The sequence below is a fragment of the Actinacidiphila cocklensis genome (genome assembly GCF_907177275.1).
GTDB classification, from domain to species: domain Bacteria; phylum Actinomycetota; class Actinomycetes; order Streptomycetales; family Streptomycetaceae; genus Actinacidiphila; species Actinacidiphila cocklensis.
In genome coordinates, this window is sequence record NZ_CAJSLV010000035.1 from 112,500 (window position 1) to 170,170 (window position 57,671).

43 protein-coding genes and 1 pseudogene (2 of these 44 cut by a window edge) are annotated in these 57,671 nt (G+C 72.2%); 15 read left to right on the top strand and 29 right to left on the bottom strand.

Annotation, left to right across the window (positions count from 1 at the left end; all coding sequences use genetic code 11):
• From NFU81_RS05500 to NFU81_RS05530, 7 genes are all read left to right on the top strand, one after another.
• On the top strand, positions 1-107 hold the 3' portion of the coding sequence (locus tag NFU81_RS05500; RefSeq protein WP_205043647.1) for a roadblock/LC7 domain-containing protein. It extends 307 nt beyond the left edge of the window; 107 of the gene's 414 nt are visible here — the last part of the coding sequence; its start codon lies beyond the left edge, outside the window; it ends in the stop codon at positions 105-107.
• 97 nt (positions 108-204) lie between these two features.
• Positions 205-618, top strand: coding sequence for a DUF742 domain-containing protein (locus NFU81_RS05505; RefSeq protein WP_033177620.1), 414 nt, complete (start codon positions 205-207; stop codon positions 616-618).
• Entirely contained in the window at positions 599-1,207 is a 609-nt protein-coding gene (locus tag NFU81_RS05510; protein WP_251485538.1) for a GTP-binding protein, read from the top strand. The genes NFU81_RS05505 and NFU81_RS05510 overlap by 20 nt, the downstream gene beginning before the upstream one ends.
• 321 nt (positions 1,208-1,528) lie before the next feature.
• Entirely contained in the window at positions 1,529-4,780 is a 3,252-nt protein-coding gene (locus NFU81_RS05515; protein WP_251485541.1) for a sensor histidine kinase, read from the top strand.
• A 10-nt stretch (positions 4,781-4,790) separates the two neighbouring features.
• Complete coding sequence (locus tag NFU81_RS05520) at positions 4,791-5,204, top strand: roadblock/LC7 domain-containing protein (protein WP_033173109.1); 414 nt, start codon at positions 4,791-4,793, stop codon at positions 5,202-5,204.
• A gap of 87 nt (positions 5,205-5,291) precedes the next feature.
• Positions 5,292-5,861, top strand: a complete 570-nt coding sequence (locus tag NFU81_RS05525; protein ID WP_251485544.1) for a DUF742 domain-containing protein — start codon at positions 5,292-5,294, stop codon at positions 5,859-5,861.
• The gene (locus NFU81_RS05530) at positions 5,842-6,420 is read left to right on the top strand and encodes a GTP-binding protein (RefSeq protein WP_251485546.1); all 579 of its coding nucleotides are present in this window, start codon (positions 5,842-5,844) and stop codon (positions 6,418-6,420) included. Before NFU81_RS05525 ends, NFU81_RS05530 begins: the two co-directional genes overlap by 20 nt.
• Positions 6,421-6,492: 72 nt before the next feature.
• Here the strand turns inward: NFU81_RS05530 and NFU81_RS05535 are convergent, their stop codons facing one another.
• From NFU81_RS05535 to NFU81_RS05565, 7 genes are all read right to left on the bottom strand, one after another.
• Positions 6,493-6,696 carry an acyl-CoA carboxylase subunit epsilon gene (locus NFU81_RS05535; protein WP_251485547.1) on the bottom strand — a complete coding sequence of 68 codons (204 nt, stop codon included), beginning with the start codon at positions 6,694-6,696 and terminating at the stop codon, positions 6,493-6,495.
• A 14-nt stretch (positions 6,697-6,710) separates the two neighbouring features.
• Positions 6,711-8,294: an acyl-CoA carboxylase subunit beta gene (locus tag NFU81_RS05540; RefSeq protein ID WP_251485551.1), complete on the bottom strand. Its 1,584-nt coding sequence runs from the start codon at positions 8,292-8,294 to the stop codon at positions 6,711-6,713.
• Positions 8,295-8,463: 169 nt separating this feature from the next.
• Positions 8,464-9,333: an HpcH/HpaI aldolase/citrate lyase family protein gene (locus NFU81_RS05545; RefSeq protein WP_251485554.1), complete on the bottom strand. Its 870-nt coding sequence runs from the start codon at positions 9,331-9,333 to the stop codon at positions 8,464-8,466.
• Positions 9,330-10,391, bottom strand: a complete 1,062-nt coding sequence (locus NFU81_RS05550; protein ID WP_251485557.1) for an HpcH/HpaI aldolase/citrate lyase family protein — start codon at positions 10,389-10,391, stop codon at positions 9,330-9,332. The genes NFU81_RS05545 and NFU81_RS05550 overlap by 4 nt, the downstream gene beginning before the upstream one ends.
• Positions 10,392-10,455: 64 nt before the next feature.
• A complete protein-coding gene (locus NFU81_RS05555) occupies positions 10,456-10,944 on the bottom strand; it encodes a GNAT family N-acetyltransferase (protein WP_251485559.1) in 489 nt (162 codons plus the stop codon).
• Positions 10,945-11,285: 341 nt separating this feature from the next.
• Positions 11,286-12,215 (bottom strand): hypothetical protein, encoded by a 930-nt coding sequence (locus tag NFU81_RS05560; RefSeq protein ID WP_251485562.1) that lies wholly within the window; start codon positions 12,213-12,215, stop codon positions 11,286-11,288.
• Between the two features lie 239 nt (positions 12,216-12,454).
• Positions 12,455-15,292, bottom strand: a complete 2,838-nt coding sequence (locus NFU81_RS05565; RefSeq protein ID WP_251485564.1) for an FtsX-like permease family protein — start codon at positions 15,290-15,292, stop codon at positions 12,455-12,457.
• Positions 15,293-15,585: 293 nt separating this feature from the next.
• Here NFU81_RS05565 and NFU81_RS05570 point away from each other — a divergent pair, with 293 nt between their 5' ends.
• The 3 genes from NFU81_RS05570 to NFU81_RS05580 all read left to right on the top strand — a co-directional run bounded on the left by NFU81_RS05570 (position 15,586) and on the right by NFU81_RS05580 (position 18,385).
• Positions 15,586-15,801, top strand: coding sequence for a hypothetical protein (locus tag NFU81_RS05570; RefSeq protein WP_251485566.1), 216 nt, complete (start codon positions 15,586-15,588; stop codon positions 15,799-15,801).
• A 141-nt stretch (positions 15,802-15,942) separates the two neighbouring features.
• Positions 15,943-16,485, top strand: a complete 543-nt coding sequence (locus NFU81_RS05575; RefSeq protein WP_251485568.1) for a TlpA disulfide reductase family protein — start codon at positions 15,943-15,945, stop codon at positions 16,483-16,485.
• Complete coding sequence (locus NFU81_RS05580) at positions 16,478-18,385, top strand: ABC transporter ATP-binding protein (RefSeq protein WP_251485570.1); 1,908 nt, start codon at positions 16,478-16,480, stop codon at positions 18,383-18,385. Before NFU81_RS05575 ends, NFU81_RS05580 begins: the two co-directional genes overlap by 8 nt.
• On the opposite strand, the gene NFU81_RS05585 is transcribed toward NFU81_RS05580, so the two are convergent.
• From NFU81_RS05585 to NFU81_RS05610, 6 genes are all read right to left on the bottom strand, one after another.
• Complete coding sequence (locus NFU81_RS05585) at positions 18,367-18,870, bottom strand: hypothetical protein (RefSeq protein ID WP_251485695.1); 504 nt, start codon at positions 18,868-18,870, stop codon at positions 18,367-18,369. The genes NFU81_RS05580 and NFU81_RS05585 overlap by 19 nt on opposite strands.
• A 168-nt stretch (positions 18,871-19,038) precedes the next feature.
• A complete protein-coding gene (gene cimA, locus NFU81_RS05590) occupies positions 19,039-20,637 on the bottom strand; it encodes a citramalate synthase (protein WP_251485572.1) in 1,599 nt (532 codons plus the stop codon).
• 491 nt (positions 20,638-21,128) lie between these two features.
• Complete coding sequence (locus NFU81_RS05595; RefSeq protein WP_251485574.1) at positions 21,129-22,217, bottom strand: branched-chain amino acid aminotransferase; 1,089 nt, start codon at positions 22,215-22,217, stop codon at positions 21,129-21,131.
• Between the two features lie 144 nt (positions 22,218-22,361).
• Positions 22,362-23,405 carry a 3-isopropylmalate dehydrogenase gene (locus NFU81_RS05600; RefSeq protein WP_251485578.1) on the bottom strand — a complete coding sequence of 348 codons (1,044 nt, stop codon included), beginning with the start codon at positions 23,403-23,405 and terminating at the stop codon, positions 22,362-22,364.
• 491 nt (positions 23,406-23,896) lie between these two features.
• A complete protein-coding gene (gene pruA, locus NFU81_RS05605; RefSeq protein WP_251485581.1) occupies positions 23,897-25,528 on the bottom strand; it encodes an L-glutamate gamma-semialdehyde dehydrogenase in 1,632 nt (543 codons plus the stop codon).
• A gap of 32 nt (positions 25,529-25,560) precedes the next feature.
• On the bottom strand, positions 25,561-26,493 hold the full coding sequence (locus NFU81_RS05610) for a proline dehydrogenase family protein (RefSeq protein WP_251485585.1): 933 nt from the start codon (positions 26,491-26,493) through the stop codon (positions 25,561-25,563).
• 132 nt (positions 26,494-26,625) lie between these two features.
• Here NFU81_RS05610 and NFU81_RS05615 point away from each other — a divergent pair, with 132 nt between their 5' ends.
• Positions 26,626-27,810 (top strand): PucR family transcriptional regulator, encoded by a 1,185-nt coding sequence (locus NFU81_RS05615; protein ID WP_251485587.1) that lies wholly within the window; start codon positions 26,626-26,628, stop codon positions 27,808-27,810.
• Positions 27,811-27,885: 75 nt separating this feature from the next.
• Here NFU81_RS05615 and serA read toward each other — a convergent pair whose 3' ends face one another.
• The 6 genes from serA to NFU81_RS05645 all read right to left on the bottom strand — a co-directional run bounded on the left by serA (position 27,886) and on the right by NFU81_RS05645 (position 37,723).
• Complete coding sequence (gene serA / locus NFU81_RS05620; protein WP_251485590.1) at positions 27,886-29,478, bottom strand: phosphoglycerate dehydrogenase; 1,593 nt, start codon at positions 29,476-29,478, stop codon at positions 27,886-27,888.
• A gap of 334 nt (positions 29,479-29,812) precedes the next feature.
• Positions 29,813-30,811, bottom strand: a complete 999-nt coding sequence (gene ilvC, locus NFU81_RS05625) for a ketol-acid reductoisomerase (protein ID WP_073500457.1) — start codon at positions 30,809-30,811, stop codon at positions 29,813-29,815.
• Between the two features lie 95 nt (positions 30,812-30,906).
• Positions 30,907-31,434 (bottom strand): acetolactate synthase small subunit, encoded by a 528-nt coding sequence (gene ilvN, locus NFU81_RS05630; RefSeq protein WP_033173125.1) that lies wholly within the window; start codon positions 31,432-31,434, stop codon positions 30,907-30,909.
• Positions 31,435-31,463: 29 nt separating this feature from the next.
• Positions 31,464-33,335 (bottom strand): acetolactate synthase large subunit, encoded by a 1,872-nt coding sequence (locus NFU81_RS05635; protein WP_251485593.1) that lies wholly within the window; start codon positions 33,333-33,335, stop codon positions 31,464-31,466.
• A gap of 229 nt (positions 33,336-33,564) precedes the next feature.
• Complete coding sequence (locus NFU81_RS05640; protein ID WP_251485596.1) at positions 33,565-36,423, bottom strand: putative bifunctional diguanylate cyclase/phosphodiesterase; 2,859 nt, start codon at positions 36,421-36,423, stop codon at positions 33,565-33,567.
• A 340-nt stretch (positions 36,424-36,763) separates the two neighbouring features.
• On the bottom strand, positions 36,764-37,723 hold the full coding sequence (locus NFU81_RS05645; RefSeq protein WP_251485697.1) for a 2-hydroxyacid dehydrogenase: 960 nt from the start codon (positions 37,721-37,723) through the stop codon (positions 36,764-36,766).
• Between the two features lie 56 nt (positions 37,724-37,779).
• On the opposite strand from NFU81_RS05645, the gene NFU81_RS05650 reads away from it, so the two are divergent.
• Positions 37,780-38,772: an aldo/keto reductase gene (locus tag NFU81_RS05650; protein ID WP_251485699.1), complete on the top strand. Its 993-nt coding sequence runs from the start codon at positions 37,780-37,782 to the stop codon at positions 38,770-38,772.
• Positions 38,773-38,859: 87 nt separating this feature from the next.
• A complete protein-coding gene (locus tag NFU81_RS05655) occupies positions 38,860-40,089 on the top strand; it encodes a PQQ-dependent sugar dehydrogenase (RefSeq protein WP_251485600.1) in 1,230 nt (409 codons plus the stop codon).
• Between the two features lie 207 nt (positions 40,090-40,296).
• Here NFU81_RS05655 and NFU81_RS05660 read toward each other — a convergent pair whose 3' ends face one another.
• Together NFU81_RS05660 and NFU81_RS05665 are read right to left on the bottom strand one after the other, a co-directional pair.
• Positions 40,297-43,314, bottom strand: a complete 3,018-nt coding sequence (locus tag NFU81_RS05660) for a helix-turn-helix transcriptional regulator (RefSeq protein WP_308208267.1) — start codon at positions 43,312-43,314, stop codon at positions 40,297-40,299.
• A gap of 104 nt (positions 43,315-43,418) precedes the next feature.
• Positions 43,419-43,634, bottom strand: coding sequence for a hypothetical protein (locus NFU81_RS05665; protein ID WP_251485605.1), 216 nt, complete (start codon positions 43,632-43,634; stop codon positions 43,419-43,421).
• A 575-nt stretch (positions 43,635-44,209) separates the two neighbouring features.
• Here NFU81_RS05665 and NFU81_RS05670 point away from each other — a divergent pair.
• Positions 44,210-44,788, top strand: a pseudogene (locus tag NFU81_RS05670) (protein kinase domain-containing protein); the annotation flags it as partial.
• A 214-nt stretch (positions 44,789-45,002) separates the two neighbouring features.
• A complete protein-coding gene (locus tag NFU81_RS05675) occupies positions 45,003-45,812 on the top strand; it encodes an NPCBM/NEW2 domain-containing protein (protein ID WP_251485608.1) in 810 nt (269 codons plus the stop codon).
• On the opposite strand, the gene NFU81_RS05680 is transcribed toward NFU81_RS05675, so the two are convergent.
• The 8 genes from NFU81_RS05680 to NFU81_RS05715 form a co-directional block, all read right to left on the bottom strand.
• A complete protein-coding gene (locus tag NFU81_RS05680; protein WP_251485609.1) occupies positions 45,698-48,028 on the bottom strand; it encodes an MMPL family transporter in 2,331 nt (776 codons plus the stop codon). The two genes, NFU81_RS05675 and NFU81_RS05680, sit on opposite strands and share 115 nt — an antisense overlap.
• Positions 48,029-48,179: 151 nt before the next feature.
• Positions 48,180-49,688 (bottom strand): Asp-tRNA(Asn)/Glu-tRNA(Gln) amidotransferase subunit GatB, encoded by a 1,509-nt coding sequence (gene gatB, locus NFU81_RS05685; RefSeq protein ID WP_274037831.1) that lies wholly within the window; start codon positions 49,686-49,688, stop codon positions 48,180-48,182.
• 22 nt (positions 49,689-49,710) lie between these two features.
• Complete coding sequence (locus tag NFU81_RS05690) at positions 49,711-49,935, bottom strand: hypothetical protein (protein WP_251485610.1); 225 nt, start codon at positions 49,933-49,935, stop codon at positions 49,711-49,713.
• Positions 49,932-51,425 carry an Asp-tRNA(Asn)/Glu-tRNA(Gln) amidotransferase subunit GatA gene (gene gatA, locus NFU81_RS05695; protein ID WP_251485611.1) on the bottom strand — a complete coding sequence of 498 codons (1,494 nt, stop codon included), beginning with the start codon at positions 51,423-51,425 and terminating at the stop codon, positions 49,932-49,934. The genes NFU81_RS05690 and gatA overlap by 4 nt, the downstream gene beginning before the upstream one ends.
• Positions 51,426-51,430: 5 nt before the next feature.
• Positions 51,431-51,727 carry an Asp-tRNA(Asn)/Glu-tRNA(Gln) amidotransferase subunit GatC gene (gatC, locus tag NFU81_RS05700; protein WP_251485612.1) on the bottom strand — a complete coding sequence of 99 codons (297 nt, stop codon included), beginning with the start codon at positions 51,725-51,727 and terminating at the stop codon, positions 51,431-51,433.
• A gap of 439 nt (positions 51,728-52,166) precedes the next feature.
• Positions 52,167-54,416, bottom strand: coding sequence for a putative bifunctional diguanylate cyclase/phosphodiesterase (locus NFU81_RS05705; protein WP_251485614.1), 2,250 nt, complete (start codon positions 54,414-54,416; stop codon positions 52,167-52,169).
• A gap of 220 nt (positions 54,417-54,636) precedes the next feature.
• Positions 54,637-56,874, bottom strand: a complete 2,238-nt coding sequence (ligA, locus tag NFU81_RS05710; RefSeq protein ID WP_251485616.1) for an NAD-dependent DNA ligase LigA — start codon at positions 56,872-56,874, stop codon at positions 54,637-54,639.
• Positions 56,875-56,891: 17 nt separating this feature from the next.
• On the bottom strand, positions 56,892-57,671 hold the 3' portion of the coding sequence (locus tag NFU81_RS05715) for a methionine synthase (protein ID WP_251485703.1). Its footprint extends 174 nt past the window's final position; 780 of the gene's 954 nt are visible here — the last part of the coding sequence; its start codon lies off the right edge, out of view; it ends in the stop codon at positions 56,892-56,894.

The following is a 57,671-nucleotide window of genomic DNA, read 5'->3' on the forward strand; positions in this document are numbered from 1 at the left end:
GCGACATCGGCCTCGTCGGCTACGAAATGGCCCTGCTCGTCGACCGCGCAGGCACCGTACTGACCCCCGACCTCAGGGCCGAACTGCAGGGCAGCCTCATGCATTGAGTCCCTCCCGGCGACTGCTCGCACGATCCGCCCATCCGCCCGCTCGTTCCCGTTTTTCCGCACCGCGACATGCACTGCCCGGACACGGAGGACCCTCATGACCCCGCCACCCGCCTCGCCGGGCCAAGGCCCGTACGGCGCGTCCCACCACGCGCCGTACGGAGTGGAAGGTGATCAGCCGCTGGTGCGGCCGTACGCCATGACCGGTGGCCGGACCAGGCCGCGCTATCAGCTCGCGATAGAGGCGCTGGTCAGCACGACAGCCGACCCTTCGCAGTACGCGGGACTGCTTCCCGAGCACCAGCGGATCTGCCACCTGACGCGGGAGATCAAGTCGGTGGCCGAGATCTCGGCGCTGCTGGCCATCCCGCTGGGTGTGGCCCGGATTCTCGTGGCCGACCTCGCCGAGGCCGGCATGGTCGCCATCCACCAGCCCGGCAGCGGCGAGGCCGGCGGCCAGCCTGACGTGACACTGCTTGAGAGGGTGCTCAGTGGACTTCGGAAGCTCTAGGGCGCAGTCGCAGCCTGCGTACGGTGCGGCGCCGCCGGCGCGTTCGACCACCTCCGCGAAGATCGTGGTGGCCGGCGGGTTCGGCGTGGGCAAGACGACCTTCGTCGGGGCCGTCTCCGAGATCAACCCGCTGCGTACCGAAGCGGTGATGACCTCGGCGTCGGCGGGGATCGACGATCTCAGCCACGTCCAGGACAAGACCACCACCACGGTGGCCATGGACTTCGGCCGTATCACGCTGGACGACGACCTGATCCTGTACCTGTTCGGCACGCCGGGCCAGGACCGCTTCTGGTTCATGTGGGACGACCTGGTACGCGGCGCGATCGGCGCCGTGGTGCTGGTCGACACCCGCCGCCTGGCGGACTGCTTCCCCGCGGTCGACTACTTCGAGAACAGCGGCCTGCCGTTCGTCATCGCGCTCAACGGCTTCGACGGCCACCAGCCGTACCGCCCCGAAGAGGTGCGCGAGGCGCTGCAGATCGGCCCCGAGGCGCCGATCATCACCACCGACGCCCGCCACCGCGGCGAGGCGAAGAGCGCGCTGATCACGCTGGTCGAGCATGCGCTGCTGGCACGGCTCAAATAACTCGTGCCGCTGGCAACTTGCCACGTCGAAGGCCATGGGGGCCGGTTGTGTCATCGGACACGGCCGGCCCGCCTTCATAACGTTTCGACAGAGTTTCCACCGGCTGAGAACACGGCTCGCGCTCAGCCGGTGCCGCAGCGCACACACTATTGGGCACCTATGCCCGGCTTTGCCCTCTTCTCCCGTTCCGCTTGCCGCCGAACACGCGTACGCGCACCGGTGCCGGACGTTTGGCCAGCACCCCCTTGGCGTGCTGAAATTCGCAGAACCCGAGCGTAGGAACGGCCTTCGTTGTGCCGTCGCCGAGAGGTTGTTGGTCCAGTGAGGAACACGAGGCGAGCCGAGGCGGGTGCCCAGCACGGCCCGCGCGGGAATTTCACGCCGCCGCAGCGTGCCGGGGGCACTCCCGCGGACCGGCCGGCCGACGCCCCGGTGCTGCCGGACCCCGGCGGCCGGCTGAGCCTGCGCAACTGGCGGGTGGCCACCCGGCTGAACGCGATCCTCCTGATACCCGTGCTCGTCGCACTGGTCTTCGGCGGATTCCGGGTCAAGAGCTCGGTCGACACCTGGCACCAGGCCGACGACGCCGTGCGCACCGCCGACCTCGTCAGGGCCGCGGCCACGTACAGCAACGCACTGATCAACGAGCGCGACCTCACCGTGGTTCCGCTGCTCGCCGGCAAGCGCACCGACCCGGCCGTCACCACCTCGCGGGCCGCCACCGACGCCGCCGCCCACGCCTTCGACGACGCGGCGGCCCGGATGCCGCACGAGGCGGGTCTGGAACGCCGGATGGCCAACTTCCGTACGGTGGAGCCCGAGCTGGCCAACCTCCGCAAGGCCGCCTACACCCGCCAGCTCTCCGGTGTGCAGACCGAGGAGTGGTACGTCAAGATCCAGCACCCGCTGATGGAGCTGGCCAACGAGCTGGGCTACGGCACCAGCAACATCACCGCCTACGGCCGTACGCTCTACGCCGTCTCGCTGTCGAAGGCCGCCGAGTCGCTGACCCGGTCGATCGGCATGCACATCCTGGTGGAGGACAAGCCCTCCCCGACCGAGCTGGCGCTGCTGAAGACCTCGCTCGGCTCGTACCAGTACCTGGAGGGCATCGCCCTCGAGGAGTACAACGGCGGCGGCACCCCGGCTGACGTGCAGCGCCTGAAGGACGCGCAGAACGCGGCGCTGCAGAAGGGCCGCGACCAGGTCGCGGCGGCCAAGGAGAAGGCCACGGCCGCCGGGCAGGCCTTCGTCGTGCCGCCGGACCTGATCAAGATGGTCACCGAGATCGCCACCCCGGGCCGCACCACCGCCCAGCTCACCGCCGAAGGCATCACCCCGCAGACCTACTTCGGGGCCTCCACGCTGTCCTTCGACGCCTACCGCACCGTCGAGGTACATCTCGCCGACCAGGCCGCGAGCGACGCGGCGAAGATCGCCTCCAACGCCAAGCGGGACGCGATCGTCAACTCCGCGATCGTGGTGGTCGCGCTGATCATCGCGTTCATCGTGGCCGGCATGATGGCCCGCTCGATGAGCCGCAGCATGCGGCGGCTGCGCAGTGCGGCCTTCGAGATCGCCGAGACCCGGCTGCCCGGCCTGGTCGACCAGCTGTCGCGCACCGACCCGGGCCGGGTGGACACCTCGGTGGCGCCGATCCCGATCAACACCCAGGACGAGATCGGCGAGGTCGCCAGGGCCTTCGACCAGGTGCACCGCGAGGCCGTACGGCTCGCCGCCGAGCAGGCGCTGCTGCGGGGCAACGTCAACGCGATCTTCACCAACCTCTCGCTGCGCAACCAGGGCCTCATCCAGCGCCAGCTCACCCTGATCACCGAGCTGGAGAACAACGAGGCGGACCCGGACCAGCTGGAGAGCCTGTTCAAGATGGACCACCTCGCGACGCGTATGCGCCGCAACGGTGAGAACCTGCTGGTGCTGGCCGGCGAGGAGCCGGCCAGGCAGTGGAACCAGGCGGTGCCGCTGGTGGACGTGCTGCGGGCGGCGGCCTCCGAGGTGGAGGCGTACGACCGCATCGAGCTGGTCGGCATCCCGGACAGCGACATCCACGGCAGTGCGGTCAGCGACCTGGTGCACCTGCTGGCGGAGCTGCTGGAGAACGCCACCACCTTCTCCTCGCCGCAGACCAAGGTGCGGGTGACCGCGACCCGGCTGCCGGACGGCCGGGTGATGGTCGAGATCCACGACAAGGGCATCGGGCTGACCGCGGAGGACTTCGCGGACATCAACCACAAGCTGGCGGAGCCGCCCACGGTGGACGTGGAGATCGCCAAGCGGATGGGCCTGTTCGTGGTCGGCCGGCTGTCCGACCGGCACGGCATCCGGGTGCAGCTGCGCCCGTCGGGCGAGCAGGCCGGCACCACCTCGCTGGTGATGCTGCCCGAGCCGATCACCCACGGCGGTGGCGGCGACGAACTGGGCGATGGCGAGGGCGACTTCACCGTGTCGCGGATCGTGCCCGAGGCACCGGAGCAGCCCGCGCACGGCCGCTCCCACGAGTCGGCGGAGCTGGGCCGGCGCACCGCCGCGGAGCTGGGCTTCGACGACTCCCGGTACGACCAGCCCGCGGCGCTCGAAGCCGACGGCACCCCGGCCCTCGACCCGGTGGGCCGCTCGCTGCGGCGCGAGGGCCGCAGGGCGCAGCTGGAGGCGGCGGTCTCCGGCGACCGCGACGACGAGCAGCTGCAGCCCGAACACCCTTACCAGCAGCAGCAGTTCGAACAGGCGCAGCAGCAGGCGCAGGCGCAGCAGCCGCAGCCTTTCGAGGGTTTTGAGCCGTACGGGCAGCAGCAGGGGCCGATCGAGCCCGTCGGGATGCCGCAGCAGGCCCAGGAAGGCCCCTACGAGCCCCACAGCGGCTACGAACCCTCAGGTTCGTACGACCAGAGCTTCGACTCCGGTTACCAGCAGCAGACTTACGAGCAGGGCTTCCAGGGTGGCTACGCCCAGCAGGGCTATCCGGCGCAGGCCGAGGGCGCCCCGTACGAGCAGAACGGATTCTTCGCTCAGCCGTACGGATCACCTGGCGAGCAGCCGGAAACGGTCTACGACCCCGGCTACGACCGCAACTTCGGTTCCGGCGACTTCAACGGGCTCCCCGAGCAGCCGTCCGAGAGCGTAGGCTCCCCCTCGCTGACGGACGCCGGCCTGCCGCGCCGGGACCGGACGCAGCGGAATGCACCTCAGGAACAGCCTGCTCAGGAGACGCCCGAGCCGCAGAACCAGCCGCAGAACCAGCCGCAGCCGGACGACTCCGGATGGCGGTCGAACAACGACGAGAACTGGCAGCGGGCCGAGTCGGTCCGCGAGCCGAAGGCAGGCGGGGTCACCCCCTCCGGCCTGCCACGGCGGGTGCCCAAGGCCAACCTGGTCCCGGGTACCGCGACGCAGACCCCGCAGGGCGGCCCACAGGTCTCCCGCGCACCCGAGGACGTCAGAGGCAGGTTGAGTAACCTGCGGCGTGGCGTCCAGCAGGGGCGCACTGCTGGAACTGACACGAACGGACAGGCCACCGACCGCAACTTCGGCGGCCCCCAGAACCAGGAGCGCTAAGTTGAGTCCGATGAGCCAGGCGGCACAGAACCTGAACTGGTTGATCACCAACTTCGTGGACAACACCCCCGGGGTGTCCCACACCGTGGTGGTCTCCGCCGACGGCCTGCTGCTCGCGATGTCCGACGGATTCCCCCGCGACCGCGCCGACCAGCTCGCCGCCGTCGCCTCCGGCCTGACCTCGCTCACCGCCGGAGCCTCCCGCATCTTCGAAGGCGGCAGCGTCAACCAGACCGTCGTCGAGATGGAACGCGGCTTCCTCTTCATCATGTCCGTCTCCGACGGCTCCTCCCTGGCCGTACTCGCCCACCCCGAGTGCGACATCGGCCTCGTCGGCTACGAAATGGCCCTGCTCGTCGACCGCGCAGGCACCGTACTGACCCCCGACCTCAGGGCCGAACTGCAGGGCAGCCTGCTCAACTAGCTCAACCAGCGAACGGGCGTGCGGGCGCGCCCTGGCCTCTCCCAGAGGTCCGGGCGGTGCGCCGCAGCCGTATCAGGAGGAGGACTCGTGAGCACCACTTCCGGCGCAGAGCCGTATGGCAGCCCGCACCAACCGCCTGTGCACCACCCGTACTTCCCATCGGCACCGGCCCCCGAGCCGGAGCCCTACCGGCCACCCCGGCAGCCGCACATCCAGCCGTACCAGCCGCCGCAGGCGCCGGCCCCGCAGGGCGGCGGCCAGGGTGCGGCCGGCGGCGGGCAGGGCGGCGGGGCCAGGGGTCGGCGCTCGCAGACGCCGACGGGGTTCGTACGCCCGTACGCGATGACCGGCGGCCGCACCAGGCCGCGATACCAGCTCGCCATCGAGGCACTGGTCAGCACCACCGCGGAACCCGACCGCCTGCGCGGGCAGCTGCCGGAGCACCAGCGGATCTGCCTGCTGTGCCGGGAGATCAAGTCGATCGCGGAGATCTCCGCGCTGCTGACGATCCCGCTCGGTGTGGTCAGGATCCTGGTGGCGGACCTGGCCGAGGCCGGCCTGGTCACGATTCACCAGCCCGGCGGCGACGAGTCCGCCGGCGGACAGCCAGATGTGACATTGCTTGAGAGGGTGCTCAGTGGACTTCGGAAGCTCTAGCGGCCCAGCGCGCGCCACTACTTCCGCGAAAATCGTGGTCGCGGGCGGATTCGGCGTGGGCAAGACCACGTTCGTCGGTGCCGTGTCGGAGATCAACCCGCTGCGTACCGAAGCCGTGATGACCTCCGCGTCGGCCGGCATCGACGACCTGACGCACGCGCCCGACAAGACGACCACCACGGTGGCCATGGACTTCGGCCGCATCACCCTGGACCAGGACCTGATCCTCTACCTGTTCGGGACGCCCGGCCAGGACCGCTTCTGGTTCATGTGGGACGACCTGGTACGCGGCGCGATCGGGGCGATCGTGCTGGTCGACACCCGCCGGCTCGCGGACTGCTTCCCGGCCGTGGACTACTTCGAGAACAGCGGCCTGCCGTTCGTCATCGCGCTCAACGGCTTCGACGGCCACCAGCCGTACGGGCCCGAGGAGGTCCGCGAGGCGCTGCAGATCGGTCCCGAGGCGCCGATCATCGTCACCGACGCCCGCCACCGCGGCGAGGCGAAGAGCGCGCTGATCACCCTGGTGGAGCACGCCCTGATGGCCCGGCTGCGCTAGGCACTGGACAGCGCGAAGGCCCCGCACCGTGCAGGTGCGGGGCCTTCGTCGTGTGCTGCGCTGTACGGTCGGTCAGCCCTGCCAGGAGTGCGGGGCGCGGAAGCCCGGGGTGCGCTCCAGGCGCCGCCATCCGGCGGTGGACCTGACCGGGTTCTCCGGGGTGCTGTCGCTGCCGGCGGCGGCCCTGGCGAGCAGGATCGCGGTGATCGCGGCCAGCTCCTCGGGGGCGACATGGCCCTTCTCGACGCGCACGAGGGAATCGGCGGGAGTGCTCACAGTGGTCTCCATGGCTACTGGGGAGGATTACCGTGCTTACGCGACGGTAGATCCGCGTGCTTGGTGCGGAGCATGGACAGCGAGCTGATCAGTACCTCGCGGGTCTGCGTCGGGTCGATGACGTCGTCCACCAGGCCGCGTTCGGCGGCGTAGTAGGGGTGCATCAACTCGGACTTGTACTCCTTGACCATGCGGGTCCGCATGGCCTCCGGGTCGTCCGCCTCGGCGATCTGCCGGCGGAAGATGACGTTGGCCGCGCCCTCCGCGCCCATCACCGCGATCTCGTTGGTCGGCCACGCGTAGGTCAGGTCGGCGCCGATGGACTGGCTGTCCATCACGATGTACGCGCCGCCGTAGGCCTTGCGCAGGATCAGCGAGATCCTCGGGACGGTGGCGTTGCAGTACGCGTACAGCAGCTTCGCACCGTGCCTGATGATTCCACCGTGCTCCTGGGCGACGCCCGGAAGGAAGCCGGGGACGTCCAACAGGGTGATGATGGGGATGTTGAAGGCGTCGCACATCTGCACGAAGCGGGCCGACTTCTCGGACGCCTCGATGTCCAGCACACCGGCCAGCGACGCCGGCTGGTTGGCGACGATGCCGACCACCTGGCCGTCGAGCCGGGTCAGCGCGCAGATGATGTTGGTGGCCCAGCGCTCGTGGACCTCCAGGTAGTCGCCGTCGTCAACGATCTCCTCGATGACCTTGTGCATGTCGTACGAGCGGTTGCCGTCGGCCGGCACCAGGTCCAGCAGGACGTCGGAGGTCCGGTCGACCGGGTCGTGGCACTCGACGGCGGGCGGGTTCTCCCGGTTGTTCTGCGGCAGCAGCGAGAGCAGGTAGCGGACCTCTTCGAGGCAGGTCTGCTCGTCGTCGTAGGCGAAGTGCGAGACGCCGGAGACCGCGGAGTGGACGTCGGCGCCGCCGAGCCCGTTCTGGGTGATCTGCTCGCCGGTGACGGCCTGGACGACGTCGGGTCCGGTGATGAACATCTGCGAGGTCTCGCGGACCATGAAGACGAAGTCGGTCAGCGCCGGGGAGTAGGCCGCGCCGCCCGCGCACGGGCCGAGCATCACGCTGATCTGCGGGATGACGCCGGAGGCACGGGTGTTGCGCTGGAAGATGCCGCCGTACCCGGCCAGCGCCGAGACGCCCTCCTGGATACGGGCGCCGGCGCCGTCGTTGAGCGACACCAGCGGGGCACCGGCCGAGATGGCCATGTCCATGATCTTGTGGATCTTCGTGGCGTGCGCCTCGCCGAGGGCACCGCCGAAGATCCGGAAGTCGTGCGCGTAGACGAAGACCGTACGGCCGTGGACGGTGCCCCAGCCGGTGATCACACCGTCGGTGTAGGGCCGCTTGGCCTCCAGGCCGAAGCCCGTCGCCCGGTGCCGTCGCAGCGGCTCCACCTCGCGGAAGGTGCCCTCGTCGAGCAGCAGGTCGATACGCTCGCGGGCGGTGAGCTTGCCCTTGGCCCGCTGCGCCTCGGTGGCCTTCTCGCTCGGCCCGCGGACGACCTCCGCGCGGATGGCGTGCAGCTCTGCCACCCGCCCGCGGGCGTCGTTCACCTCTGCGGGCACCTCTTGAGATGTGGTCATGCAACGACAGTACGAGCCGCGAGCCGGAAAACGGGCCATCGACTTCGTACAGTGTCCGTCGCCGCTTCATGGCGGGTCCCGACAGAAACGCACGACGGCGGGGTTCCGCTTCACGGCTGCGGCACCCCGCCGTCGATCTGCCGCCACCGGGCGGCCGTACGCACGTGCGTCAGCGGCCCTCCACCGCGGCGGCCAGCGCCAGCACCCGCCGTGCCTCCTCGACATGCAGGTTCTCGATCATCCTGCCGTCCACCGTGACCACCCCGCGGCCCTGTGACGTGGCCTGATCGAAGGCCTCGATGATCCGCCGGGAGCGCTCCACCTCCGCCGCGGCGGGGGCGAAGACCCGGTTGCAGGGTTCCAGTTGGCGGGGATGGATGAGCGTCTTGCCGTCGAAGCCGAGCTGCCTCGCCTGGAGGCATTCCGCCTCGAAGCCGGACAGGTCCTGGACGTCGTTGTAGACACCGTCCAAGATGACCTTACCCGTGGCGCGGGCCGCCAGCAGGGCCATGGACAGGGCGGTGAGCAGCGGCTCCCGGCCCGGCACATGCTCGGCGTGCAGTTCCTTGGCGAGGTCGTTGGTGCCCAGGACCAGCACGGTCAGCCGCGGGTCGGCCGCGGCGATCCGCCGCGCGTCGAACATCGCGGCGGGCGTCTCGACCATCGCCCAGACGGCCGTGCGGTCGGGGGCGCCGGCCGCCTCCAGCGCGGCCACCACGGCGGCGACCGTCTCCGGCGCGTCGACCTTGGGCACCACGACCGCGTCGGGACCCGCCTCCGCGGCCGCCCGCAGGTCGTCGGCGTGCCACGGGGTGCCGGGAGCGTTGACCCGGATCGTCACCTCGCGGTGCCCGTAGTCCCCGCCCGCGGCGGCCGCGGCGACCCGGTCCCTGGCCTCCTTCTTGGCGTCGGGGGCCACCGAGTCCTCCAGGTCGAGGATCAGCGCGTCGGTGGGGAGGGTGCGGGCCTTCTCCAGGGCGCGCTCGTTGGCGCCGGGCATGTAGAGGACGGAGCGGCGGGGGCGGGGCGCGTCGGTCATCGCCTGGCCACCTTGTCCGCCGCGGCGTAGGCCGCGGACAGCTGGGGGTCGCGGGCGGCGAGCGCGTCGGCGAGGCCGACGACCACCTGGCACTGCTTGTAGGTGGCGTCGTCCTGCATCTTGCCGTCGATCATCACCGTTCCGGTGCCGTCGCCCATCGCCTCGATCACCTGCCGCGCCCAGGCCACGTCCTCCGGCGCGGGCGAGAACACCCGCTTGGCGATGTCGATCTGGACCGGGTGCAGCGACCAGGCGCCGACGCAGCCGAGCAGGAAGGCGTTGCGGAACTGGTCCTCGCAGGCGGTGACGTCCTGGATGTCGCCGAAGGGGCCGTAGTACGGCAGGATGCCGTGCGCCGCACACGCGTCGACCATCCGGGCGATCGTGTAGTGCCACAGGTCCTGCTGGTGCGTCACCCGGGGCGCGTCCCCTTGCGGGTCCTCGCGGACGAGGTACCCGGGGTGGCCGCCGCCGACCCGGGTGGTCTTCATCCGCCGGCTCGCGGCCAGGTCGGCGGGGCCGAGCGAGATGCCCTGCATCCGGGGGCTGGCCGCGGCGATCTCCTCGACGGCGGCCACGCCGGCCGCGGTCTCCAGGATCGCGTGCACCAGGATCGGCCTCCGCAGGCCTGCCCTGGCCTCCAGCTGGGCCAGCAGCCGGTCCACGTAGTGGATGTCGTGCGCGCCCTCCACCTTGGGCACCATCACGACGTCGAGCTTGTCGCCGACCTCGGTGACCAGGGTGATCAGGTCGTCCAGCGCCCAGGGCGAGTCCAGGCTGTTGATCCGGGTCCACAGCTGGGTGGCACCGAAGTCGGTGGACCGCGCGACGGAGACCAGCCCCGCACGGGCCGCCTCCTTGCGGTCCGCCGCGACGGCGTCCTCCAGGTTGCCCAGCAGGACGTCCACCTGCGGTGCCAGGGCGGGGACCTTGGCGGCCATCCGCTCGTTGCCCGGGTCGAAGAAGTGGATCATCCGCGAGGGCCGGAACGGCACCTCGCGCGGGGGCGCGGGCGCCCCCACGGCCAGCGGGCGGAAGAAGTCCTTCGCCGAGCGCATGCGATCTCCCGGAGGGTCGGGGTGAGGGTTCGCCGCTCACCCTATGACCGCCTGGGCGCGGAGATTACCCGTCAGTACCTGTGCTGTTGGTCACCGGCTGCCAGCGCATCGTCAGATCCGGTTCGTTCTCCATGTTGCGCGATCCGTCGTTGCTGTCCACGACGGTGAAGCCGTGGCGCGCGTAGAAAGCCCTGGCACCGGTGTTCTTCTGGAAGACGGCGAGCGTCAGCCCGCCCGGCCGGTACGCCTTCGCGGCGGCGAGCAGCGCGCTGCCTATGCCCTGCCGCAGCACGCCGGCCAGCAGGTAGAGGGCGTCCAGCGTGTCGTCCTCGACGGCCGCGTAGCCGACGACCGCTCCGCCGCGGTCGACGGCCACCCACACCGCGGCCCGTCGCATGACGATGTCCCGCACCCACGCCACCACCTCGGCGTCGCTGCGCCGCCTCGGCGGCAGGTACGGCATCGTCACCTCCCGCGAGGCGATGTGCACGTGCGCCACGGCGGCGGCGTCCTCGGGCGCGGCGGCCCTGATCCTGAACGGTTCGTCGGTCACGGCCGCACCATAGGGCTCCGCCGCCCGGGGACGACACCGGTTTTCCCGCGGCCCGTCGGTGGGTGCCACTTGGTGTGGCGGTACGCCTCTCCCGGTGGGGGCCGGGCGCTCCGTTCTCCCCCTGAGCTCCGCCCGGGTGTACCCCCACGCGGCCCGTCGGGTCCTGCTCCCCGCGGTGAGTTGCTTGTCTGCCGCGCCGTCATGGCCGGGCGCTCCGTTCTCCCCCTGAGCTTCGTCCGGGTGTACCCCCACGCGCCCCTTCGGTGGGTGCCCCTCGGTGTGGCGGTACGCCTCTCCCGGTGGGGGCCGGGCGCGGTCGGCGTCTTGTGCGGCCGGCCGGGTCAGAGGGGTGGGAGGTGGAGGGGGCCGGTGGCGTCGCGGATGTCGCGGAGGACCGTCGGGTCACCGACGAACGTGCCGTCGAGGTCGGTGGTGGCGGCCAGGGCGTGGTTGCCCTGGGGAGGGTGGGGCTGCTGCGGGCACTCGTGGAAGACCACGTGGACCCGCACCCGGTCCACCCGGCCCGGCACCAGCCGGGTACGGCTCATCACCGCGCTCACGCCCGTGCCGGGCAGCGCCCCGGCCAGCCAGGCCGTCGCGCTCGCCGTGACCGCGGCCTCGTACCGCTGCCACAGCGCGAAGGGGTGCACGATGCTCATCTCGGGCGAGCCCTGCGCGCCGAAGGAGGCGCGGTAGTACGGCCGCCGGCCGCTCAGCGCGGCCAGCCTGCGGGCGGCGTTGAGCCGCAGCAGCGTCGGCAGCGACGGGTCGCGGTCCCGCGGCAGCGCCCGTAGGACCGCCGGGTCGGCGATCATGACCGCGACCGGCAGCACGTCCGGCTGCCGCCCGGCCAGGCATTCCTGGAGGCCGGACAGCAGGTCCTCCACCGTGTCGTTGGAGGGTGCCGCCGTGATCCACGGGTCGGCGACGACGCGGCCCAGCGCGTGCACCTCGTGCCCGCCTTGGCGCAGGGCGGCGGACAGCGCCCGCCAGCGGGCGGCCGCTGCCAGGGCTTCGTCGACGGCGTCGCGGACCTGGGCGACCGCCGGCGGCGCACGGTCCACGCGGAGGCGGACGAACGCGTCCGGGTCGTCCGCCACCCGGAGGAGGATCTCGGCGCCGCCGGAGGCGGGGAAGCAGGGCCGCGCCGAGATCACCGTCAGCCGGGCGGGGTGTGCGGTCTCGGCCGCGTCCTCCGCCAGCCGCTTCGCGCGGCGCGCGGCGGGCAGGCCGGCTGCTCTGCCGAGCAGCATCACCGCCGAAACGATCATGGTTTCCGCACCCCCTGCGACCTCGGCTGCGCCGAGGCTATGCGGGGGGTGGGGGGTGGCGCCTGAGCACCCGTACTCATCTCTCGTACCTGAGGTCCGTGCCCCTTGCGGTGCGTGCGCACCTTTCGGTGCGTCGTGGTTGCGCGCGCAGTTCCCGCGCCCCCAGGTGGCAGCCCCCTTCGCATCCTTCGGTGCGTCGTGGCTTGGCGCGCAGCGCAAGGAGCGCGCGCCCGGGAAAGCTATTCCGCCAGGTGGCGGGTGAGGGGGAGGTGGCGGAGGGCTCGGGTGGGGAGCGCAGCGCTGAGGAGCGTCGTGGTGATCGCGCCGGCGACGGTCGCCAGGGTCGGGAGGACGGCGGCCCGGGAGATGTGGCCGGCGAAGACGGCGTACGCCGAGAGGCCCACCGCCGCACCGGCGACCGCGCCGGCCACCGCCATGACCGCCGCCTCGGTCAGGACGAGGCGGGTCACCGCACGGTCGGGCCACCCCGTGGCGGAGAGCAGCGCGTATTCGGCGGCGCGGTCGCGGATGTTGAGGTAGAGCACGTCCGCCACCGTGGCGGCACCGAGCAGCGCCGCGATGACCGCCGCGGCGTAGTCGGAGCCGCGCACCTGGACCGACACCGCGTCGCCGAGCAACGTGCCGGTGACCGTGCCGTCGAAGGCCGTGCTGATCGCGGCCAGCGCGACCAGCGCCGCGACGCCGATGGCCAGGGCGAGCGTGCCGAGCAGGGCGCGGCCGGGCACCCGGCGCAGGTTGGCCAGTGCCAGCCGGGTGATGCCGGCGCGGCGTACCGGGCGCCGCGGCGCGCTGACCGCGGGGAGCACCGCGGCGCCCGGGTGGGACCTGGACGCCTGGAGCGCGGGCCGGCTCGCGGCGAGGACCGCGAGCAGCAGCGCCGCGGGCACGGCGAGCACCGCCCGGCCCGCGCCGACGTGCAGTCCGGACAGCCGGCCGAGCGGGATCGCCAGGCCCGCGCCCAGGACCCCGGCGACCGCGCCGAGCCCGGCGACCTCGGCGACCACCAGGGCGAAGAGCTTGCGCGGGGGCCAGCCGAGGCAGGCCAGTACGGCCAGTTCGGTGCGGCGGGCGCGGACCGCCGCACCGGTGGCGCTGGCGACGAAGAGCGCGCAGACGACCAGCACCAGCACGAACATGATGAGCGACTTGCGGTCGACCGCGGCGACCACCGTGGCCGCGACCCCCTTCTTGGACCACATCTCGTGCAGCGTGAGCGCCGGTCGCCCGTGCGTGCCCGCGGGGTCGCCGACGGCGACGGGCGTGGGCGACGAGCCGCTGGTGATGTCGACGTCGAGGCCGGTCAGGTCGTGGATGCGCTGCGCGGTCAGCCTGACCCGCTCGCGGGAGAGCGCGTCGAGGCCGAGTGCGCCGGTGAGCCTGACCCGGATGACGCTGATCGGCGCCGCGGCGTTGACGCCCCTGCCCGCGCCGGTGTTCGTGAAGTAGCGGGCGTCGTCGAGGGTCTGCAGGCCGGCCAGGCTGGTGACGATGGACGGCGGCACGGACAGCAGTCCCGCGACGTTGCCGTTGGGCAGCAGCGACCTGCCGCCGAGCGCCTGGACGGACGCGGGGTCGGCGCCGGTGGCCTGCGCGGGGAAGTACGTCTCCATCGGCACCGCGCCGAGCCCGGAGGCGCTGACGGAGAGCTCGGAGCTGTCGAACTCCCCCACCATCTTCAGGTGCACGTCGTGCGCGATGCCGTTCCACGGCCCGCCGGCCGGGTGGACGACGGCCTTGCGTACGGGGGTGTCGTCGAGGTCGCGCGGGTAGGTGCCGTCGATCTGCTCGTAGTCCAGCCGCAGGTTGGGGTCGGGCTGCCGCGGCTGCGCGGTGAGGCCGTCGCCGGCGCTGCCGTACCGGACGGGCTGGGCGGTGGTGAAGGCGCTGACCCAGACGGTGCCGCCGTTGCCCGCCCGGTAGGTCTCGCGGACGTCGCCGGAGCGCAGGCCGTCGAGCAGGGTGCGGTAGGCCTGCTGGACGTCGACGGTCGTGGTGGTCACCGGGGTGCCCGGGGTGTGCGGCAGGGTGGCGCCGAGCGTGGTCTTGTCGGTGCCGGCGGCGACCTGATCGGCGGCGGAGGCGGGCAGCCGGCTGACCGCGACCTGCAACTGCTCGTCGGCGGCGGCCCTGTCGGCCATCAGGACCGGGATCTCGGTGACGCCGACTCTGCCCGCGGCGTTCGGGTCGCCGGTCAGGTCGGCGTACGTCCTGGTGCCGCTGGTCGGGCGCCGGCCGGCGTCGAGGTAGCTTCCCCAGGTCACGGCCTTGTCGAGGCCGGCGAGGCGGGCTTCCGACGCCGGGTCGACCGCCTCGATCAGCAGCGGCACGGGCCAGGCGGTGGTGGTGGTCGCGGCCGGCTGCGCGCTGCCCGTGGCGTGCGGGTTGGCGGGTCCCGGCTGGTTGTAGGTGTCCTGCGGGTTGGTCGTGCCGCAGTTCAGGACGACCTGCGGCCCGGTCGCCGCGGTCTTGGCGGTCGGGTCCACGCACACCGGGTGCGCGGCTCCCGCGCCGTCCACCTCGTAGGGGTCCTTGCTGCTGTGCGCGCTGTCGGTGACGCCGCGCAGCGGCCGGTCGGTGACGTAGGTGTACGACTCGCCCGCGGGTATCCGGGTCAGGCCGCGCTCGGAGACCTGGGTCATGGCGGCCCGGTAGAGCTGCCGGCCTCCGCCGGCGGCCGCCGCGGGCAGGTCGACGGGGGCGTCCATCCTGGTCAGGACGTAGCCGACGACGGCGACCGGTGCGGCCACGTCCACCTCGGGGAGCTTGCCGATCTGCTGCCACTGGGCGGTGGTGATACCGCCGTTGAGGTTGGCGAGCGCGGTGGAGGCGACCAGGCCCCTGCCGTCCTCCAGTGCCGAGCGGGCGCCGGCCGGGCGGACCAGGATGTCGTAGCCGCCGCGGGCGTTGGCGGTGACGGTGCCGACCACGGAGAGCCGCTGGGTGCGGGCGGCGCCGGTCAGCACGGAGAACGACGTCACCGCCACCAGCAGCGCGCCCACCAGCGCGGCCGCCCTGCCCTTGCGGTAGCGCAGCTGCGCGAGCACGAAACCGAGCATGTCCACTTCCCCCGAGGTGTCCCGCGGCAGCCGGAACGTCTTCCGCGCCTCCGCAGGCTGGCACAGTCGAAACCTTGCCGTCAATCATCCGGGTCTTGCAAGCAGGTAGTACTGGCGCCATAGCGCCACAATGCGCAATTCACCGCCCAGAACCCGGCTATCGCAATTATTTTCTTCATCACACTGGACACTTTCGCGATCGTGTACAAGTCTTGCCGTCGCACGTTGAAGTACCACGCCGAACTGCAAGGTTCGTGCACGGAATGAACAGCTCAGAGAAAGGCTGATCCACGATGATGAGCGTCATCGAGCGCCTGGGCGACCGCATCCTGCGGACCGTCGTCCCCGAGGCCCCGGCCGCCGCATGCGGCACCACCAAGACCCTCAAGGGGGTCCTCAGCTACGTGACCTACTACGACCTCTACAACTCGTGCAACGGCGCGAAGGGCTGCTACGCCGACTTCCACACCTACACGTCGACCAGCTGGAACGGTTACTGCCTCACCTGATCCCGCGGCGCGAAAGGTGCGTGGGGCGAGTCGAAGTCGCCCCACGCGCCACCGCGATCATCCCACATTCGGAGTGCCGAATTCCCTTTCGGCCGGACGGAACACCGAATTCCGCCGGCCGTTTCACGAACGGATGGCTTCGTGGCCGTACTCACCGCCGCGGTGTGTGTCCTCGCCGTGGTCCTCCTTTTCAACCTCACCGTCACAGCGGGCCTGGTCCGCCGGCTGCGCGAGCAGGCGCCGGCCGCTCCCGCCTACGACGCCGGCGGCCCCGCGGTCGGCGCCGCCGCCCCCGCGGTCACCGCGCGGACCGCCGGCGGCCGCGAGGTCGAGGTCGCCGCGGCGGGCCGGCGTACGCTCGTCGCCTTCTTCGCCACCTCCTGCACCGCGTGCAGCCGCGAGGCGCCCGGATTCGCCGCCCGCACCGCGGAGTTCCGCGAGAGCGGCCTGACCGTGGTCACCGTGCTCGACCGGCGCCCCGGTGACGACGCGGGAGCTCTCACCGCCGCGCTGGAGCCGGTGGAGCACCTGGTCGTCGAGGACATGCCCGGGCCGGTGCTGAGCGCCTTCGAGGTCGCCGCCACGCCGGCCTTCTTCCTGGTCGCCGCCGACGGCACCGTCGAGAGCAAGGGCCAGTACCCGCCGCCGGCGGTACCCGCGCCGGCAGCCGTCGGACGTGGCTAGCGGCAGGGCCGCGGCGGCGGTACGCGGCCTGCGCACCCTGACCGCGGCCCTCGCCCTCTACACCAGGGCCGCCCCGCTGCTCGCGGCCCTGCGGCTGGTGATCGTGCTGGCCACCGGGCTCGCCCCGGTCGCCACGGCCTGGCTGACCGCCGCCCTGATCGACGACCTCACCGCCCAGCGCACGGGCCGCGTCGGCACCCTCGCGCTGCTGCTCGCCGGGGTCGGCGGCGCGGCCGCGCTGAGCGGCTACGTCACCGCCTTCGTCGAGCGGGAGATCGGCCGCCGGGTGTCGCTGGCCGCGCAGGAGCGGCTGTTCGCGGCGGTGAGCCGGCAGCGCGGCCTGGCCCGGCTGGAGGACCCGGGCTTCCACGACCGGTTGCGGCTGGCCCAGCAGGTCAGCGGCGCCGGCCCGGCCGCGCTCGCCGAGGCCGCCCTCGGGGTGGTGCAGGCGCTGCTGATCGTCGGCGGTTTCACCGCGAGCCTGCTCACGCTGTCCCCGCTGGTGACCGTCCTGGTGCTGGCGTCCACCGCCCCCGCGCTCGCCGCCCAGCTCACCCTGGTCCGCAAGCGCGGCGCGATGGTCCTGGACACCGCGCCGAACCTGCGCCGCCAGACCTTCTACACGCTGCTGCTGATGGACCTCAGGGCCGCCAAGGAGATCCGGCTGTACGGCCTGGGCGGCTACTTCCGCGGCCGGATGCTGACCGAGCTGCGTACCGCACAGCGCGGCGAGTCCCGGGTGGACCGCGCCACGCTGCTCACCGACGGGTCCCTGTCGCTGCTCACCACCGGGATCGCCGCCGCCGCGCTCTACGGTGTCGCGCTGCGGATCGCGCACGGCCACGGCACGGCGGGCGACCTCGCGGTGCTGGTCGCCGCGCTGGCCGGACTGCAGGGCGCGCTGGCCGGCGTGCTCGCCCAGATCGCCGGCGCCGGGCAGGTCTTCACCGTCTTCACGCACTACACCGCGATCCTGGACGCACCCGCCGACCTGACCGGCACCGACGCCCCGCCGCCCGGGCTGCGGGACGGCATCCGCTTCGAGCACGTCTGGTTCCGCTACTCCGCGGCCGGCGACTGGGTGCTCCGCGACATCGACCTGACCATCGGCGCCGGCCGCTCGCTGGCCCTGGTCGGGCTGAACGGCGCGGGCAAGTCGACCCTGGTCAAGCTGCTGTGCCGGTTGTACGAGCCGACCCGCGGCCGCGTCACCTGGGACGGGGTGGACATCCGCAGCCTGGACCCCGACCTGCTGCGGGCCAGGATCGGCGCGGTCTTCCAGGACTTCATGTGCTACGACCTCAGCGCGTACGACAACATCGCGCTGGGCGGGCTCGACCGGGCCGCCGCCGACCCCGGCGCGGTGGAGCGGGCCGCGACCCGGGCCGGGGTGCATCCCGAACTCGCGGGCCTGCCCGCCGGTTACGACACCATGCTCAGCCTGGTCTTCCAGGACTCGCGCACCCCCAGGGGCGTCCCGGCCGCCGGGCGGTTCGGCGGGGTGTCGCTGTCCGGCGGGCAGTGGCAGCGGGTGGCGCTGGCCAGGGCGCTGCTGCGGTCCGACGCCGACGTGCTGGTCCTGGACGAGCCGTCGTCGGGCCTGGACGCGGAGGCGGAGGCGGAGATCCACCAGCGGCTGCGCGAACTGCGCTCGGGCCGGACCAGCCTGCTGATCAGCCACCGGCTGGGCACGGTCAGGGACGCCGACCGGATCGTCGTGCTGGACGGCGGCCGGATCACCGAGGCGGGCGACCACGCGTCGCTGCTCGCGGCGGACGGCACCTACGCCCGGCTCTTCCGCTTGCAGGCCGACGGCTACCGCGCCGCCGGCACGCCGGGTGCGGGGCCGCGGGAGGGCGCGGCCCCGCCGGTCACGGCAGGTCAGCAGCCGCAGCTGTAGTACAGGGCGTCCCAGTGGGTGCCCTCGTCCGCGTAGATGTTGCCGGACGCGGCCTGCCACTGCGGGTATCCGTCGCCGCGCAGGCCGATGTAGCTGAAGGAGTTGTGGACGTAGTTGTTGAGGCAGGTGTTCTTGCTGTAGTCGAGCTTGTAGCCGTTCCAGTGCGAGTACGTGCCGCTGGCGTGGCCGGTCTCGGTGCCGCCGGTGATGTTGATGGCGCAGCCGCTGGCGTGCTTGAGGGTGACCGCGCCCTGGGCGGTGGCCTGGTTGAGCTGGTCGAAGGACGTGCAGGTCGACACGTTGCGGTTGGAGCAGCCGCCGGACGACGACCAGGTGATGCCGGCGGCGCTGAACATGGCGGTGGCCTGGGCCTGGGTGAGCTTGGTGACCGCGAAGGCGTCGGTGGACGTGGCCAGTCCGACGCCGGGGGCGAAGAGCGCGGTGCCGACGAGGGTGAGCGTGCTCACCGCGGTACGGATACGCATGCGCATGCGGTTTCCTCCTGCTGGTTCCGCTGGGGTGGGCGTGGTGCAGGTGGCGCAGGAGGAGTGTGCCCGACGTCTACGCGCGTCGCCAGTGTTTTGGGAAATGAACATGACACACCGGTGGCCCGGCGGGAGAGCTCCCGCCGGGCCACAGGGCCGTGCCTCCGCTTACTCCTGCGGGTCGAGACCCGCCCGCAGCAGCCCGTACGCGTAGGCGTCGTCAAGTGCCTGCCAGGACGCGGCGATCACGTTGTCCGCAACCCCGACGGTGGACCACTCGGCCTCGCCGTCGGTGGTGGTGATCAGCACCCGGGTCGTGGAGTCGGTACCCGATGTGCCCTCCAGGATGCGGACCTTGTAGTCGACCAGCGCGAACTCGGCGAGCTTGGGGTAGATCCGCTCCAGCGCGCTGAGCAGCGCCCGGTCCAGCGCGTTGACCGGGCCGTTGCCCTCGGCGGTGGCGACGATCCGCTCGCCCTTGGCCCACATCTTCACCGTCGCCTCGTTGGCGTGCGTGCCGTCCGGGCGGTCCTCGGTGATGACCCGCCAGGACTCGGTACGGAAGAACCGCTGCGGGCCGCCGTTGATCTCGGACCGCAGCAGCAGCGCGAAGGAGGCGTCGGCGGCTTCGTACGTGTACCCCTTCAGCTCGCGCTCCTTGACCCGCGCCACCACCCGGCCGACCAGTTCGCGGTCCTCGCCCAGGTCGATGCCCAGCTCGCGGCCCTTCAGCTCGATCGAGGCGCGGCCCGCCATGTCGGAGACCAGCATCCGCATGGTGTTGCCGACCCGTTCGGGGTCGATGTGCTGGTAGAGGTCGGGGTCCACCTTGATCGCCGACGCGTGCAGGCCTGCCTTGTGCGCGAACGCCGACACCCCCACGTAGGGCTGGTGGGTGGACGGCGGCAGGTTGACGACTTCGGCGATGGCGTGCGAGATCCTGGTCATCTCGCCGAGCGCGCCCTCGGGCAGCACCCGGCGGCCGTGCTTGAGCTCCAGCGCGGCGACGACCGGGAAGAGGTTGGAGTTGCCGACCCGCTCACCGTAGCCGTTGGCGGTGCACTGCACGTGGGTCGCGCCGGCGTCCACCGCGGCCAGGGTGTTGGCGACCGCGCACCCGGTGTCGTCCTGGGCGTGGATGCCGAGCCTGGCGCCGGTGTCGGCGAGCACCAGGCCGGTGACGGCCTGCACCTGGGCGGGGAGCATCCCGCCGTTGGTGTCGCACAGCACCACGACGGAGGCGCCCGCGTCGTGCGCGGTCCGTACGACCGAGGTGGCGTAGGCGGCGTTGGCCTTGTAGCCGTCGAAGAAGTGCTCGCAGTCCACGAACACCCGGCGGCCCTGGGACACCAGGTACGAGACGGTGTCGCCGACCATCGCCAGGTTCTCCTCCAGCGTGGTGCGCAGCGCCAGTTCGACATGGCGGTCGTGCGACTTGGCGACCAGGGTGATCACCGGGGCGCCCGATTCGAGCAGGGCCTTGACCTGGGGGTCCTCCGCGGCTTTGGCACCCGCCCTGCGGGTCGCGCCGAAGGCCACCAGGGTGGCGTGCTTGAGGTCCAGCTCCTTGGCGGCACGGGCGAAGAACTCGGTGTCGCGGGGGTTGGCTCCCGGCCAGCCGCCCTCGATGAATCCCACCCCGAAGTCGTCCAGGTGCCGGGCGATCGTCAGCTTGTCGGCGACGGTGAGGTTGATCCCCTCACGCTGGGCGCCGTCGCGCAGCGTGGTGTCGAAGACATGGAAGCTGTCGTCCGGTTCGGCGGTCATGGCTGTCGTAACTCCTGTCGGGTGAGTGGGTTGCCGCCGGATGTCCTGACATCCGGAGGGTCCAGCTCCACTTGCCCCCATCATCCCTCGTGCGCTTCCGCCTCCGGCGCGGGTGGTCCGGGAAACGAAAAAACCTCTCGCGGATGCGAGAGGTCTGCACGCGGGTCTGGGACACGGTGACGTTCCACTGGGGTCAGGGGGGCGTCACTGCGGACCGGCGTGCCTGCTGCCAATAATGCGGGCGTACAGGTGCACGCCAGGAGTCTGCCACACTCCGCGGCTCCCGCCGCAGGGGTCTCACCATGTGGTCCGCGGTGCCCGAAAGGGGCGCGGGGAACTGCGCGACCGGCCCACCACCCACGCGCGGGTCGTCACCGGCCCAAGGGGGCAGTTCGGTCCGTGCCGGACCGCCGGACGGTGGGTGGCGGGTCGCGCCCGCGCGGCGCCGGCCGCAGATCAGACGCAGCCCCGCGCCCCTGTCAGGCACCCCACTACGCACCCAGCGGGTGCATCCAGCCGTGGGGGTCCGGGGCGTGGCCGGTCTGGATGTCGAGGAGCGCGGCCCGGAGCCGCATGGTGACCGGACCGGGGGCGCCGTCAGCCACCGGCCAGCTCGCCCGGGTGGACTTCACCGAGCCGACGGGGGTGATGACCGCGGCCGTGCCGCAGGCGAAGACCTCCGTGAGGGTGCCGTCGTCGTGCTGGCGGCGCCAGTCGTCCACGCTGATGCGGCCCTCGCCGACCTCGTAGCCGAGGTCCGCCGCGATGGACAGCAGCGAGTCGCGGGTGATGCCGGGCAGCAGGGAGCCGGACAGCTCAGGAGTGACGATTCTGTTGCCGTACACGAAGTACAGGTTCATGCCGCCCATCTCCTCGATCCAGCGGCGCTCGATCGCGTCGAGCCAGACCACCTGGTCGCAGCCGTGCTCGATGGCCTGGGCCTGCGCGACGAGGGAGGCGGCGTAGTTCCCGCCGGTCTTGGCCGCGCCCGTGCCGCCGGGCGCCGCGCGGACGTACTCCTCGGACAGCCAGACCGAGACCGGCTGGACGCCACCGGAGAAGTAGGCGCCGGCCGGGGAGGCGATCACCAGGAAGAGGTACTCGTTGGCGGGGCGGACGCCGAGCCCGACCTCGGTGGCGACCATGAAGGGCCGCAGGTAGAGGGACGCCTCGCCCTCGCTGGGCACCCACTCCTTGTCCTGCCTGACCAGCAGGTCGCAGGCCTCGACGAAGGTCTCCACCGGGAGCTCGGGCATCGCCAGGCGGCGCGCGGACGCCTGGAAGCGCTCGGCGTTGGCCTCGGGGCGGAAGGTGGCGACGCCGCCGTCGGGCTGCCGGTAGGCCTTGAGGCCCTCGAAGATGGTCTGCGCGTAGTGCAGTGTCATGTTGGCGGGGTCGATCGACAGCGGCGCGTACGGGACGAGCTGGCCGTCGTGCCAGCCGCGGCCCTCGGTCCACTTGATGGTGACCATGTGGTCGGTGAAGTGCCGGCCGAAGCCCGGGGCGGCCAGGATCGCGTCGCGCTCGGTGGCGGACAGCGGGTGCGCGGACGGCTTCAGCTCGATCGTGGGCGTCGTCATGTGTGTGTCCTTCACCGTGTCTCGTCTCTCGCTGCCGACTTGTGCCGCCCCCACTAATAGGACGTCCAAGTTTCCTGTCGTCACGCGGCCCCGCCTCTGTCGATTATCGCAGCGGCGGGGCCGGGTACCTACCTCAGTGTCCGGTCAGCGGGAGACCCGGGCGGCCAGCGCGTCGCCGATCTCGACGGTGGACCGTACGGGCAGGTCCGCGCGTCCGGCGAGGTCGGCCTGTACGGCGGCGTCGATGCGGTCGGCCTCGGCCTCGTAGCCCAGGTGGCGCAGCAGCAGCGCCACGGACAGCACGGTCGCGGTCGGGTCCGCCTTGGACTGGCCGGCGATGTCGGGGGCCGAGCCGTGGACGGGCTCGAACATCGAGGGGAACTCGCGGCCGGGGTTGATGTTGCCGCTGGCCGCGACGCCGATGCCGCCGGAGACGGCAGCGGCGAGGTCGGTGATGATGTCGCCGAAGAGGTTGTCGGTGACGATCACGTCGAAGCGCTCGGGCTGGGTGACCAGGAAGATGGTCGCCGCGTCGACGTGCAGGTAGTCGGTGCTGACCTCGGGGAACTCCGCGCCGACCTGCTGGAAGATCCGGGTCCACAGGTGGCCGGCGTGCACCAGCACGTTGTTCTTGTGCACCAGGGTCAGCTTCTTGCGCGGGCGGGCCTGCGCGCGGGCGTACGCGTCGCGCACCACCCGCTCGATGCCGAACGCGGTGTTGAGGCTGACCTCGGTGGCGACCTCCTGCGGAGTGCCGGTCCTGATGGAGCCGCCGTTGCCGGTGTAGGGGCCTTCCGTGCCCTCGCGGACGACGACGAAGTCGATCTCCGGGCTTCCCGCGAGCGGGGTGCCGACGCCGGGGAAGAGCTTGCTGGGACGCAGGTTCACATGGTGGTCGAAGGCGAACCGGAGCTTCAGCAGGAAGCCGCGCTCCAGCACGCCGGACGGCACCGAGGGATCGCCGATGGCGCCCAGCAGGATCGCGTCGTGCTCCTTGAGCCGGTCCAGGTCCTCGTCGGTGAGGGTCTGGCCGGTCGCGTGGTAGCGCTTCGCGCCGAAGTCGAACTCCCGGGTCTCCAGCTTGACGTCCTGCGGAAGCACGGCGGAGAGGACCTTGAGGCCCTCCGCGACGACTTCCTGGCCGATTCCGTCACCGGGGATCACTGCGAGGCTGAGGCTTCGAGACATGTCCGGCACCGTACTCCCCATCCCAGCGGGTGACATCGCATGTCCGCATGTCGGACACGATGTCCACCGGACGGGGTCTTCCGGTCAGCGCGACTCGTGACCGGTGCTGCCGCCGTTGTCACGGCGGTCCAGGCTGCGCTGCAGGGCGCGCAGCGCGTTCTCGCGGGCGGTGTCTTCCATGCGGGCGGTGTCGTCCATGGGGATCAACTCCTGGGAAAGCAGGCGAAAGCCGGGGTAAGCGGGCAGAGGAAGGTGCTGCCGCGGAACGGGGCGGGGGTCCTGGCGGCGGGGGGTGACCCGCTCGGTGACTGCTCAGGACGCGCATCCGCCGCTCACCGGATGAGGCGAGACGTTCGGCTCTCTACAAAGTTAGGACAGCGAGGTCGTCCTGTCGCCACAATTACTCGGACTTCCTACTATCTGAGACAGACGATCACCCGTTCGCGGCCGCCGGTGGCTGCGAACGGGTGATCGTCCGGTGTCGCTCCAGGTCAGCCCTGGTGCGGGTACCGGTAGTCGGTGGGCGGCACCAGGGTCTCCTTGATCGACCGGGTGGACGTCCAGCGCTGCAGGTTCTGCGCGGCGCCCGCCTTGTCGTTGGTGCCGGACGCCCGGCCGCCGCCGAAGGGCTGCTGGCCGACGACCGCGCCGGTGGACTTGTCGTTGATGTAGAAGTTCCCGGCCGCGTCCCGCAGCCGCTCCATCACCTGGGCCGCGGCGACCCGGTCCCTGGCGATGACCGAACCGGTCAGCGCGTAGTCCGAGACCGATTCCATCTGGGTGAGCATCGCCTCGAAGTCGGCGTCCTCGTAGACGTGGATGCCGAGCACCGGGCCGAAGTACTCCTGCCGGAAGATCTCGTTGTCCGGGTCGGTGGAGACCAGCACGGTCGGGCGGACGAACCAGCCGACCGAGTCGTCGTACGTGCCGCCCGCGACGACCTCGACGGTCGGGTCGGCCTTGGCGCGGTCGATGGCCGCCTTGTTCTTGGCGAAGGCCCGCTCGTCGATCAGGGCGCCGACGAAGTTGGACAGGTCGGTGACATCGCCCATGGTGATGCCGTCGACCTCGGCGGCGAAGTCCTCCTTGAAGCCGGACTCCCAGATCGAGCGCGGGATGTAGGCCCGCGAGGAGGCCGAGCACTTCTGGCCCTGGTACTCGAAGGAGCCGCGGGTCAGCGCGGTCTTGAGCACCGCGGGGTCGGCCGAGGGGTGGGCGACGACGAAGTCCTTGCCGCCGGTCTCGCCGACGATCCGCGGGTAGGTGCGGTAGCCCTCGATGTTCTCGCCGACCGCGCGCCACAGGTGCTGGAAGGTCCTGGTGGAGCCGGTGAAGTGGATGCCGGCCAGCTCCCGGTGCGGCAGCGCGGCCTCGGAGACGGCCAGGCCGTCGCCGGTGACCAGGTTGATCACACCGTCGGGCAGCCCCGCCTCGCGCAGCAGCCGCATGAGCAGCACCGCGGAGTGCGTCTGGGTCGGCGACGGCTTCCACACCACCACGTTGCCCATCAGCGCGGGCGCGGTCGGCAGGTTGCCGGCGATGGCGGTGAAGTTGAAGGGCGTGATCGCGTAGACGAAGCCTTCGAGCGGGCGGTGGTCGAGCCGGTTCCACACCCCGGGGGCGTTGGCGACCGGCTGCTCGGCGAGGATCTGCCGGGCGAAGTGGACGTTGAAGCGCCAGAAGTCCACCAGCTCGCAGGGGCTGTCGATCTCGGCCTGCTGCACGGTCTTGGACTGGCCGAGCATGGTGGAGGCGACCAGCGTCTCGCGCCAGGGGCCCGCCAGCAGCTCGGCGGCGCGCAGGATGATCGCGGCGCGGTCGTCGAAGGCGGTCGCGCGCCACGCCGGGGCGGCGGCCAGGGCCGCGTCGATGGCGTCCCGCGCGTCCTGGGCGGTGGCGTTGCCGTACGTGCCGAGGACGGCGCCGTGGTTGTGCGGCTGGACGACGTCGAAGCGCTCGCCGCCGCCCATGCGCTCCTCGCCGCCGATGAACATCGGCAGGTCGACGGGGTTGCCGGCCAGCTCCTTGAGCTTGGCTTCGAGCCTGGCGCGCTCGGGGCTGCCGGGGGCGTACGTGTGCACCGGCTCGTTGACCGGAGCGGGGACCTGGGTCACGGCGTCCATGGGGCGTGTCTCCTGGTGAGAGTCGGGGTGCGTCAGCGGCCGGCGGGAACGAAGGAGCGCAGGAAGAAGGCGAGGTTGGCCGGGCGCTCGGCGAGGCGCCGCATGAAATAGCCGTACCAGTCTGCGCCGTAGGGGACGTAGATCCGCATACGTTCGCCTTCGTCCGCGAGCCGCCGCTGCTCCGCGGTCCTGATGCCGTAGAGCATCTGGAACTCGTAGTCGCCGGCCGGGCGGTGGTAGCGGGCGGCGAACTCCTGGGCGATGGAGATGATGCGCGGGTCGTGCGAGCCGACCATCGGGTAGCCCTCGCCGGCGAAGAGGGTGCGCAGGGCGCGGACGTAGGCCTTGTCCACGTCCCTCTTGTTCTGGAAGGCGACCCTGGCCGGCTCGTTGTAGGCGCCCTTGACCAGCCGCACCCGGGAGCCGGCCACGGCCAGCGCGCGGGCGTCGTCCTCGGTGCGGAAGAGGTACGACTGCAGGACCGCACCGGTCTGCGGGTGCTCCTTGCGCAGCTCGGCCAGCACGGCGAGCGTGGAGTCGACGGTGGTGTGGTCCTCCATGTCGAGGGTCACCGTGGTGCCGATGCTGGTGGCCAGCTCCGCCACCTCGGTCACGTTCGCCAGCGCGACGTCGTGGCCGCCGTCGGGAAGGGCCTGGCCGAAGGCGGACAGCTTGACCGAGACCTCGGCGCGGGGGCCGAGCCGGTCGTCGCGCAGCGTCTCCAGCAGCCGCAGGTAGGCGTCCCTGGTGGCGCGTGCGGTGGCCCGGTCGGTGACGTCCTCACCGAGGTGGTCGAGGGTGACGTCCAGGCCGCTCGCGGTGAGCGCCCTGACCGTGTCGAGCGCCGGGTGCAGCGCGTCGCCCGCGACGAATCGGTCGACCACCGGACGGGTGACGGGCGCGGCGGCGACGACGCGGCGCAGACGGTCGCTGCGCGAGGCGGCGAGCAACACGGGACCGAGCACGGGGTGTCCTTCCAGACCGGGCGGAACGGGATTTTCGGCGAACAGGCTCCGACACCGTGAATCTAGGATTCGTCTACCCGTCGGACCATCGACACCTGTCACGCATCGACCCGCCGTCCCTCATACAGATGTATGAGGGACAATGGCCGCGTGCGTGCTGAGTACGGGGACTACGGCGATTTCCAGGACCTGGTCGACGAGGTGTCGGCGCTGCTCGGCGCCCCCGCGACGCTGGAGGACCGGGATTTCCGGCTGATCGCCTTCGGGGTGCACGACAGCGACGACGACGCGGCCATGGACCCGGTGCGTACCCGCTCCATCCTGACCAGGCAGTCCACCGCCGAGGTGCGCGCCTGGTTCGAGCGCTTCGGCATCGCCCGCGCCACCGGCCCGGTCCGCATCCCCGCCGCCCCCGACGCGGGCGTGGTGCGCGGCCGGCTGTGCCTGCCGGTGCGGCACGCCGGGTTCGTCTACGGCTACGTATGGCTGCTGGACGAGGCCGAGCACTCCCCCGCGCAGCTGGCGTCCGCCATGGCGGTCGCCACCAGGATCGGCGAGCGGCTGGCGGCGATGTCCCAGGCCGGCGCGGAGACCGGCCGGGCGCTGCGGGGCCTGCTGACCGCGGCGACCAGGGCCGACCGCGACACCGCGGAGGACGCGCTGCGCCTGGCGCTGGGCCGGGACGCGGACGAGCCGCACGCGCTGGTGTGCGTGCGCGCGCCGGAGCACGCCCCGGCGGGTCCGCTGCCCGGCCTGCGCACGATCCCGTCCGCCGCCGCGCTCGCCCGGGTGCCCGAGCGGCGCCGCGGCGAGCTGATCGCGCTGCTGGTACGGCTGCGGTCGCCGCAGGTGCTGGCCCCGGCCCGCACCGCGGCGGCCCGGCTGCTCGACGCGGTCGGCAGCCAGGGCGCGGTCGCCGGGCTCAGCGCGGGCCGCCGCACCCTGGCCGAGCTGCCGGGGGCCTGGTGGGAGGCGACCGCCGCGGCCAGGGCCGCGCACGCGCAGCCGATGCTCGGCCCGATCGCGAAGTGGTCCAACCTCGGCCCCTACCGCCTGCTGACCGCGCTGCCGCAGGACACACCGCCGGACCCGGCGGTCGCCCCGCTGCTCACCGCGGCCCACCAGGAGCTGGCGCACACCGCCGAGGTCTTCCTCGACCACGCGGGCCAGGCCGGGCGGACGGCCACCGCGCTGGCCATCCACCGGCAGACCCTCTACTACCGGCTGTCCCGTATCGAGCAGCTCACCGGCCTGGACCTGGCGGACGGCGAGGCGCGGCTGCTGCTCCACATGGCCCTGAAGGCGGCCAGGCTCTGACGCGAACGGCGCCGCCCCCCTGGTGGGAAGCGGCGCCGGACGGCGTACGCGGTCGGCCGCTCGGGCGGCCCTCGGTCAGTCGGTCAGGTTGACCGCACGGGCCGAGGTGGCGCCGATCTCGCCGGCGATGTCGGTGAGCACGCCCGCCGGGATGCTGGAGTCGACGGTCAGCGCGACGAGCGCGTCGCCGCCCGCGGCGGCCCGGGCGACCTGCATGCCGGCGATGTTCACGCCGACCTCGCCCAGGATGCGGCCGATGGTGCCGACGACACCCGGGCGGTCGGTGTAGCGCAGGAAGGCCATGTGGTCGGCGAGCACCAGGTCCACGTCCTCCTCGCCGACCGCGACGACCTTCTGGACGTGCTTGGGGCCGGCCAGCGTGCCCGAGACCGAGACCTCGGTGCCGTCGGACAGGGTGCCGCGGACGGTCACCACGTTGCGGTGGTTGGGCGACTCCGAGCTGGTGGTCAGCCGGACCTCGACACCGCGCTCCTGGGCGAACAGCGGCGCGTTCACGTACGACACCGTCTCGTCCACGATGTCCTCGAAGACGCCCTTGAGCGCGCTCAGTTCGAGGATCTTCACGTCGTGCTGGGTGACCTCGCCGCAGACCTCGACGTCGAGCCGGGCGGCGACCTCGCCGGCCAGCGCGGTGAAGATCCGGCCCAGCTTCTCGGCCAGCGGCAGCGCGGGCTTGACGTCCTCGGCGATGACACCGCCCTGGACGTTGACCGCGTCCGGGACCAGCTCGCCGGCCAGCGCGAGGCGCACCGACCTGGCGACCGCGATACCGGCCTTCTCCTGCGCCTCGTCGGTGGACGCGCCCAGGTGCGGGGTCGCCACCACGTTGTCGAACTGGAAGAGCGGCGAGTCGGTGCAGGGCTCCTTGGCGTAGACGTCCAGGCCCGCGCCGGCCACCCGGCCCTCCTTGAGCGCCGAGGCGAGCGCCTCCTCGTCCACGATCCCGCCGCGCGCGGCGTTGACGATCCGCACCGACGGCTTGACCTTGTGCAGCGCCTCGTCACCGATCAGACCCAGCGTTTCGGGGGTCTTGGGCAGGTGGACGGTGATGAAGTCGGACTGCTCGAGCAGCTCGTCCAGGGTCAGCAGCTTGACCCCCATCTGGGCGGCGCGCGCGGGCTGCACGTAGGGGTCGTAGGCGACGACGTTCATCCCGAAGGCGGACATCCGCTGCGCCACCAGGACGCCGATCCGGCCCAGGCCGACCACGCCGAGGGTCTTCTCGCTCAGCTCGACGCCGGTGTATTTGTTGCGCTTCCACTCGCCGTTCTTCAGCGCCGAGTTGGCGGGCGCGATGTTGCGGGCGGTGGCGATGAGCAGGCCGCAGGCCAGCTCGGCGGCGGTGACGATGTTGGAGGTCGGCGCGTTGACGACCATCACGCCGGCCTTGGTGGCGGCGGCGACGTCGACGTTGTCCAGGCCGACGCCTGCGCGGGCGACGACCCGCAGCTTCCGTGCGGCGGCGACCGCCTCCGCGTCGACCTTGGTGGCACTGCGGATCAGAATGGCGTCGACATCCGTGATCGCGGACAGCAGTTCGGCTCGGTCCGCACCGTTGCAGTGCCGGATCTCGAAGTCCGGCCCGAGCGCGTCCACCGTGGCGGGCGACAGCTCTTCTGCGATGAGTACGACAGGCTTCTGGCTCACGTGGTCCTCACTTGTCCTTCGTGGGCGGCCGGTCCCGTGGCCGCTTCAGGGAGGCGGGGATGGCGGGCTGACGCCTGATCTCGCGCAGTGATCGGCCGAGGCACGAGGCCGTCCGCCAAGCGAGTGAACAGGAAGCCCGCCCGTCAGGGGTGGCATGCCGCGTGGAAGACGCACGACGCTGTGAGCCTGAACGCGCTTGTTCAGCGAGTGTATCGGTGGGATGAATCCGCGCCTTCGCCGAAATGGAAGGATCACCCGGAGGGGGGCGTCGCTTCGTACAAAGTGCGTACCAGATGCCGGTCAGACCGTGTACGAAGCGACGCGCCCGGGAGGCTTACGCCTCCTCGTCGACCCAGCTCATCAGCTTGCGCAGCTTGCGGCCCGTCGTCTCCAGCAGGTGGTTCTCGTCGGCCTTCTTGTACTCGTTGTACTTGGGCAGGCCGGCGTTGTACTCCGCGATCCAGGCGTTGGCGAAGGTGCCGTCCTGGATCTCGCCGAGGATCTTCTTCATCTCGGCCTTGGTGGCGTCGGTGATGATCCGCGGGCCGGAGACGTAGTCGCCCCACTCGGCGGTCTCGGAGACCGACCAGCGCATCTTCTCCAGGCCGCCTTCGTACATCAGGTCCACGATGAGCTTCAGCTCGTGGAGGCACTCGAAGTACGCGATCTCCGGCTGGTAGCCGGCCTCGACCAGGGTCTCGAAGCCGGCCTTGACCAGGGCGGAGGTGCCGCCGCAGAGGACCGCCTGCTCGCCGAAGAGGTCGGTCTCGGTCTCCTCGGTGAAGGTGGTCTTGATGACGCCTGCGCGGGTGCCGCCGATGCCCTTGGCGTAGGACAGCGCGAGCGCGAAGCCCTTGCCGGTGGCGTCCTGCTCGACGGCCGCGATGCACGGGACGCCGCGGCCCTCCTCGTACTGGCGGCGGACCAGGTGGCCGGGGCCCTTCGGGGCGACCATGCACACGTCGACGCCGGCCGGCGGCTTGATGAAGCCGAAGCGGATGTTCAGGCCGTGGCCGAAGAACAGCGCGTCGCCGTCCTTGAGGTTGTCCTTGATGGACTCCTCGTAGACGCGGGCCTGGATCGGGTCCGGCACCAGGATCATGATGACGTCGGCCTCGGCGGCCGCCTCGGCGACCGGCAGCACCCGCAGGCCCTGCTCCTCCGCCACCGTCTTGGACTTGGAGCCCTCGTGCAGGCCGACCCGCACGTCCACGCCCGAGTCGCGCAGCGACAGCGCGTGGGCGTGGCCCTGGCTGCCGTAGCCGATGACCGCGACCTTGCGGCCCTGGATGATGGACAGGTCGGCGTCGTCGTCGTAGAACAGCTCGGCCACTTCGGGTTCTCCTTGGATCGGTTTGTGCGGCCCACCGTACGACGGGTGGGCGGATGGGGGTTTCGGGGTCTCGCTATGCGGATCGGACGCGGCGGCTACGCCGAGCGGTCCAGCGCGCGCAGCGAGCGGTCGGTGATGGAGCGGGCGCCGCGGCCGATCGCGATGGTGCCGGACTGGACCAGCTCCTTGATGCCGAACGGCTCCAGCATCTTGAGCATGGCCTCCAGCTTGTCGGCCGCGCCGGTGGCCTCGATCGTGACGGCCTCGGGGGAGACGTCCACGGTCTTGGCGCGGAAGAGCTGGACGATCTCCACGATCTGCGAGCGCGACTCGTTGTCGGCGCGCACCTTCACCAGGACGAGTTCACGCGCGACGGCCGCCGAGGGGTCGAGTTCGACGATCTTCAGCACGTTGACCAGCTTGTTGAGCTGCTTCGTCACCTGTTCGAGAGGCAGTTCGTCGATGACGTTGACGACGATGGTGATCCGGGAGATCTCCGGGTGCTCGGTGGTGCCCACCGCGAGCGAGTCGATGTTGAAGCCGCGGCGGGAGAACAGCGCGGTGATCCTGGCCAGGACGCCGGGCTTGTTCTCCACCAGGACGGAGAGCGTGTGCTTGGACATTCTCGGTGCTTCCTTCTCTCGCTCTGCCGTCAGTCGTCCAGGTCGTCGCTGAAGTCCGGGCGGACGTCGCGCGCGGCCATGATCTCGTCGTTGGAGGTGCCGGCCGCGACCATCGGCCAGACCATCGCGTCCTCGTGGACGATGAAGTCCACCACGACCGGGCGGTCGTTGATGGCGTTCGCCTCGGCGATGACCTTGTCCAGCTCGTCGGGGGACTCGCAGCGCAGGCCGACGCAGCCCATCGCCTCGGACAGCTTGACGAAGTCCGGGACGCGGGTGCCGCGGTTCTGGATCGAGCCCACGCCCTGCGTGGAGCCGGGGACGTGCTCGGCGCCGGAGTGCAGGACGGTGTTGGAGAAGCGCTCGCCGTAGAAGAGGTTCTGCCACTGGCGGACCATGCCCAGGGCGCCGTTGTTGATGATGGCGACCTTGATCGGGATGTTGTTCAGCGCGCAGGTGACGAGTTCCTGGTTGGTCATCTGGAAGCAGCCGTCGCCGTCGATCGCCCACACGGTGGCGTCCGGCATACCGGCCTTGGCGCCCATCGCGGCGGGCACCGCGTAGCCCATGGTGCCGGCGCCGCCGGAGTTGAACCAGGTGCCGGGCTTCTCGTACTTGATGAACTGCGCGGCCCACATCTGGTGCTGGCCGACGCCCGCGGCGAAGAGCGTGCCCTCCGGGGCGAGCTGCCCGATCCGCTCGATGACCTGCTGCGGGGACAGGCTGCCGTCGGTCGGCACGTCGTAGCCGAGCGGGTAGGTGTTCCGCCAGAAGTTCAGGTGGTTCCACCACTCCGAGTAGTCGCCCTTGTGGCCGGCCTCGTGGTCGGCCTGGACGGCGACGATCAGGTCGGCGAGCACCTCGCGGGCGTCACCGACGATCGGCACGTCGGCGATCCGGTTCTTGGAGATCTCGGCCGGGTCGATGTCGGCGTGCACGACCTTCGCGTTCGGCGCGAAGGTGTCGAGGCGGCCGGTGACCCGGTCGTCGAAGCGGGCGCCGAGCGCGATGATCAGGTCCGACTTCTGCAGTGCGGTGACCGCGGAGACGTCGCCGTGCATGCCGGGCATGCCGACGTGCTGCGGGTGGCTGTCGGGGAAGGCGCCGAGCGCCATCAGCGTGGTGGTGACCGGGGCGCCGGTCAGCTCGGCGAGGATGCGCAGCTCCGCGGTGGCGCGGGCCTTGACGACGCCGCCGCCGACGTAGAGCACCGGGCGGCGGGCCTCGTTGATCAGCCGGGCGGCCTCGCGGATCTGCTTGGCGTGCGGCTTGGTCACCGGGCGGTAGCCGGGCAGGTCCGCCTGCGGCGGCCAGCTGAAGCTCATCTGGTTCTGCAGCGCGTCCTTGGCGATGTCGACCAGGACCGGTCCCGGGCGCCCGGTGGCGGCGATGTGGAAGGCCTCCGCGATGGTGCGCGGGATGTCGGCGGCGTCCCTGACCAGGAAGTTGTGCTTGGTGATCGGCATCGTGATGCCGCAGATGTCCGCCTCCTGGAAGGCGTCGGTACCGATGGACTTCGAGGCGACCTGGCCGGTGATGGCGACGATCGGCACCGAGTCCATGTGGGCGTCGGCGATCGGCGTGACCAGGTTGGTCGCGCCGGGCCCCGAGGTCGCCATGCACACCCCGACCCTGCCGGTGGCCTGCGCGTAGCCGGTGGCGGCGTGCCCCGCACCCTGCTCGTGCCTGACCAGCACGTGCCGGACCTTGGCCGAGTCCATCAGCGGGTCGTACGCCGGCAGGATCGCACCGCCCGGGATGCCGAACACGGTGTCCGCGCCTACGGCCTCGAGGGAGCGGATGAGCGCCTGGGCGCCCGTCATGCGCTCGGCGGTGGCGGCGGGGACCGCGTTGCGGGTCCGCGGCTGCGGATGGTGGGACCCGGTGGCCTGCTCGGTCATCTGCGTTCTCTTCTCTCGAAGATGAGGGTGGTGAGGGTTTCGCCCGGTTGCCGGACGGGTGCCGGACGGTGCCGGGCAACAAAAAACCCCTCGTGCCGTGAGGCAAGCGAGGGGAGCGCGCCGGTGCGTGTGCGAGGCGGTGGAGAGGCCTCGGTCAGCCGACGCGCTTTCCAAGTACGAGAATTCGGGTGCGCATGGCGTCGACCTTCCTCCGGGACCCCTTCGGGTGTCAAGCGGGTGGGACACGCGTCTCATTATGTGAGCGACAGGACGGCAGCTGCACGGTACGGGAACCGACCTGCTCACGGGCTGTTTCCTGCGGTACGGAACGGCCGCCGGACGGCGGCTCGGAGCGGCCGGAATCACCCGGAACGGGGTACCCGCCGCGGGTCAGGGAGCCGCGCAGCCGGTGCTCGTCGAGCAGCCCGGAGAAGGCCATGCCCTGGCCCTCGCCGCAGCCCAGCTCGCGCAGCGCGTGCACCTGCTCGGGCCGGTCCACCCCGTCGGCGACGGTGCGCACCCCGAGGTCGGCGGCGATACGGAGCAGGCCGCGGGTGATCTTGTGCAGCCGGCCCGACTCGACGACGCCCTCCACGAAGCCCCGGTCCAGCTTCACCGCGTCCACCGGCAGGCTGCGCAGCGCGCTGAGCGCGGCATGGCCGCTGCCGAAGCCGCCCAGCGAGATCCGCACCCCGACCTTGCGCAGCTCGGTCAGCCGGCGCTCCAGCTCGTCCAGCGCTATCCGCGGGTCGCCGCCGGTCAGCTCGACCACCAGGGCGCCGGGCGGCAGCTCGTGCCGCTCCAGCAGGCCCTCGACGGCGCCGGCCGGCAGGTCGCGGTGCAGCAGCCGGTGAGCGGACAGCTTCACCGTCACCGGCACCCGGTGGCCGGCCCCGTAGCGCAGTGCGGCCTGCGCCACCGCCTGCTCCAGCTGCCATCTGCCCAGGTCCGAGGTGCGCTCGACGTCCTCGGCCGCGCGCAGGAACTCGGCGGGGGTGAAGAGGATGCCCTGCGCCGAGCGCCAGCGGGCCTGCGCCTCGACGCCGGCGATCCGGCCGCCGGACAGTTCCACCACCGGCTGGTGCAGCAGCGTGAACTCGCCGTCGTGCAGCGCCTGGTGCAGCCGGGTGGCCAGTTCCGTGCGCCGCACGACGTCGGCCTGCAACTGCGGGGCGTACAGCTCGACGCGGCCCTTGCCCGCCTGCTTGGCGCGGTACATCGCCAGGTCGGCGTTGCGCATCAGCTCGCCCGCCGCGCTGCCGGGCTCGGCGAAGGCGACGCCGATACTGGCGCCGACCCGCACCTCGCCGCCGTCCACGCGGTACGGCTCGCACAGCGCGGCCCGCAGCCTTTCCGCGATCTCCCTGACCTGGTGCTCCAGGGCGCCGCAGACCAGCACCGCGAACTCGTCGCCGCCGAGCCTGGCCGCGGTGTCGCCGGCCCGCAGCGCGTCCTGGAGCCGGCGGGCGGCCTGGGTGAGCAGGTGGTCGCCTGCCTGGTGGCCGTTGGAGTCGTTGACCGCCTTGAAGCCGTCGAGGTCGACGTAGAGCACCGCGGCCCGCCCGTCGCCGGCCCGCCGGCCGCCGAGCGCCCGGCCGACCCGGTCGAGGAAGAGCAGCCTGTTGGGCAGGTCGGTGAGCGGGTCGTGCGAGGCGTTGTGCTGCAACTGGGCCTGCAGGCGCACCCGTTCGGTCACGTCTCGGCTGTTGAAGATCAGCCCGCCCTGGTAGCGGTTCACGCTGGACTCGACGTTGAGCCAGCCGTCCTCGCCGTCCTCGCCGTGCGGGCCGCCGCGCCGCCCCGACCTGATGCGGCACTCGATCCTGGTGGCCGGCTCGTCGCCGGGCGGCGCCGCGAGGAAGCGGCGCACCTCGTGCACGACCCGGCCGAGGTCGTCGGGGTGGATGTGGGCGGACAGCTCGGTGCCGACCAGTTCCTCGGGGTCGCGCCCGTAGACGCCGACGGAGGCGGGGCTGACGTACCGCAGCACCCCGGTGGGGGCGGCGATCATGATGACGTCGCTCGACCCCTGGACCAGGGAGCGGAAGTGGTTCTCCTTCTGGGCCAGTTCCTGGGTCAGCGCGATGTTGTCGAGCAGCATGATGCCCTGCCGGACGACCAGCGCGAGCACCACCGTGCTGCCGGTGAGCAGCACGACCTTGTCGCACTTCCCGCCGGTGATCACGTCGTAGAGGATGCCCAGGGTGCAGACCGCGGCGGCCAGGTACGGCGTCAGCGCGGACAGCGACCCGGTGACCCGGCGGGTGGTGGTGCCGGGGCGCAGCAGCGGCTGCTCGCGGCGGCCGACCCAGGGGGCGTACGCCATCAGCATGCTGCCGGCGAACCAGCCGGCGTCCAGGATCTGGCCGGAGCGGTAGTGCTCGCGCAGCAGCGGCGAGGTGAACAGCGCGTCGCACAGCACGGTCAGCGCGAGTGCGGCCAGCGCGGTGTTGACCGCGGAGCGGTTGGCGGGCGAGCGCCGGAAGTGCAGCGCGAGAACCATGCTGACCAGCACGATGTCCAGCAGCGGATACGCCAGCGACATCGCGACCCTGGCCGTGCTCGGGCCGTCGAAGCGGGCGGTGCGGGCCAGCGCCAGGCTCCACGACAAGGTCAGCAGCGACCCTCCGATCAGCCAGGTGTCCAGGCCCAGGCACACCCAGCCGGCCCTGGTCACCGGCCGCTTGGCCAGCACCAGCAGGCCGATCACGGCGGGCGGCGCGAACAGCAGGAAGCAGAAGTCGGCGGGCGAGGTCTGCGGCACCGGGCGGTGCAGCACGACTTCGTACCACCCCCAGATGCCGTTGCCGAGCGCGACCATCGTGGAGGACGCGGCGAACAGCAGCCAGGCCGCCCGGTGGCCGGCGGCCGCCCTGCGGGCGTAGAGCAGCATCGAGACCGCGGCGGCGGCCGCGGCGGCCGACAGCCCGAAGTCCCCCATGAAGTCCGCGACATCGTCGGCGCCCCAGCCCAGCACCGCGCCGGTGGTGTAGCCGCCGCACAGCAGCGCGAGCACAAGTTGCGGCAGCAGGCCGGTGTGGGCCTCCCCCGCCGACGGCCCGCCGAGCACCGCCTCGGTGGAGGTCACCGCGCTCTCCCGTACCGCGGGGCCGGCCGGCGCCCGGCGCGCTGCCGGTGCCCGGTCGTCGGCCGGTCGGGTCGTGCGGTGCGCTGGGTGCTGCTGCCCGGGAACCGCCTCGGTCCTCGCATCGCCCGTCGCCCCCCTTACTCGCTCGTCGTTCTCGTCGCAGTCGTCGGCTACGGGACTGCGGCGTGCCCCCCGTTTCGGGACGATACACCAGATTGGTCACTCAGCGATAGGTGCCCTCTACTGAGCGTAACCATATGGGGGTTGCCGGACACCGCGCGGAGTCACCCGGTGCCGGCCGGCGGCCGGCCGGCGCCCGGGCGGCTGCCGGCCGCCGCGGTCAGCCGGTCACCTGGACGACGTTGGCCAACTCCTCACCACGGGCGAACCTGACCAGCTGGGACCGGATCAAACGCTTGGCGCGGGGCAGGAAAGCGGAGGTGCTGCCTCCCACGTGCGGGCTGATGAGCACGCCGGGCGCGTGCCACAACGGGTGCCCCGGCGGCAGCGGTTCGGGGTCGGTGACATCCAGTGCCGCCGTCAGCCGCCCCGACTCGGTCTCCACCAGCAGCGCCTTGGTGTCCACCACGGCGCCCCGCGCCACGTTCACCAGCAGCGCGCCGTCCTTCATCGCGGCCAGGAACTCCGGTCCCGCCAGGCCCCTCGTCCGATCGGTCAGCGGGGTGGTGAGCACCACGACGTCGGCGGCCGGCAGCAGCCGCGGCAGATCGGCCAGCCCGTGCACGGGTCCGCGGGGCACCTCGCGTGCGGTGCGCGCGACCCGGTCCACCTCGCATTCGAAGGCCGCCAGCCGGTCCTCGACGGCGGCCCCTATCGAGCCGTAGCCGACGATCAGCACCCGGCGGTCGGCCAGTGCCGGGTAGAAGCCGGAGTACCACTTCTCGGTGTCCTGGCCGCGAACGAAGCGCGGAATGCCGCGCAGCGAGGCCAGGATGAGCGTGAGCGTCAGCTCGGCGGTGCTCGCCTCGTGTACCCCGCGGGCGTTGCAAAGGCGCACGCCCGGCGCAAAGTGGTGGAGGTGGGGCGCAATGTGGTCCACACCGGCGCTCAGGGTCTGGATGGCGCGCACGCCGGTCATGTGCGGCAGCGGAAGGGCACCGGCGGTCGGCCCCTTCATGTAAGGCACGACGTAGAAGGCGGCGGCTTCGGGATCGGCGGGGAAGTCTCCGGTGCCGTCCCAGTACACGTACTCGAACGCGTCGGGCAGTCCGTCGATCTCCTCGGGCGGTAGGGACAGCCACACCTGCGGGCGGCCGCCCGCGGCGGGGTCCTGGGTCATGTCGGTCATGGTCAGGAGGCTATGGCACAGTGTTGCGTCTCAGGGAGGTCGGCACGGTGGAGCGCAGGACGGTCGGCGCGGCAGCGCTGGCAGTGGGGGCAGTCGGGCTCGGCTGCATGCCGATGAGCTGGGGGTACGCCTCCTCCCGGCAGGACGGCGAGGAATCTCTGCGGGCCGTGCACAGCGCGCTCGACCACGGCACGACGCTGCTGGACACCGCGGACATGTACGGGCCGTTCACCAACGAGCTGCTGCTCGGGCGGGTGTTGAAGGAGCGGCGGCGGGACGCGTTCGTCGCCACCAAGTGCGGGCTGCTGGCCGGCGAGCAGCACACCGTGGCCAACGGCCGCCCCGCGTACGTCAGACGCGCCTGCGACGCGTCGCTGCGCCGCCTGCAGACCGACACGATCGACCTCTACCAGCTGCACCGGATCGACCCCGAGGTCCCCGTCGAGGAGACCTGGGGCGCGATGGCCGAACTCGTCGCCGCCGGCAAGGTGCGGGCGCTCGGCCTGTGCGCGGTCGGCGCCCGCGGGCACCGCCGCACCGGTGCCGCGCTGCACGACGAGACGCTGCGCCAACTGGTGCGCGCCCAGCAGGTCTTCCCGGTCAGCTCGGTCCAGGCCGAGCTGTCGGTGTGGGCCGCGGAGGCGCTGGAAGAGCTGCTGCCCTGGTGCACCGCGCACGGCGTCGGCTTCCTGGCCGCGATGCCGCTCGGCAACGGCTTCCTCACCGGGACGCTCACGCCGGGCGAGGGCTTCGAGCCGGACGACCTGCGGGCCAGGCATCCGCGGTTCACCGCGGACATGATGGCGTCGAACCAGCCGATCGTGGTGGGGCTGCGGCGGGTGGGCCGCCGCCACGGGGCGACCCCGGCGCAGGTCGCCCTCGCCTGGGCGCTGGCCCAGTCACCCGCCGTCGTCCCCATCCCGGGCACCAAGTCCGCCCGGTGGGCCGCCGAGAACGCGGCCGCCGCAGGGCTGGCCCTGACCGCGGAGGACCTCGCCGAGATCGCCTCCCTGCCCCCGGCCCGCGGCTCCTGGGACTAGAGCCCGTCGTTACCGCGAAGGCCCAGCTACGGCTGCGGGAGACCGCGGGGGTGTGATGTGCTTGGGGCGGAAGAAGGAGTGGCTACCGTGCGAGGTCGGACTGTGAGGTCGGGGGGGACGGGCGCGGCCCGTCGTGCGGTCGGGGGTGTCGCCGCGGCAGCGCTGGCCACGGTCCTCCTCGGCGGGTGCAGCGACGGCAAGCCGCTGGGGGCGTCGTCGTCCGCCACCACCGCCCAGCGGACCTCGGGTGCCCAGGCCGCCACCCCTTCCTCGGCCGCGCCCGCGACCACCACCCCGTCCGCCACCCCCGCCCCGGCCAAGGGCACCGCCCAGGTGACCGCCACGCTCGCGACCGGGCTCGCCTCGCCCTGGGGCGTGGTGCAGCTCGCCGACGGCACGCTGCTCGTCGGCTCGCGGGACACCGGCAGGATCACCCGGGTCGACCCGGCCAAGAAGACGTCCACCGTCGTCGGCACGGTCCCCGGCGTGGCCCACACGCAGGGCGGCGAGGCGGGCCTGCTCGGCCTCGCCCTCTCCCCCGGCTTCGGCACCGACCACCTGCTCTACGCCTACTTCAGCACCGAGTCCGACAACCGCATCGCCAGCATGGTCTTCGACCCGACCCGCGCCCCCGGCGACCAGCTCGGGGCGCCGGACACGATCCTGCGGGGCATCCCCACCGGTGCGATCCACAACGGCGGGCGGATCGCCTTCGGCCCCGACGGCATGCTCTACGCCGGAACCGGCGAGACCGGGCAGCGCGGGCTCGCGCAGGACATGTCCTCGCTGGGCGGCAAGATCCTGCGCATGACGCCCGACGGGCAGGTCCCCAAGGACAACCCCGTTCCCGGGTCCCTGGTCTACTCCCCCGGCCACCGCAATGTGCAGGGCCTCGCCTGGGACCCGCAGGGCCGGCTCTGGGCCTCCGAGTTCGGCCAGGACACCTGGGACGAGCTGAATCTCATCGAGCCGGGCAAGAACTACGGCTGGCCGGTGGTGGAGGGCATCGCACACCGGGCGGGATACGTCGACCCGGTCGCCCAGTGGCACACCGACGAGGCCTCCCCCAGCGGTATCGCCTACGCGGCGGGCTCCATCTGGATGGCCGCGCTCAAGGGCCAGCGCCTGTGGCGCATCCCGCTCGACGGCACCAAGGCGGCTGCGCCGCCGCAGGCGTTTTTCACCGACGTCTACGGGCGGTTGCGGACGGTTGTCGCCGTCGACGACCACACGATTCTCGTGAGCACGAGCAATACGGACGGGCGTGGGACGCCCAAGCCCGGCGACGACCGCATCCTCCAGCTCAAGGTGAGCTGACCCCCTGGGCGGGTGCCACTTGCCCATCGCGGCGCGTCTTCCCCACCGTCGTGGCTTGGCGCGCAGTTCCCCGCGCCCCCGGGGTGGGTGCCCCTTGCGGTGCGCTCGCACCCTCCGGTGCGTCGTGGCCGAGCGCGGAGTTCCCCGCGCCCCTGATGGCTTGCCCTCTGCGCAGAGGGTGAGCGTTTTTCAGGGCGCGGGGAATCCTCAGGTCGCGGGCGCGAAGAGGTGGAGGCGGTGGGCCAGGGCGGCGGCCTCGCCACGGGTGGAGACCGTGAGTTTGGCCAGGATGTTGGAGACGTGGACGCTCGCCGTCTTGGGCGAGATGAAGAGCTCCTCCGCGATCTGGCGGTTGGTGCGGCCGTCCGCGACCAGGCGGAGCACGTCGCGTTCGCGGGCCGTCAGGCCGAGGGAGTCGGCCGGGTCGACGGGCGCGGTGGCCGCCTCGACGGGCGCGTCGAGCGCCAACCGGGCGCGCTGCGCCAGGGCGGCGATATCCGCGGCGAGCGGCTTCGCCCCGGCGGCGGCCGCCGCGTCGTGCGCCTGGGCCAGCAGGCAGCCGGCCCGCTCGCGGGTGTCGGGGCCGCGGGCGAGCAGCGCCTCGGCGTACCGGTAGCGGACCCCGGACAGCTCCGCGGGCCGCTCCTCTCCGGCGAAAGCGGCCTCCGCGGCAGCCCAGAGCTCGGGTTCGTGCCGCCCCTCCGCGCGGGCCAGCTCGGCGTCGACCAGCAGCGCATAGGCCTCGTAGAGCGGTGCGGGGCGGGCCAGTTCGCGGGCGGCGGTCCTGATCCGGTCGAGCACCTGGCCGCGGGCGGGGTCGCCGGTGACCGTCCACGGGCCGTCCGCCTCGGCCGCGGCGCCGCCGGCGAGGATCGGCCAGGCGTAGCGGGCGGTGCCGTTGGGGAATCCGGCGTCGATGGCGGCCAGCATGGCGCGGCGGGCCTCGTCGTAGCGGCCCTGGGCCACGGCGAGCCGCACGGCGAGGCCCCGCAGGGGGATCTGGTGCTGCGGCTGCGTGTCGTGCCGGAGGCCGTCCGCGGCGGAGGCGTGGTAGCCGGCAGCGGCTTCCGCGTCGCCGACGGCGAGCGCCAGGAAGCCCTGGAACATGTCCAGGCCCGCGCACAGCAGCGGCCCCTCGACGACCCGCCGGGCGGCCGCGAACCGGGTCGCGGAGTCGGCGTAGCGGCCGAGCATGAACAGCGACTCGCCCTCGTTGCCGAGCAGCCACGCCCGCGTGGCGTTGACGACCTGGTCGCCGATGAGCGCCAGGCCCTCGCCGGCGATGCGTACCGCTTCGGTGGAGCGGCCCGCGCCTTCCAGGACGGACGCCAGGTTGCCGTAGGTGCGGGAGATGATCAGCGGCGCCCGCTGGTCGCTGACCAGCCGCCGTACCTCCTCGACGCCGGCGATACCGCCGTCGATGTCGCCGCTGTCGGCCTGGAGCAGGCCGAGGGTGACCCGCGCGTGCAGTTCGGTGTCGTGGGCGTCCGCGGTCCTGGCGAGTTCGACCGCCCGGCCTGCGATGGCGATGCCCTCGGCGCCGGACTTGTGGACCATGATCCAGGCGGCGGTCATCGCCAGGACCTCGGCGTGGGTGGCGGACGGCGGCAGGCCGCGTACCAGCTCGCGGGCCCGGGTCAGCTCCTCCCAGCCGTCGCCGCGGCCCAGCACCTCCATGACCCTGGAGCGCTGCGCCCAGAACCAGGCGGCCCGCAGCGGGTCGGGGCTGCCGCTGCGCTCCATCAGCCGCAGCGCCCGCTTGGCCATCGCATAGGCGCGTTCGCGCTCGCCGCTGAGCCGGGCGGCGACGGTCAGCTCGGCCAGCAGGTCGACGAAGTCCAGCGGGGTGCCCGCCGGGCAGTCGCACGGCGGATACGCCTCGGTGTAGTCGGCGGGGCGCAGCTCGGCGCGGATCGCCTCGGGGGCGTCGTCCCACAGTTCGAGCGCGCGTTCCAGCAGCCGGTACTGCTCGGCGTAGGCATGGCGGTGCCTGGCCTCGACGGCGGCGCTCAGCACCGCGGGCAGCGCCCTGGCCGGGTCGTGCGCGGCATACCAGTAGCTGGCCAGCCTGGCGGCCCGCTCGTCGGCGGGGACCAGCGCGGGGTCGGCCTCGACGGCCTCGGCGTATCGCCGGTTGATACGGCTGCGCTCGCCCGGCAGCAGGTCGTCGCCGACCGCCTCGCGGACCAGCGAGTGCCGGAAGCGGTAGCCCTCGCCGCTGTCGGTGGGCAGCAGGATGTTGGCGCCGACGGCCACCCGCAGCGCGTCCAGCAGGTCGTCCTCCGACAGCCCGGTGATCGCCGCGAGCAGGCGGTACTCGACGGTGCTGCCGCCCTCGGCGACGAATTTCGCCACCCGCTGGGCGTCCTCCGACAGCGCCTCGACGCGGACCAGCAGCAGGTCGCGCAGCGAGTCGCTGAGCCCGGTGGAGCACCCGCGGCGCAGGCTGCAGGCCAGCTCCTCGACGAAGAACGGGTTGCCGTCGGAGCGCGCGAAGACCTTGTCGACGACTGAGTCGTCGGGCTCGTCGGCCATGATCGAGGTCAGCTGGCTGCGGACCTCGGCCCGGTTGAAGCGCGACAGCTCGAAGCGCTCGGCCCGGCGCAGCCGGTCGGCCTCGGCCAGGAAGGGCCGCAGCGGGTGCCTGCGGTGGATGTCGTCGGCGCGGTAGGTGGCGGCGACCAGCACGCGGCAGCGCTGGAGCGAGCGGAAGAGGTACGCGAGCAGCTCGCGGGTGGAGCGGTCGGCCCAGTGCAGGTCCTCCACGACGACCACGATCGTGCGGTCCGTGCCCAGCCTTTCCAGCAGCCGGGCGGTCAGCTCGAACAGCCGCACCCGGCCGTCCTCGTCGTTCGGCTCCCTGCGGGCGCCGTCGGATTCTGCCAGTTCGGGGAGCAGCCGGGCCAGCTCGCCCCGCTGCCCGGCCGCGGCCTCGGTCAACTCGGGGCCGAGGGTGCGGTACAGGTCGCGCAGCGCGGCGGAGACCGGTGCGAACGGGAGGCCGTCCGCACCGATCTCCACGCAGCCGCCGACGGCGGTCACGGCGCCCGCCGCGCGGGCCGAGGCGAGGAACTCCTCGGTCAGCCGGGTCTTGCCGACGCCGGCCTCGCCGCCGATGAGCACCGCCTGCGACTCGCCGGCGTCCGCGTCGGCCAGCACCGAGGCAAGCCGTGCCAGCTCGGCGTCTCGGCCGATGAACACGGGGCTGAGCGACTGGGTCTGCACGCTTCCGAGCATTTCACGCCCTGCCCCGGATGCGACACCGGTTACTCGGGGCGCGGCACCCTGCGCGGTGGCGGCCCGGGGCGGGGCCGCCACCGCCTCAGCGGTCATGCCGCGCTGAACGGGTGCAGGAGGGTGCGCCTGGTGCGGGCGGGACTCTCCGCGCCCTCATGGTCGGTGCGTGCGGCCGACCTGGCCGGGGAGCGGCGGGCCGCCGCGCGGCGCCCGGCGCGTGCTGCCTTGGCCTGCTGGGCCAGCCGCCATTCGTCGGCGCTGCGCTGCAGTTCGTCCCTGCGGGACTGCTCGAGTTCGTAACCGAACATTGTCTTCTCCTTGGTGACGGTTTTCCCGATGCCCTTAGCTTCGTCTCCCAGGTGCCCCCGCCACATCGGGCACCTTCCCGAACTTGGCGCTGCGCGCGGCTTAGGCGCTGCGGTCCCCTCCTTAGGCCGCGCCTCCCCCTGCGGCTCCGCCGCCACCTTCCCCCCGTCGTGCCTGGTCATGGCCTCCCCCGGGCGCCTAAGGAGGGTGCACTTTGCGGTCCCCGGGCGCGTAAGGGGGTGCCCCTTGCGGTGGCGATGCGCCTGATCCGCCGTTCCGGCCGGGCTCGCAGTTCCCCGCGCCCCTTCAGAAACGCTCACCCCCCACCGAAGACGGCACCCCATAGGGCCGCGGGGAACTGTGCGCGCAACCACCCACCGGCAGGAAGGCGTCGCCTACCGCAGGGAGGACTGCCCCCTCGCCCCACAGCGGGGTGGCACAATCAAGTGCGCCTAAGTGCAGGGGACTTGGCGACCCCCCGGAGAGGGGAACCGTGCAGAGCGGGCTGTTCATCGGGCCGGACGGCACGCCGGACCGGTACCGCCTGCTGCGGTCCATCGGCCGGGGTGGCGAGGCCGTGCTGTACCTCGCCGAGCTGGAGCTGGGCGGGGCGACGGAACCGGTCGTCGTCAAGATGCTCGACGCCCAGCAGACCCTGGCGCCGGACCTGTTCGCGCGGGTCAGCGCGAAATGGCGTGAGCAGGCGGAACTGCTGCGCTTCGTGCACCGGCCGGGCGTCGTCGGGATCAGGGAGCACTTCGAGGGGCCGTCCGCGCATCCCGGCGGGCAGTTGCCGGCCGGCGGCGGCCGGGCGCTGTATCTGGTGATGAACCATGTGGACGGCCTGGACCTGCGCGACTGGCGGGCCGAGCGCACGCTGGAGCCGGCCGGGGAGCGCCGGGAGGCGGTGCGCTGCCTGGAGCAGCTGGCCGAGGTGCTGGACTGGCTGCACAGCGGTGCCGCCACCCCCTCGGGCCGCCGCGTGGTGCACGGCGACCTGTCCCCCGGCAACGTGATGGTCGACGCTCACGGCCAGGCGACCCTGGTGGACTTCGGGCTGAGCAAGCTGGCCGCCGACCACCGGACGGCCGAGGTGTGGTTCACGCCGGGTTTCGCGGCGCCCGAGGTCTTCGAGGGGACCAGGACCCCGGCCACCGACCGCTACGCGTTCGGCGCCATCGCGTACTTCCTGCTCAGCGGCGAAGCGCCGGCCCCGGTACCGGAGACGCTGCGGGCGGCGCTGCTGGCGCTGCCCGCGCTGTCCGGTCTCGACGCGGCCCGGGCGGCGCGCGTCGCGGCGATCTTCGCGGCGGACCCGGACGCGCGGCCGTCCTCGCTGACCGGGTGGGTGGGAGCTGCGCTCGTACGTGGTGTCGGCGACCCGTCCGCCGCGGGCCTCCGCGCCGGCGTCCGTACCGCAGATCGCTCCGCAGTCCTTACCGACGGCGGTGGACCGGCGTGTACCGCCGCCGCCGGTGCACGCGCCGCAGCCGGTCTTCCGTACGCCGGTGCCCACGGTCGGGATGCCGCCGGGCAGGAAGCGGCGGCTGGGGCGTACCGCACGGATCGTGCTGGCCGCGGTGGTGGCGGCGGTCCTGGTCGGCGCGGGCGCCGTCGCGGGGGTGGCGCTGTCGGGCGGGGGCAAGGGCGGCGGCTCGGCCGCGCAGAACCCCCCGGACCACTCCGCCTCGCAAGGCCCGACGACCGGGCCGACCGCGACGACCACCGCCCCCGACGCGGGCGGCGCCACCGGCACCGGCACGGACGCGCCGACCGACAGCGGCGCCCCGAGCGGCGAGCCGCTGACCGACCACACGCCGACCGACAACAGCCTGTTCACGCTGGAGCACGGCACCGCGGCCGTCAACGGGGTGCAGTACACGGACGTGCTGCGCACCACGAACTGCTACGGCGGCTACGTCGAGTACAACCTCGGGAAGTCCTACGCGAAGCTCGACGTGGTGATCGGCCTCGACGACAACAGCCCGAACGCCGGCCTGACCTTCAAGGTACTGGCGGACAACAAGCGGATCTTCCAGAACCTGGCCACCGTCGGGAAGCCGTTTCACCCGGTCTTCGACGTCTCCGGGGTGCTGCGGCTGCGCATCGAGTGGGATGCGGACGAATCCCAGTCCACCTGCGGCATCGGCGTGCTGGCCGACCCCACGCTGATCCCCTGATCCTCGCCGGTCGCGGCCGGCTGCGGGACGACCGGTACGACGACCGGCACCAGCGGCCCGGCAGGCGCGGGGCGGGCGGCGGTGGGCGCCTCGATGCTGATCCGCGGCAGCCGGCGGTCCAGCCAGCCCGGCAGCCACCAGTTGGCGTCGCCCAGCACGTGCATCAGCGCGGGCACCAGCAATGTACGCAGCACGAACGCGTCCAGGGCCACGGCGGAGGCCAGGCCGATGCCGAACATCGCGATCACCCGGTCGCCGCTGAGCACGAAGGCCAGGAAGACCGCGATCATGATCACCGCCGCCGAGGTGATCACCCGGCTGGTCTCGGCCAGGCCGACCCGTACCGCCCGGCAGTTGTCGCGGGTCTCGCGCCACTCCTCGTACATGCGGCTGACCAGGAAGACCTGGTAGTCCATGGACAGGCCGAAGAGCACCGAGACCATGATCACCGGCAGGAAGGGCTCGATCGGCCCGGCTCTGCCCAGGCCCAGCCATTCGCTGCCCCAGCCCCACTGGAAGATCGTGGTGACCACGCCGAAGGAGGAGCCGACCGCCGCGACGTTCATGGCCGCGGCCTTGATCGGGATGCCGATCGAGCGGAAGGCGACCAGCAGCAGGACGCAGCCGAGGCCGACGACGCTGCCGACGAAGAGCGGGAGCTTGCCGATCACGACGGCGGCGAAGTCGTCGTAGCTCGCGGTGGGGCCGCCGACGTAGACCTGGAGGCCGCCGCCCTTCTCCGCGGCGGGCAGCACCTCGTGCCGCAGCCGGTCGACCAGGTGCGAGGTGGCGCGGTCCTGCGGGGCGCTGTCCGGTACGACGGTGATCACCCCGGTGCCGCCGGACAGCTCGACCGGGCTCACCGAGGCCACGCCCGGGGTGTCCCGCAGGATGCCGGGCAGGTGGTCGAGGGCCAGCCGGGACTGGGCGCCGTCGGTGGTGGCGACCAGGGTGAGCGGGCCGTTGGTGCCGGGTCCGAAGCTGTCGGCCAGCAGGTCGTAGGCCTGCCGCGTGGTGGCCTTCGCGGGGCCGTTGCCCTGGTCGGAGGTGCCCAGGTGCAGGGTGAAGGTGGGCAGTGCCAGCACGATCATCACCACGGCGGCGAAGGCGCCCAGCACCTTGGGGTGGCGTTCGACGAAGGCGGACCAGCGGGCGGCCAGCCCGGCGGGCGGCTCGGGCCGCGGGCCGTGCTCGGCCAGCGCCCTGCGCTCGCGGCGGCTCAGCGCGCGCGGGCCGATCAGCGCGAGCAGCGCGGGCAGCAGCGTGATGGAGGCCGCCACGGTGAGCAGGACGGTCAGCGCGGAGGCGACCGCGACCCCGTTGAGGAAGCTCAGGTGCAGGATCAGCATGCCGAGCAGCGCCACGCAGACCGTGCCGCCGGCGAAGACCACCGCCCGCCCCGTGGTGGCCACCGCCTCCTGGGCGGCCTCGGCCACGCTCAGCCCGCGTTTGAGGCCTCTGCGGTGGCGGCTGACGATGAACAGGGCGTAGTCGATGCCGACGCCGAGCCCGATCAGCATGCCCAGCATGGGGGCGAAGTCGGCGACGGTCATGGCGTGGCCGAGCAGCACGATGGCCATGTACGCCGTCCCGCAGCCGACCAGTGCGGTCGCGATGGGCAGCAGCATGGCGGCGAAGGACCCGAAGGCGACCAGCAGGACGACCGCGGCCACGGCCACGCCGATGATCTCGCTGAGGTGCGCGCCCGCGCTCTCGGTGCTGCCGACGGCCTGCCCGCCGAGCTCGACCTGCAGGTCGCCGCTCTGCGCCGCCTTGGCGGTGTCCACCAGGGCCTGGGCCTGCGCGACGGGGACGCTGTCGGCGTCCTGGGCGTAGCCGACCGTGGCGTAGGCCGTGTGGCCGTCGGCGCTGATCTGCGCCGCGCCGTCCGCGGTGTACGGGCTGTCGACGGAGGCGACGCCGGGCAGGTGGCGGGCCTCGTCCAGCACCTTAGCCATGGTCTGCTCGACGCCGGCCGCGCGTACGGTGCCGTGGCCGGTGTGCCAGACGATGGTGTCGGTGTCGCCCGCCAGGTCGGGGAAGGACTCCCGCAGCAGGGCGGAGGCGTGGCCGGACTCGGTGCCGGGGGCCTCGTAGTGCCGGGAGTAGGCGGAGCCCGCTGCGCCGGCTGCCGCGGTCAGACCGACCAGGACGGCGATCCACAGAAGCACGGCGGTGATGCGGTGGTGCAGACACCACCGTGCGAGTGCGGCCATGAACCAGCTGCTCCTGTGTGCTCGACGTTCGCCCCACTGTGGCAGGAGAAAATGATCCTTTGGGACTTTCGTGCCGTTCCTCACAAGGGGTAAAAAGCAGATAAGGGCGACACCCCCAAAGGGGTGCCGCCCTTGCGACTGGCGTGTCGGATCAGCCCTGGACGCCCAGCTTCTCCAGGACCAGCTCGCGCACCCGCTTGGCGTCGGCCTGCCCGCGGGTGGCCTTCATCACCGCGCCGATCAGCGCACCGGCCGCGGCCAGGTTGCCGCCGCGGATCTTGTCGGCGATCGCCGCGTTCGACGCGATCGCGTCATCCACGGCCGCACCGAGCGCGCTGTCGTCGGAGACGACCTTCAGGCCGCGCTTGTCGACCACCTGGTCGGGATCGCCCTCGCCGGCCAGCACGCCCTCGATGACCTGGCGGGCCAGCTTGTCGTTGAGGTCGCCGGCCGCGACCAGCGCGGACACCCGGGCGACCTGCGCCGGGGTGATCGGCACCGCGGCCAGCTCGGCGCCGGTCTCGTTGGCGTGCCTGGCCAGCTCGCCCATCCACCACTTGCGGGCCGACGCGGCGTCCGCGCCCTCCGCGATGGTGGCCAGGATCAGGTCGAGCGCTCCCGCGTTGAGCACCGACTGCATCTCGTGGTCGGCGATGCCCCAGTCCTCCTGCAGCCGCTTGCGGCGCAGCCGCGGCAGCTCGGGCAGCCCTGCGCGCAGCTCCTCGACCCACTCGCGGGGCGGGGCGACCGGCACGAGGTCGGGCTCGGGGAAGTAGCGGTAGTCCTCCGCCTCCTCCTTGATACGGCCCGAGGTCGTCGAACCGTCCTCCTCGTGGAAGTGCCGGGTCTCCTGCACGATCGTGCCGCCGGAGGTGAGGACCGCGGCATGCCGCTGGATCTCGAACCTGGCCGCCCGCTCCACGCTGCGCAGCGAGTTGACGTTCTTGGTCTCGCTGCGGGTGCCGAACTTCTCCCGGCCGTGCGGGCGCAGCGACAGGTTGACGTCGCAGCGCATCTGGCCCATCTCCATCCGGGCCTCGGACACGCCCAGCGCCTTGATCAGCTCGCGCAGCTCGGCGACGTAGGCCCTGGCGACCTCCGGTGCCCGCTCGCCCGCGCCCTCGATCGGCTTGGTGACGATCTCGATCAGCGGGATGCCGGCCCGGTTGTAGTCGAGCAGTGAGTGCGAGGCGCCGTGGATACGGCCGGTCGCGCCGCCGACGTGGGTGGACTTGCCGGTGTCCTCCTCCATGTGGGCGCGCTCGATCTGCACCCGGAAGACCTCGCCGTCCTCCAGCTGGACGTCCAGGTAGCCGTTGAAGGCGATCGGCTCGTCGTACTGGGAGGTCTGGAAGTTCTTCGGCATGTCCGGGTAGAAGTAGTTCTTCCGCGCGAAGCGGCACCACTCGGCGATCTCGCAGTTCAGCGCGAGCCCGATCTTGATCGCCGACTCCACCCCGATCGCGTTGACCACCGGCAGCGAACCGGGCAGGCCCAGACACGTGGGGCAGGTCTGCGAGTTGGGCTCGGCGCCCAGCTCGGTGGAGCAGCCGCAGAACATCTTCGTCCTGGTGCCCAGTTCGACGTGGACCTCGAGGCCCATCACCGGGTCGAAGGACGCGAGCGCGTCCTCGTACGACAGCAGATCCGTGACGGTCACAGTCGTTCTTCCTCCTGCTCTGTCAGTCCGTCAGCGGGTTGTCGTCGCGTTCGCGCAGTTCACGAACCAGCAGCGCGACGCCGGTGGCCACCGCGGCCACCCGGATCAGACCGTCGACCAGCTGCAGGTTGTCGTGCTCGCCGCGCGCCGTACGGACCTTCTTGACGTTGCTGAACGCGGCGAAAAGCGTGCTGCCGATGGCCAGGTACGTACCGGCCTTGCCCTTCTTCTTGCCCTTGGTGCTCACAGCTGGGGTGCCTCCTCAAGCAGCGGGTGGCCCCACTTCTTCACGAAGGCGGCCTCGACGGCGGCGCCGACCCGGTAGAGCCGGTCGTCCTTGAGCGCGGGGGCGATGATCTGCAGTCCCACCGGTAGACCGTCCTCCGGCGCCAACCCGCAGGGCAGCGACATCGCCGCGTTGCCCGCCAGGTTGACCGGGATGGTGCACAGGTCGACGAGATACATGGCCAGCGGGTCGTCGACCCGCTCGCCGAGCGGGAAGGCCGTGGTCGGGGTGGTCGGCGAGACCAGCACGTCGACCGACTCGAAGGCCTTCTCGAAATCCCGGGTGATCAGGGTGCGGACCTTCTGGGCCGAACCGTAGTAGGCGTCGTAGTAGCCGGAGCTGAGCGCGTACGTGCCCAGGATGATCCGGCGCTTGACCTCGGCGCCGAAACCGGCCTCGCGGGTCAGCGCGGTCACGTCCTCGGCGGACCTCGTGCCGTCGTCGCCGACCCGCATGCCGTAGCGCATCGCGTCGAAGCGGGCCAGGTTGCTGGAGCACTCCGACGGCGCGATCAGGTAGTACGCGGCCAGCGCGTACACGAACGACGGGCAGGAGATCTCCACGACCTCGGCGCCCAGCTCGCGCAGCACCTCGACCGACTCGTCGAAGCGCTGCACCACGCCGGCCTGGTAGCCGTCGCCGCCCAGCTCCTTGACGACGCCGATGCGCATCCCGCGGACGTCACCGCTGCGGGCGGCCTCGACCACCGGCGGGACGGGCGCGTCGATCGACGTGGAGTCCAGGGGGTCGTGGCCGCCGATCGCCTCGTGCAGCAGCGCCGCGTCCAGCACCGTACGGGCGCACGGCCCGCCCTGGTCGAGCGAGGAGGAGAAGGCGACCATGCCGTAGCGGGACACCCCGCCGTAGGTGGGCTTCACACCGACCGTGCCGGTGACCGCGGCGGGCTGCCGGATCGAGCCGCCGGTGTCGGTGCCGAGCGCCAGCGGCGCCTGGTACGACGCGAGCGCCGCGGCGCTGCCGCCGCCCGAGCCGCCCGGAATACGCGTCAGGTCCCACGGGTTGCCCGTCGGCCCGTACGCGCTGTTCTCGGTGGACGACCCCATGGCGAACTCGTCCATGTTGGTCTTGCCCAGGATCACCACGTCGGCGGCCTTGAGGCGCTTGGTCACCGTCGAGTCGTACGGCGGCAGCCAGCCCTCCAGGATCTTCGAGCCGACGGTGGTGGGCACGCCCTCGGTGGTGAAGATGTCCTTCATCGCCAGCGGCACACCGGCCAGCGGACCCAGCGGCTCGCCCGCGGCGCGCTTGGCGTCCACCGCACGGGCCTGCGCCAGTGCGCCCTCCCGGTCGATGTGCAGGAAGGCGTGCACCTTCTCGTCCACGGCCTCGATCCTGGCCAGGTGCGCCTCGGTGACCTCGACCGCGGTCAGCTCGCCCGACGCGATCTTCTCCGCCGTCTGCGCGGCGGTCAGCCTGATGATGTCCGTCATCGCGATCAGTCCTCCCCCAGGATCTGCGGCACCTTGAAGCGCTGCTGCTCCTGCGCGGGAGCACCCGACAGCGCCTGCTGCGGGGTCAGCGAGGGGCGGACGGTGTCCGGCCGCATGACGTTGGTCAGCGGCAGCGGGTGCGAGGTCGGCGGTACGTCCTCGCCGGCCACCTCGGTGACGCGGGCGACCGCGCCGATGATGTCGTCAAGCTGTCCGGCGAAGTGGTCCAGCTCGTCCCCGGACAGTTCCAGACGTGCCAGCCGGCCGAGGTGAGCGACCTCCTCACGCGTGATGCCAGGCATGCGGTTTCGATCCTCTGCGGGGTGAGACGACGGTGTGGCCCCCAATCCTATGGGCCGCCGCCCCCATCCCGCGAAACACTTCCCCCTCCGGGGGGCTGCCCGGCTCCCCCGGCGCGGAGGACGCCCACCCGCGGGCCGCGGTGGCTGGGGGGTGCCTCTACGTCGGGCGGTGCCGCCCAGGGGCGCGGGGAACTGCGCGCGCGGCCGGCCACCGGCCGGTGGTCCGGCGCGGACGGAACAGCCCCTTTGGGTCGGTGGCGACCCGCGCGCCGGTGGGAGCTGGTGGCGCAGTTCCGCCCCCAGAGCCGCCTGGATGCGGTAGCGGTCCGTCGCCACACGACGCCCGGCGGGACGGCGCGCCCACGCGGCGCCAGCCGCAGACGCAGCCACGCGCCCCTGGAAGCTCGGCGCCGCCGAAGTGCTCGGCCCCGCCGAAGGGCTAGGCCCGTTCGACCGCAGGGACGGTAGGCGTGTCCGCAGGGACGGGCGGGAGGGCCGGGAGGGCCGGGAGGGGGCCGGCGACGGCGGCCGGCAGGGCGCCGCGTTCCCCTCGGGCGAGAAGCCACTTCGTGGCCTCGTCGGGCGGCATCGCGGCGGCGACGAGCCACCCCTGCACCGCGTCGCAGTGCAGGTCCCGCAGCCGCTCCCAGGTCTCGTCGTCCTCGACGCCCTCCGCCACGACCATCAGGCCGAGCGAGTGCGCGAGGTCGACCGTGCAGCGCACGATCTCCGCGTCCTCGGTGTCGACCACGAGCCGTGCCACGAAGGAGCGGTCGATCTTGAGCTCGCTGACGGGCAGCCGCCGCAGGTGCACCAGCGACGAATAGCCCGTGCCGAAGTCGTCGAGCGACATCTTGACGCCGTGGCCGGTCAGGCCGTTGAGCGTATCGGCGGCGCGCTGCGGGTCCTCCAGCAGGACGTGTTCCGTTATCTCCAGCTGCAGCGACCCCGGCGGCACCTTGTGCCTGGCCAGCCGGGCGGCGACGGTGCCGGCGAAACCGGGGCTGTGGACGTCGCGCGGCGAGACGTTGACGGCGACCGGCACGTCGAGGCCCATCCGGCGCCAGTCGGCGACCTGCGCCAGCGCGGTGTCCAGGACGTACTCGGTCAGCAGCGGCATCAGGCCGGACGTCTCGGCCATCGTGATGAATTCCTCGGGGTTGACCCGGCCCCGCTCCGGGTGCTCCCAGCGGACCAGCGCCTCCAGGCCGGCCACCCGGCCGTCGAAGCGCACCTTCGGCTGGTAGTGCAGCTCGACGTCGCCGGCGTCGAGCGCCCGGCGCAGGTCGCCGAGCAGGCCGAGCCGGTCGGGGGTGTTGCCGTCCCTGGCGGCCTCGTAGACCTCGACCCCGCTGCGGTCCCGCTTGGCCTGGTACATCGCCACGTCGGCCCGCCGCAGCAGCCCTTCCGCGTCCCTCGCGTGGTCGGGGAAGACCGCGACGCCCGCGCTGGCCTCCAGCACCAGCGAGAGGCCGTCGAGGCTGAGGGGCGAGGCGAGCGCGGCGACCAGTGTCCTGGCGATCCGCTGGGCGCGGGTCGGCGAGTCGCAGCCGGGCAGCAGGACGGCGAACTCGTCGCCGCCGAGCCGGGCCGCCTCGGCGCCGCGCGGCAGCGCGAGCCGCAGGCGGTCGGCGACCTGGACCAGCAGCCGGTCGCCTGCCAGGTGCCCGAGGGTGTCGTTGACGGAACGGAACTTGTCCAGGTCGATCAGGATCAGCCCGACCCGCCCGCAGCCGTCCGGCGGATGGGTGCCGCCACCGCCACTGCCGCCGCTGGCGGCCAGGAAGCCGGGCTCGGCCCGCTCGTAGTCCTCCTGGGCGTCGTCCAGGGCGGTCCAGGCCCGCTCCAGCAGCCACTGCCGGTTGGGCAGCCCGGTGAGCGGGTCGCGCAACTGCTCCTCGGCGCGGGCGTGCGCGATCCACAGCGTCGAGTCCAGCGCGATCAGGGGTACGGAGAACAGCGGCAGCAGCGCCGGCTTGTCGCAGGCGACGACCAGGATCAGCGGGGAGATGCCGAGCAGCGCGCCGCCGAACATGCCCTGCCGGATCAGCGCCGACCTGGCGACGGTGGGCAGTCCTGCGCCGCGGGGTGCGAAGGCGCACCACAGCAGGGCGCGGGTGGTGGCCAGGTAGGTCAGCGCCGCCAGGATGACGATCGGTACCGCGGTCACCGTCCAGTCCGCGGGGTGCCAGGGGTGTTCGACGCTGGGTCGGGTGCCGCACAGGGCCAGCATCAGGGCGCCGGCGCCGATGCCGAGGATGTCGATCGAGCCGTAGAGCACGGCCTGCCGCCAGCGGTGCCTGCGGGCGGCGCCGACCAGGGTGACCACGGCGAGGCTGACGAGTACCGCCGGCACCCAGCCGTGGACCATCAGCATGGCGAGGGTGAGGGCGGCGCCGGAACCGGTGCCGCCCCACCATCGGTCCCGCCCCATCGCCACCAGGTGGCCGACGATGATGCCGGTGAGGATCGCGAAGCCCCAGCCGGCGGTGCCGCAGGGGAACAGCGCGTGGCCGTGGCGCAGTACCCGGATGACGCCGGCCGCCAGGCAGACCGCGGCGGCCGGCGGTGCCGCGCGCCGCACCAGCGTGCGGGACAGCGACGGCGTGAGGGCCGGGGGCGCGACCGCGGGCGCGGGTGCGGGTGCACTCTGCGGCGGCGCCGCCCTGGCACTCTCCGTCGGTCGCATGCCTGTCCCTCTCGCAGCCCGTCTGGCAAGCAGGTCCATCGCGCCCTGCCCACGGTCGAGTTCCGCATGTGCTGCCGGAACGTTCATCCCGGCGGGCGCGCGTCTCAACACTAGGCCGCCTTGTGCCGTCCCGGGCACCGATCGACCGTGGTTGCCCGAATGCGACCAGGCACATCGACGTATTCTGATATAGGCCGATCGGGTGACATCCCCGGTCCATTCAGCCGGATTCACCGTCCGATTCCGCGTCAGGTGAGGCCTCGGCGGGGGTGTCCGTTTCCACGGGATTCACCGTGTTTCGCCGGGCTGCCTCCGGGCCGTCCGCGAGCAGCACCGCGAAGCCGTTCTCGTCCAGAACAGGCACTTTCAGCTGGACGGCTTTGTCGAACTTGGAACCGGGGTTGTCGCCGACGACGACGAAGTCCGTTTTCTTCGACACCGACCCGGTGACTTTCGCACCCTGGCTGCCCAACGCCTCTTTTGCGCCATCCCGGGTATAAGTCGACAGCGTTCCGGTCACGACCACCGTCAGCCCTTCGAGTGGCCTCGGCCCTTCGTCCGAGCCCTCCTCGGTGAAGACCACCCCGGCGTCCCGCCACTTGCGGAGGATCTCCAGGTGCCAGTCCTCGGCGAACCACTGCTTGACGGAGGCGGCGATGGTGGCGCCCACCCCGTCGACGGCGGCCAGCTCCTCCTCGGCCGCGTCCCCGATCCGGTCCAGGTCGCGGAACTCGCGGGCCAGCGCGGCGGCCGCGACCGGGCCGACATGGCGGATGGACAGGCCCGTGATGATCCTGGCCAGCTGGCGCTCCCGGGCGGCCGCGATGTTCTCCAGCATCGCCAGCGCGTTCTTCTTCGGCTCGCCCTTCTGGTTGGCGAAGAAGGTGACGATCTTCGGCTCGCCGGTCTCCGGGTCGCGCTTGGGCAGGCCGGTGTCCTGGTCCAGGACGTACGACCGGATCGGCAGCAGCTCCTCGATCGTGAGGCCGAACAGGTCGCCCTCGTCCTTCAGCGGCGGCTCGTGCGGCTGAAGGGGCTGGGTCAGCGCGGTGGCGGCGACGTAGCCGAGCCCCTCGATGTCGAGGCTGCGGCGGCCCGCGAGGTAGAAGACCCGCTCCCGCAACTGGGCGGGGCAGTAGCGGGCGTTGGGACACCGCAGGTCGATGTCCCCCTCCTTCATGGGCTGCAGGGCGGTGCCGCAGTCCGGGCACTCGGCGGGCATCACGAACTCCCGCTCGGTGCCGTCCCGCAGGTCCACCACCGGCCCGAGGATCTCCGGGATGACGTCGCCGGCCTTGCGCAGCACCACCGTGTCGCCGATCAGGACGCCCTTCTTCTTCACGACCTCCTGGTTGTGCAGGGTCGCGAACTCCACCTCGGACCCGGCCACCGTCACCGGCTCGACCACGGCGTACGGCGTGACGCGCCCGGTGCGGCCGACGCCGACCCTGATCTCCACCAGCCGGGTGTTGACCTCCTCGGGGGCGTACTTCCAGGCGATCGCCCAGCGCGGGGCGCGGGAGGTCGAGCCGAGCCGGCCCTGCAGCGGGATCTCGTCGACCTTGACGACCACGCCGTCGATCTCGTGCTCGACGTCGTGCCGGTGCTCGCCGTAGTAGGCGATGAACTCCCGCACCTCGGCGAGCGAGTCGACCACCTTGTTGTAGCGGGCGGTGGGCAGGCCCCATTCGTGCAGCAGCCCGTAGGCGTGCGACTGGCAGTCGATGTCGAAGCCCTCGCGGGCGCCGATGCCGTGCACCACCATCCGCAGCGGGCGCGACGCGGTGATCCGCGGGTCCTTCTGGCGCAGTGAACCGGCCGCCGCGTTGCGCGGGTTGGCGAACGGCTTGTCGCCCTGCTCGACCAGCCTCGCGTTGAGCTCCTCGAACTTCTCGCCGGGGAAGTAGACCTCGCCGCGGATCTCCACCAGCTCGGGCACCCGGTCGCCGGCCAGCCGGTCCGGGATGTCGGCGATGGTGCGCACGTTGGGGGTGATGTCCTCGCCGGTCCGCCCGTCACCGCGGGTCGCCGCCCGGGTCAGCCGGCCGCGCTCGTACGTCAGGTTGACCGCCAGGCCGTCCACCTTCAGCTCGCACAGGAAGTGGTACGGGCTGCGCTCGTTGTCCGGCGCACCCAGCTCGGCGGCGACCCGGTCGGCCCAGGTCCCCAACTCCTCGTCGGAGAAGGCGTTGTCCAGCGACAGCAGCCGCTCGCGGTGCTGGACGGACACGAACTCCGTCTCGTACGCGCCCGCTACCTTCTGGGTGGGCGAGTCCGGGGTGCGCAGGCCCGGGTGCCGCTCCTCGAGGGCCTCCAGGCTGCGCAGCAGCTTGTCGAACTCGGCGTCGCTGACGACCGGCGCGTCCTTGACGTAGTAACGGAAGCGGTGCTCCTCGACCTGCTCGGCAACGCGAGCGTGCTCCTCGCGGGCTTCCGCGGGAATCTCCGTGTCCTCCACGACCCCGTCCTTCCTCACTACTCAGGGTTGTCGACGAGCGAGCGCGCCGCCTTCGCGCAGTGCACGAGAGCGGCACGGGCATAGGCCGGCGAGGCCCCCGCCAGACCGCAGGAAGGGGTCACGGCGACGGAGGACCCCAATGCCCCCGGTGCCAGTCCCAACCTGCGCCACAGCGCCCGAACACCACTCACGCTACCGGCAGGGTCTGACAATGGGGCGTCCTCGCCGGGCACGACACCGGCGAAGAGTGCGGTGCCCGCTTCCGCGGCCTCGCCGAACTCGTCCCAGTCACGCTCGGTGAGCAGGTCGAAGTCGAAGGAGATGCCGGCCGCGCCGGCCCTGCGCAGCAGCGCGAAGGGGACGTCGGGAGCGCAGGAGTGGACGGTGACGGGCACGCCCGCCGCCGCGATCAGCTCGCGCAGCGCCGACTCGACGACCGTCCGGTCGACCGCGCGGTAGGTGCGGTAGCCGCTGGCGGTGCCGATCTGCCCGCGCAGCACCGCCGTCAGCGACGGCTCGTCCAGCTGCAGCACGACGTCGGCGCCCGGGACCCGGCGGCGGACGTCGGCGAGATGGGCGGTGAGGCCCTCGCTCAGCGAGCCCGCCAGGTCCCGGTAGGCGCCCGGGTCGCGCAGCGCGGCCTCACCGTGCCGGGTCTCCACCGACGCGGCCAGCGTCCACGGGCCGACCGCCTGGACCTTGAGCAGGCCCTGGTAGCCCTGGGTGAACTCCTCCAGGGCGTCCAGGTCCTCGCCCAGCCACGACCACGCCCGCTTGGTGTCCCGTCCCGGCCGGTC

What these genes read in the sequence shown, in the direction of transcription:
- NFU81_RS05600 (WP_251485578.1), bottom strand. Translation starts at nt 23,405, where the DNA reads ATGTCTCGAAGCCTCAGCCTCGCAGTGATCCCCGGTGACGGAATCGGC.
- NFU81_RS05540 (WP_251485551.1), bottom strand. Translation starts at nt 8,294, where the DNA reads ATGACCACATCTCAAGAGGTGCCCGCAGAGGTGAACGACGCCCGCGGG.
- NFU81_RS05585 (WP_251485695.1), bottom strand. Translation starts at nt 18,870, where the DNA reads ATGCGTATCCGTACCGCGGTGAGCACGCTCACCCTCGTCGGCACCGCG.
- NFU81_RS05505 (WP_033177620.1), top strand. Translation starts at nt 205, where the DNA reads ATGACCCCGCCACCCGCCTCGCCGGGCCAAGGCCCGTACGGCGCGTCC.
- NFU81_RS05615 (WP_251485587.1), top strand. Translation starts at nt 26,626, where the DNA reads ATGAGGGACAATGGCCGCGTGCGTGCTGAGTACGGGGACTACGGCGAT.
- NFU81_RS05635 (WP_251485593.1), bottom strand. Translation starts at nt 33,335, where the DNA reads ATGACCGAGCAGGCCACCGGGTCCCACCATCCGCAGCCGCGGACCCGC.
- NFU81_RS05665 (WP_251485605.1), bottom strand. Translation starts at nt 43,634, where the DNA reads ATGTTCGGTTACGAACTCGAGCAGTCCCGCAGGGACGAACTGCAGCGC.
- NFU81_RS05545 (WP_251485554.1), bottom strand. Translation starts at nt 9,333, where the DNA reads ATGACCGACGCGCCCCGCCCCCGCCGCTCCGTCCTCTACATGCCCGGC.
- NFU81_RS05645 (WP_251485697.1), bottom strand. Translation starts at nt 37,723, where the DNA reads ATGACCCAGGACCCCGCCGCGGGCGGCCGCCCGCAGGTGTGGCTGTCC.
- ilvN (WP_033173125.1), bottom strand. Translation starts at nt 31,434, where the DNA reads ATGTCCAAGCACACGCTCTCCGTCCTGGTGGAGAACAAGCCCGGCGTC.
- NFU81_RS05570 (WP_251485566.1), top strand. Translation starts at nt 15,586, where the DNA reads ATGATGAGCGTCATCGAGCGCCTGGGCGACCGCATCCTGCGGACCGTC.
- pruA (WP_251485581.1), bottom strand. Translation starts at nt 25,528, where the DNA reads ATGGACGCCGTGACCCAGGTCCCCGCTCCGGTCAACGAGCCGGTGCAC.
- NFU81_RS05550 (WP_251485557.1), bottom strand. Translation starts at nt 10,391, where the DNA reads ATGCGCTCGGCGAAGGACTTCTTCCGCCCGCTGGCCGTGGGGGCGCCC.
- NFU81_RS05595 (WP_251485574.1), bottom strand. Translation starts at nt 22,217, where the DNA reads ATGACGACGCCCACGATCGAGCTGAAGCCGTCCGCGCACCCGCTGTCC.
- cimA (WP_251485572.1), bottom strand. Translation starts at nt 20,637, where the DNA reads ATGACCGCCGAACCGGACGACAGCTTCCATGTCTTCGACACCACGCTG.
- gatC (WP_251485612.1), bottom strand. Translation starts at nt 51,727, where the DNA reads ATGCCTGGCATCACGCGTGAGGAGGTCGCTCACCTCGGCCGGCTGGCA.
- NFU81_RS05680 (WP_251485609.1), bottom strand. Translation starts at nt 48,028, where the DNA reads ATGGCCGCACTCGCACGGTGGTGTCTGCACCACCGCATCACCGCCGTG.
- NFU81_RS05565 (WP_251485564.1), bottom strand. Translation starts at nt 15,292, where the DNA reads ATGCTCGGTTTCGTGCTCGCGCAGCTGCGCTACCGCAAGGGCAGGGCG.
- NFU81_RS05705 (WP_251485614.1), bottom strand. Translation starts at nt 54,416, where the DNA reads ATGCGACCGACGGAGAGTGCCAGGGCGGCGCCGCCGCAGAGTGCACCC.
- gatA (WP_251485611.1), bottom strand. Translation starts at nt 51,425, where the DNA reads ATGACGGACATCATCAGGCTGACCGCCGCGCAGACGGCGGAGAAGATC.
- NFU81_RS05560 (WP_251485562.1), bottom strand. Translation starts at nt 12,215, where the DNA reads ATGATCGTTTCGGCGGTGATGCTGCTCGGCAGAGCAGCCGGCCTGCCC.
- NFU81_RS05520 (WP_033173109.1), top strand. Translation starts at nt 4,791, where the DNA reads ATGAGCCAGGCGGCACAGAACCTGAACTGGTTGATCACCAACTTCGTG.